The 55,891-nt window shown below is 63.7% G+C and carries 57 protein-coding genes and 1 tRNA gene (2 of these 58 running past the window's edge); 38 read left to right on the top strand and 20 right to left on the bottom strand.

The genetic code is table 11. From position 1 onward, the window contains the following. From OU426_RS12965 to OU426_RS12990, 6 genes are all read left to right on the top strand, one after another. Positions 1-747, top strand: partial view of an ABC transporter permease gene (locus OU426_RS12965; protein WP_267634449.1) — the 3' portion only. It extends 93 nt beyond the left edge of the window; only the last 747 of its 840 coding nucleotides appear in the window; its start codon lies off the left edge, out of view; its stop codon occupies positions 745-747. 193 nt (positions 748-940) lie between these two features. Next, positions 941-2,275: a glutamine synthetase family protein gene (locus OU426_RS12970; RefSeq protein WP_267634539.1), complete on the top strand. Its 1,335-nt coding sequence runs from the start codon at positions 941-943 to the stop codon at positions 2,273-2,275. Between the two features lie 112 nt (positions 2,276-2,387). Beyond that, a complete protein-coding gene (locus OU426_RS12975; protein ID WP_267634450.1) occupies positions 2,388-3,071 on the top strand; it encodes a type 1 glutamine amidotransferase in 684 nt (227 codons plus the stop codon). A gap of 8 nt (positions 3,072-3,079) precedes the next feature. Then, entirely contained in the window at positions 3,080-4,432 is a 1,353-nt protein-coding gene (locus OU426_RS12980) for a glutamine synthetase family protein (RefSeq protein WP_267634451.1), read from the top strand. Between the two features lie 7 nt (positions 4,433-4,439). Next, positions 4,440-5,741: an NAD(P)/FAD-dependent oxidoreductase gene (locus OU426_RS12985; protein ID WP_267634452.1), complete on the top strand. Its 1,302-nt coding sequence runs from the start codon at positions 4,440-4,442 to the stop codon at positions 5,739-5,741. An 83-nt stretch (positions 5,742-5,824) separates the two neighbouring features. Then, on the top strand, positions 5,825-7,039 hold the full coding sequence (locus tag OU426_RS12990) for a DegT/DnrJ/EryC1/StrS family aminotransferase (protein WP_267634453.1): 1,215 nt from the start codon (positions 5,825-5,827) through the stop codon (positions 7,037-7,039). Positions 7,040-7,171: 132 nt separating this feature from the next. On the opposite strand, the gene OU426_RS12995 is transcribed toward OU426_RS12990, so the two are convergent. From OU426_RS12995 to OU426_RS13010, 4 genes are all read right to left on the bottom strand, one after another. After that, positions 7,172-8,128 carry a LysR family transcriptional regulator gene (locus OU426_RS12995; protein ID WP_267634454.1) on the bottom strand — a complete coding sequence of 319 codons (957 nt, stop codon included), beginning with the start codon at positions 8,126-8,128 and terminating at the stop codon, positions 7,172-7,174. 20 nt (positions 8,129-8,148) lie between these two features. Next, positions 8,149-8,730: a polyhydroxyalkanoate synthesis repressor PhaR gene (gene phaR / locus OU426_RS13000; RefSeq protein ID WP_267634455.1), complete on the bottom strand. Its 582-nt coding sequence runs from the start codon at positions 8,728-8,730 to the stop codon at positions 8,149-8,151. 135 nt (positions 8,731-8,865) lie between these two features. Further along, positions 8,866-9,315 carry a phasin family protein gene (locus tag OU426_RS13005; protein ID WP_267634456.1) on the bottom strand — a complete coding sequence of 150 codons (450 nt, stop codon included), beginning with the start codon at positions 9,313-9,315 and terminating at the stop codon, positions 8,866-8,868. Between the two features lie 119 nt (positions 9,316-9,434). Further along, complete coding sequence (locus OU426_RS13010) at positions 9,435-11,228, bottom strand: PHA/PHB synthase family protein (protein WP_267634457.1); 1,794 nt, start codon at positions 11,226-11,228, stop codon at positions 9,435-9,437. Positions 11,229-11,320: 92 nt separating this feature from the next. On the opposite strand from OU426_RS13010, the gene phaZ reads away from it, so the two are divergent. Then, entirely contained in the window at positions 11,321-12,589 is a 1,269-nt protein-coding gene (gene phaZ / locus OU426_RS13015) for a polyhydroxyalkanoate depolymerase (RefSeq protein WP_267634458.1), read from the top strand. On the opposite strand, the gene OU426_RS13020 is transcribed toward phaZ, so the two are convergent. Together OU426_RS13020 and OU426_RS13025 are read right to left on the bottom strand one after the other, a co-directional pair. Continuing rightward, positions 12,590-13,570 carry an alpha/beta hydrolase gene (locus tag OU426_RS13020; protein ID WP_267634459.1) on the bottom strand — a complete coding sequence of 327 codons (981 nt, stop codon included), beginning with the start codon at positions 13,568-13,570 and terminating at the stop codon, positions 12,590-12,592. Beyond that, entirely contained in the window at positions 13,563-14,324 is a 762-nt protein-coding gene (locus tag OU426_RS13025; RefSeq protein WP_267634460.1) for an alpha/beta hydrolase, read from the bottom strand. The genes OU426_RS13020 and OU426_RS13025 overlap by 8 nt, the downstream gene beginning before the upstream one ends. Positions 14,325-14,478: 154 nt before the next feature. Here OU426_RS13025 and thrS point away from each other — a divergent pair, with 154 nt between their 5' ends. From thrS to OU426_RS13055, 6 genes are all read left to right on the top strand, one after another. Further along, positions 14,479-16,434 (top strand): threonine--tRNA ligase, encoded by a 1,956-nt coding sequence (gene thrS, locus OU426_RS13030; protein WP_267634461.1) that lies wholly within the window; start codon positions 14,479-14,481, stop codon positions 16,432-16,434. Positions 16,435-16,634: 200 nt separating this feature from the next. Next, a complete protein-coding gene (locus tag OU426_RS13035; RefSeq protein WP_267634462.1) occupies positions 16,635-16,931 on the top strand; it encodes a BufA1 family periplasmic bufferin-type metallophore in 297 nt (98 codons plus the stop codon). A 72-nt stretch (positions 16,932-17,003) separates the two neighbouring features. Then, positions 17,004-17,858, top strand: coding sequence for an MNIO family bufferin maturase (gene bufB, locus OU426_RS13040; RefSeq protein WP_267634463.1), 855 nt, complete (start codon positions 17,004-17,006; stop codon positions 17,856-17,858). Continuing rightward, positions 17,855-18,598, top strand: a complete 744-nt coding sequence (locus OU426_RS13045; protein WP_267634464.1) for an HvfC/BufC N-terminal domain-containing protein — start codon at positions 17,855-17,857, stop codon at positions 18,596-18,598. The genes bufB and OU426_RS13045 overlap by 4 nt, the downstream gene beginning before the upstream one ends. Further along, complete coding sequence (locus OU426_RS13050; protein WP_267634465.1) at positions 18,595-19,155, top strand: DoxX family protein; 561 nt, start codon at positions 18,595-18,597, stop codon at positions 19,153-19,155. Before OU426_RS13045 ends, OU426_RS13050 begins: the two co-directional genes overlap by 4 nt. A 150-nt stretch (positions 19,156-19,305) precedes the next feature. Further along, entirely contained in the window at positions 19,306-19,512 is a 207-nt protein-coding gene (locus OU426_RS13055) for a cold-shock protein (protein ID WP_267634466.1), read from the top strand. 58 nt (positions 19,513-19,570) lie between these two features. Here the strand turns inward: OU426_RS13055 and OU426_RS13060 are convergent, their stop codons facing one another. After that, positions 19,571-19,897: an arsenate reductase family protein gene (locus OU426_RS13060; protein ID WP_267634467.1), complete on the bottom strand. Its 327-nt coding sequence runs from the start codon at positions 19,895-19,897 to the stop codon at positions 19,571-19,573. 225 nt (positions 19,898-20,122) lie between these two features. Here OU426_RS13060 and OU426_RS13065 point away from each other — a divergent pair, with 225 nt between their 5' ends. The 7 genes from OU426_RS13065 to OU426_RS13095 all read left to right on the top strand — a co-directional run bounded on the left by OU426_RS13065 (position 20,123) and on the right by OU426_RS13095 (position 24,644). Further along, positions 20,123-20,434: an ETC complex I subunit gene (locus OU426_RS13065; protein WP_267634468.1), complete on the top strand. Its 312-nt coding sequence runs from the start codon at positions 20,123-20,125 to the stop codon at positions 20,432-20,434. Between the two features lie 58 nt (positions 20,435-20,492). Further along, entirely contained in the window at positions 20,493-21,956 is a 1,464-nt protein-coding gene (locus OU426_RS13070) for a hypothetical protein (protein ID WP_267634469.1), read from the top strand. Further along, the gene (locus tag OU426_RS13075) at positions 21,953-22,423 is read left to right on the top strand and encodes a GNAT family N-acetyltransferase (protein ID WP_267634470.1); all 471 of its coding nucleotides are present in this window, start codon (positions 21,953-21,955) and stop codon (positions 22,421-22,423) included. The genes OU426_RS13070 and OU426_RS13075 overlap by 4 nt, the downstream gene beginning before the upstream one ends. Before the next feature lie 30 nt (positions 22,424-22,453). After that, a tRNA-Arg gene (locus OU426_RS13080) sits at positions 22,454-22,530 on the top strand. 105 nt (positions 22,531-22,635) lie between these two features. After that, on the top strand, positions 22,636-23,667 hold the full coding sequence (locus OU426_RS13085; RefSeq protein ID WP_267634471.1) for an LLM class flavin-dependent oxidoreductase: 1,032 nt from the start codon (positions 22,636-22,638) through the stop codon (positions 23,665-23,667). Between the two features lie 4 nt (positions 23,668-23,671). Then, positions 23,672-23,869: a 4-oxalocrotonate tautomerase gene (locus OU426_RS13090; RefSeq protein WP_267634472.1), complete on the top strand. Its 198-nt coding sequence runs from the start codon at positions 23,672-23,674 to the stop codon at positions 23,867-23,869. 1 nt (position 23,870) lies between these two features. Then, on the top strand, positions 23,871-24,644 hold the full coding sequence (locus OU426_RS13095; protein ID WP_267634473.1) for an alpha/beta fold hydrolase: 774 nt from the start codon (positions 23,871-23,873) through the stop codon (positions 24,642-24,644). 16 nt (positions 24,645-24,660) lie between these two features. Here OU426_RS13095 and OU426_RS13100 read toward each other — a convergent pair whose 3' ends face one another. Both OU426_RS13100 and OU426_RS13105 read right to left on the bottom strand, forming a co-directional pair. Then, on the bottom strand, positions 24,661-25,281 hold the full coding sequence (locus OU426_RS13100) for a TetR/AcrR family transcriptional regulator (RefSeq protein WP_267634474.1): 621 nt from the start codon (positions 25,279-25,281) through the stop codon (positions 24,661-24,663). An 84-nt stretch (positions 25,282-25,365) separates the two neighbouring features. After that, positions 25,366-26,043, bottom strand: coding sequence for a GntR family transcriptional regulator (locus OU426_RS13105; RefSeq protein WP_324289820.1), 678 nt, complete (start codon positions 26,041-26,043; stop codon positions 25,366-25,368). Positions 26,044-26,208: 165 nt separating this feature from the next. Here OU426_RS13105 and OU426_RS13110 point away from each other — a divergent pair, with 165 nt between their 5' ends. The 10 genes from OU426_RS13110 to OU426_RS13155 all read left to right on the top strand — a co-directional run bounded on the left by OU426_RS13110 (position 26,209) and on the right by OU426_RS13155 (position 36,106). Further along, positions 26,209-27,015: an ABC transporter substrate-binding protein gene (locus tag OU426_RS13110; RefSeq protein ID WP_267634475.1), complete on the top strand. Its 807-nt coding sequence runs from the start codon at positions 26,209-26,211 to the stop codon at positions 27,013-27,015. Positions 27,016-27,090: 75 nt separating this feature from the next. Beyond that, on the top strand, positions 27,091-27,756 hold the full coding sequence (locus OU426_RS13115) for an amino acid ABC transporter permease (protein WP_267634476.1): 666 nt from the start codon (positions 27,091-27,093) through the stop codon (positions 27,754-27,756). A 9-nt stretch (positions 27,757-27,765) separates the two neighbouring features. Continuing rightward, complete coding sequence (locus OU426_RS13120; protein WP_267634477.1) at positions 27,766-28,419, top strand: amino acid ABC transporter permease; 654 nt, start codon at positions 27,766-27,768, stop codon at positions 28,417-28,419. Continuing rightward, positions 28,412-29,134: an amino acid ABC transporter ATP-binding protein gene (locus OU426_RS13125; protein ID WP_267634478.1), complete on the top strand. Its 723-nt coding sequence runs from the start codon at positions 28,412-28,414 to the stop codon at positions 29,132-29,134. The genes OU426_RS13120 and OU426_RS13125 overlap by 8 nt, the downstream gene beginning before the upstream one ends. A gap of 40 nt (positions 29,135-29,174) precedes the next feature. Next, positions 29,175-30,059 (top strand): dihydrodipicolinate synthase family protein, encoded by an 885-nt coding sequence (locus tag OU426_RS13130; protein ID WP_267634479.1) that lies wholly within the window; start codon positions 29,175-29,177, stop codon positions 30,057-30,059. A gap of 101 nt (positions 30,060-30,160) precedes the next feature. Next, positions 30,161-31,396, top strand: coding sequence for an NAD(P)/FAD-dependent oxidoreductase (locus OU426_RS13135; RefSeq protein ID WP_324289821.1), 1,236 nt, complete (start codon positions 30,161-30,163; stop codon positions 31,394-31,396). Between the two features lie 2 nt (positions 31,397-31,398). Continuing rightward, positions 31,399-32,400: a 4-hydroxyproline epimerase gene (locus tag OU426_RS13140; RefSeq protein ID WP_267634481.1), complete on the top strand. Its 1,002-nt coding sequence runs from the start codon at positions 31,399-31,401 to the stop codon at positions 32,398-32,400. A gap of 54 nt (positions 32,401-32,454) precedes the next feature. Beyond that, positions 32,455-33,555: a cis-3-hydroxy-L-proline dehydratase gene (locus OU426_RS13145; protein WP_267634482.1), complete on the top strand. Its 1,101-nt coding sequence runs from the start codon at positions 32,455-32,457 to the stop codon at positions 33,553-33,555. A 1-nt stretch (position 33,556) separates the two neighbouring features. After that, on the top strand, positions 33,557-34,585 hold the full coding sequence (locus tag OU426_RS13150) for a trans-3-hydroxy-L-proline dehydratase (RefSeq protein WP_267634483.1): 1,029 nt from the start codon (positions 33,557-33,559) through the stop codon (positions 34,583-34,585). Positions 34,586-34,603: 18 nt separating this feature from the next. Further along, the gene (locus tag OU426_RS13155) at positions 34,604-36,106 is read left to right on the top strand and encodes an aldehyde dehydrogenase (NADP(+)) (RefSeq protein WP_267634484.1); all 1,503 of its coding nucleotides are present in this window, start codon (positions 34,604-34,606) and stop codon (positions 36,104-36,106) included. Between the two features lie 38 nt (positions 36,107-36,144). Here the strand turns inward: OU426_RS13155 and OU426_RS13160 are convergent, their stop codons facing one another. Further along, complete coding sequence (locus tag OU426_RS13160) at positions 36,145-37,137, bottom strand: asparaginase (RefSeq protein ID WP_267634485.1); 993 nt, start codon at positions 37,135-37,137, stop codon at positions 36,145-36,147. A gap of 196 nt (positions 37,138-37,333) precedes the next feature. Between OU426_RS13160 and OU426_RS13165 the strand changes: the two genes are divergently transcribed. Then, positions 37,334-37,849, top strand: coding sequence for an invasion associated locus B family protein (locus OU426_RS13165; protein ID WP_267634486.1), 516 nt, complete (start codon positions 37,334-37,336; stop codon positions 37,847-37,849). 3 nt (positions 37,850-37,852) lie between these two features. Beyond that, a complete protein-coding gene (locus tag OU426_RS13170) occupies positions 37,853-38,620 on the top strand; it encodes an inositol monophosphatase family protein (protein WP_267634487.1) in 768 nt (255 codons plus the stop codon). On the opposite strand, the gene OU426_RS13175 is transcribed toward OU426_RS13170, so the two are convergent. Next, positions 38,617-39,384, bottom strand: a complete 768-nt coding sequence (locus OU426_RS13175) for a DeoR/GlpR family DNA-binding transcription regulator (RefSeq protein ID WP_267634488.1) — start codon at positions 39,382-39,384, stop codon at positions 38,617-38,619. The two genes, OU426_RS13170 and OU426_RS13175, sit on opposite strands and share 4 nt — an antisense overlap. A 128-nt stretch (positions 39,385-39,512) precedes the next feature. On the opposite strand from OU426_RS13175, the gene glpD reads away from it, so the two are divergent. Together glpD and glpK are read left to right on the top strand one after the other, a co-directional pair. After that, positions 39,513-41,075 (top strand): glycerol-3-phosphate dehydrogenase, encoded by a 1,563-nt coding sequence (gene glpD, locus OU426_RS13180; RefSeq protein ID WP_267634489.1) that lies wholly within the window; start codon positions 39,513-39,515, stop codon positions 41,073-41,075. Then, on the top strand, positions 41,072-42,556 hold the full coding sequence (gene glpK / locus OU426_RS13185; RefSeq protein ID WP_267634490.1) for a glycerol kinase GlpK: 1,485 nt from the start codon (positions 41,072-41,074) through the stop codon (positions 42,554-42,556). The genes glpD and glpK overlap by 4 nt, the downstream gene beginning before the upstream one ends. Before the next feature lie 58 nt (positions 42,557-42,614). On the opposite strand, the gene OU426_RS13190 is transcribed toward glpK, so the two are convergent. The 6 genes from OU426_RS13190 to OU426_RS13215 form a co-directional block, all read right to left on the bottom strand. Beyond that, the gene (locus OU426_RS13190; protein ID WP_267634491.1) at positions 42,615-42,836 is read right to left on the bottom strand and encodes a formate dehydrogenase subunit delta; all 222 of its coding nucleotides are present in this window, start codon (positions 42,834-42,836) and stop codon (positions 42,615-42,617) included. Then, positions 42,826-43,644, bottom strand: a complete 819-nt coding sequence (fdhD, locus tag OU426_RS13195) for a formate dehydrogenase accessory sulfurtransferase FdhD (RefSeq protein ID WP_420712599.1) — start codon at positions 43,642-43,644, stop codon at positions 42,826-42,828. Before fdhD ends, OU426_RS13190 begins: the two co-directional genes overlap by 11 nt. Next, on the bottom strand, positions 43,641-46,520 hold the full coding sequence (gene fdhF / locus OU426_RS13200; protein WP_267634493.1) for a formate dehydrogenase subunit alpha: 2,880 nt from the start codon (positions 46,518-46,520) through the stop codon (positions 43,641-43,643). The genes fdhD and fdhF overlap by 4 nt, the downstream gene beginning before the upstream one ends. A gap of 91 nt (positions 46,521-46,611) precedes the next feature. Then, on the bottom strand, positions 46,612-48,141 hold the full coding sequence (locus OU426_RS13205) for a formate dehydrogenase beta subunit (protein ID WP_267634541.1): 1,530 nt from the start codon (positions 48,139-48,141) through the stop codon (positions 46,612-46,614). A 2-nt stretch (positions 48,142-48,143) separates the two neighbouring features. Then, positions 48,144-48,611 (bottom strand): formate dehydrogenase subunit gamma, encoded by a 468-nt coding sequence (locus OU426_RS13210; protein WP_267634494.1) that lies wholly within the window; start codon positions 48,609-48,611, stop codon positions 48,144-48,146. Positions 48,612-48,716: 105 nt separating this feature from the next. Then, positions 48,717-49,601 carry a LysR family transcriptional regulator gene (locus OU426_RS13215; protein WP_267634495.1) on the bottom strand — a complete coding sequence of 295 codons (885 nt, stop codon included), beginning with the start codon at positions 49,599-49,601 and terminating at the stop codon, positions 48,717-48,719. A 93-nt stretch (positions 49,602-49,694) separates the two neighbouring features. Here OU426_RS13215 and OU426_RS13220 point away from each other — a divergent pair, with 93 nt between their 5' ends. The 4 genes from OU426_RS13220 (at position 49,695) to uvrC (ending at position 53,632) form a co-directional block, all read left to right on the top strand. After that, on the top strand, positions 49,695-50,498 hold the full coding sequence (locus OU426_RS13220; protein WP_267634496.1) for a S49 family peptidase: 804 nt from the start codon (positions 49,695-49,697) through the stop codon (positions 50,496-50,498). A gap of 1 nt (position 50,499) precedes the next feature. Beyond that, entirely contained in the window at positions 50,500-50,646 is a 147-nt protein-coding gene (locus OU426_RS13225; protein ID WP_267634497.1) for a hypothetical protein, read from the top strand. Continuing rightward, positions 50,643-51,428 carry an SDR family oxidoreductase gene (locus tag OU426_RS13230; RefSeq protein WP_267634498.1) on the top strand — a complete coding sequence of 262 codons (786 nt, stop codon included), beginning with the start codon at positions 50,643-50,645 and terminating at the stop codon, positions 51,426-51,428. Before OU426_RS13225 ends, OU426_RS13230 begins: the two co-directional genes overlap by 4 nt. 341 nt (positions 51,429-51,769) lie before the next feature. Further along, entirely contained in the window at positions 51,770-53,632 is a 1,863-nt protein-coding gene (gene uvrC, locus OU426_RS13235; RefSeq protein ID WP_267634499.1) for an excinuclease ABC subunit UvrC, read from the top strand. Positions 53,633-53,745: 113 nt separating this feature from the next. Here the strand turns inward: uvrC and OU426_RS13240 are convergent, their stop codons facing one another. The 3 genes from OU426_RS13240 to parE form a co-directional block, all read right to left on the bottom strand. Beyond that, a complete protein-coding gene (locus OU426_RS13240; protein WP_267634500.1) occupies positions 53,746-54,285 on the bottom strand; it encodes a hypothetical protein in 540 nt (179 codons plus the stop codon). An 86-nt stretch (positions 54,286-54,371) separates the two neighbouring features. After that, the gene (locus OU426_RS13245) at positions 54,372-55,307 is read right to left on the bottom strand and encodes an HrgA protein (protein ID WP_267634501.1); all 936 of its coding nucleotides are present in this window, start codon (positions 55,305-55,307) and stop codon (positions 54,372-54,374) included. After that, positions 55,300-55,891, bottom strand: partial view of a DNA topoisomerase IV subunit B gene (gene parE, locus OU426_RS13250; protein WP_267634502.1) — the 3' end only. 1,370 nt of this gene lie beyond the right edge of the window; the window shows 592 of its 1,962 coding nt (coding positions 1,371-1,962); its start codon lies off the right edge, out of view — the gene reads right to left on this strand; it ends in the stop codon at positions 55,300-55,302. The genes OU426_RS13245 and parE overlap by 8 nt, the downstream gene beginning before the upstream one ends.

The following is a 55,891-nucleotide window of genomic DNA, read 5'->3' on the forward strand; positions in this document are numbered from 1 at the left end:
CATTTCGTGCTGATCGGCTCGGGCTTCGTCTGGAACTTCTATTTCGGCATCTTTGCGCTGATGTTCGGCTTCTTTCTTGCCAATGCCGTCGCGGTCGCCAAGGCCAGTCACAACCCCTGGGTCCGCAAGCCCGCCGAATGGTTCATCTTCATCTTCCGTGGCTCGCCGCTCTTCATCCAGTTCTTCCTGGCGTATGAAAGCTTCGTCCTTCTGCCGCGCGTGGGCTTCGACCTGCCCTTGGGCTTCACCACGATCACAGTCGAGACCTCTTGGCTGACCAAGGCCTGGCTCGGCGCGCTGATCGTCCTCACGCTCAACACCGCCGCCTATGCGGGCGAGATCTTCTATGGCGCGCTGAATTCGATCCCCAAGGGCGATATCGAGGCGGCGGATGCCTATGGCATGTCGGGCTGGCCGCGCTTCCGCCGCGTGATGTGGCCGACGATCATGCGCCTCGCCTGGCCCGGCTATACGAACGAGGCGATCTTCCTCTTCCAGGCCACCACGCTCGTCTTCTTCTCGGGCTTCCCGGCCTTTCGCCAGCAGGGCGACGCGCTCTACTACGCCTCCTACTTTTCGGCCAAGACCTTCAATCCTTTCATGGCCTATCCGGTGATCGCCTTCTACTTCATCCTGATCACTCTGGCGCTGACCTGGATCTTCGGTCTGGTGAACAAGCGGCTGAACCGCCACCTGCCCCAGAATCTGAAAGCAAGAATCCGCTTGCGTCCACAGCTGATCCGGTAGTATCTGTTATTTGATCAAATTCACCGGGCACCCGCCCGGACTGCGAGAGCGGCGTCTGGCACCTGACTTCCGGGACGGATGGGATTGGTCATAACGGGAGAAAGGACCAAGGGCATGGTCCCCATCCCCGCTTCCGGACCGCCGTGGTCCGGTGGGCGGCGCGGATGGAACCGGGCCCTGGCTGCGACAGATGATGAAAGACTGGCTGAGAAAGCACCCGCAGGTGCGCACGATCCGTGTAGCTGCAGCGGATCTGAACGGGCAGGCGCGCGGCAAGCGCATCCCCGCCCGCTTTGCGGAAAAGGTGGCGACGGACGGGACAAGGTTCCCGATGTCGGTGCTGAACCTCGATATTTGGGGTGAGGATATCGAGGACAGCCCGCTCTTGTTTGAAAGCGGCGATGCCGACGGCATCCTGAAGCCGACCGAACGCGGCTATATGCCGATGCCTTGGCTTGAGGCGCCGACCGCGCTTCTGCCGATCTGGATGTACCGCGAGGATGGCCGCCCCTACGAGGGCGACCCCCGCCATGCCCTGCGCGCCGTCGTTGACCGCTACAAGGCGCGCGGTCTGACGCCCGTCTGCGCGATGGAACTGGAATTCTTCCTGATCGACGACAGCGGCAAGACCCTGCAGGTCCCGCCCTCGCCGCGATCGGGCAAGCGCCGCAAGGCAGCCGAGATCCTGTCGATCCGCGCACTCGACGCCTTCGACACTTTCTTCACCGACCTCTACGACGCCTGCGAGGCGATGGATATCCCGGCCGACACGGCCATCTCGGAATCAGGCCTCGGTCAGTTCGAGATCAACCTGATGCACCAGGACGACGCACTGCGCGCCGCCGACGATGCCTGGTTCTTCAAGATGCTGGTGAAGGGCCTCGCCCGCCGCCATGGCTTTGCCGCCAGCTTCATGGCCAAGCCCTATCCGGAATATTCCGGCAACGGGCTCCATACCCATTTCTCTGTGATCGACGCGAACGGCAACAATGTCTTCTCGAACGGCGGGCCGGAAGGCTCCGACATGCTGAAGAACGCTGTCGCCGGCTGCCTCTGGGCGATGAACGATTCCGCGCTTCTCTTCGCACCCCATGCGAACAGCTACGAACGGCTTGTGCCCGAGGCGCATGCCCCGAACGCGGTCTGCTGGGCCTATGAGAACCGCACCTCGGCCATCCGCATCCCCTCGGGCAGTGCCGCCGCCCGGCGGATCGAGCACCGCACGGCAGGCGGAGACGTGAACCCCTATCTCATGCTCGCCGCCATCCTCGGCGCCGCGCTGATCGGCATCGAAGAAAAGATGGAACCGCCGCCGCCGATCACCGGCAACGCCTATGCGCTCGACCTGCCCTTGATCCCCGACACTTGGGAAGAGGCGATCAATGTCTTCGAGAAGAGCGAGAAGATGGCGCGCATCTTCTCGAAGGAACTCGTGCAGAACCTGGTCATGACCAAGCGTCAGGAACTGCACTACATGGCCGAACTGTCGCCGACCGAGCAGACCGAGATTTACCTCGATACGGTGTGAGGCCTGCGCGGGGCGAACGGCACGTCCGCCCCGCCGCCACGGCCCGCATCGCCTTGCCAGAGCGTCGGCGCGGGTTTACCTAGAGAAGAGACCCTGAAACCAAGAGATTTTCATGCTGATCGGCATTCTGCAGACCGGACAGGCGCCCGACACGTTGCGCGACGAGATGGGCGACTATCCGGATTTCTTCCGCGAACTTCTGGCCAACCGCGGCCTGCAGTTCCGCAGCTATCATGTCGAGGGAATGCAGTTCCCCGTCTCGGTCCATGATTGCGACGGCTGGCTGATCACCGGCTCGCGCCATGGCGCCTACGAGGATCACCCCTTCATCAAGCCGCTTGAGGATTTCATCCGCAAGTCGATCGCCGAGAAGGTGCCGATGGTCGGCATCTGCTTCGGCCATCAGATCATCGCCCAGGCAATGGGCGGCAAGGTCGAACGTTTCGATGCCGGCTGGGCCGTCGGGCCAACCGACTATGATTTCGACGGCCAGACGATCAAGCTCAATGCCTGGCATCGCGACCAGGTGACCGAGGTTCCCGACGGCGCCACGGTCTGCGCCTCGAACGAATTTTGTGAAAACGCGGCGCTTGTCTACGGCGACCTCGCTTTCACGGTCCAGGCCCATCCCGAATTCAAGGATGAATTCGTTGACGGGCTGCTTCGGACCCGCGCGCCGGGACTTGTGCCCCCCGACGTGATGGCGGCGGCCGCCGCGAAACTTGGGCATGACAACGACGCTGCCGCGGTTGCGGACCGGATCGCGGACTTCTTCAAGCAAAACCGCAACAAATAGTGTGATTCATGTCCGACTGGACCCAGAAACTGCCGCAAGCAGCCCGCGATTATATTGGCGGGCGCCGTGTCGACGAGGTGGAATGCATCGTCTCCGACATTGCCGGCGTAGCGCGAGGCAAGGCGATGCCTGCCTCGAAATTCGCCAAGCAGAAATCCTTCTTCCTGCCCAACTCGATCTTTCTGCAGACGATCACCGGGGAATGGGCCGACAATCCCTTGGGCGACTTCACCGAGCCGGACATGGTTCTGGTGCCCGACTATTCGACCGCGACCGCGGCGCCTTGGGCGAACGATCCGACCTTGCAGGTCATCCATGACGTGATCGACGACGAGGGTAACATGGTGCCCACCGCTCCGCGCAACGTCCTGAAGCGCGTCGTGCAGCTGTTCGAAGCCGAAGGCCTGACCCCGGTCGTCGCACCGGAAATGGAATTCTTCCTCGTCGCCCGCAACATCGACCCCAACCTGCCCGTCATCCCGCCGATGGGCCGCTCCGGCCGCCGTGCCGCCGCCAAACAGGCCTATTCGCTGTCGGCCGTCGATGAATACGGCCAGGTCATCGATGACATCTACGATTTCGCCGAACATCAGGGCTTCGAGATCGACGGCATCCTGCAGGAAGGCGGCTCGGGCCAGATCGAGATCAACCTCGCCCACGGCGATCCGGTCAAGCTCGCCGACGAGATCTTCTTCTTCAAACGCCTGATCCGCGAGGCGGCGCTGCGCCACGACTGCTATGCCACCTTCATGGCCAAGCCCATCGAAGGGGAACCGGGCAGCGCCATGCACATCCACCATTCGGTGGTGTCGAAGGAGACGGGCAAGAACATCTTCTCCGACGGCAAGAAGGAAACCCAGGCCTTCCACCATTTCATCGGCGGCCTGCAGAAATACCTGCCCGCCGCGATTGCGCTGCTCGCGCCCTACGTCAACAGCTACCGCCGTTACGTCCCGGGCTTCGCTGCGCCGATCAACGTCGAGTGGGGCCGCGACAACCGCACCACCGGCCTGCGTGTCCCGGTCTCGACCCCCTCCGCCCGGCGCGTCGAAAACCGCCTCGCCGGCATGGACTGCAACCCCTATATCGGCATCGCCGCCTCGCTGGCCTGCGGCTATCTGGGGCTGAAGGAAAAGATCGAACCGCGCCCCGAGCGCAATATCGAGTTCAACGATTTCGACGATGATATCCCGTTGACGCTCGGTCAGGCGCTCGACCTTCTGGCCGAGGCACAGCCGTTGCGTGACGTGATGAGCGAGGATTTCTGCCTCGTCTACGAAAGCGTGAAGCGCAACGAATACAAGGAATTCCTGGAAGTCATCAGCCCGTGGGAGCGGGAGCATCTGCTCCTCAACGTCTGAGGCGCCCATGGATCTTCTCTTCGCGAACGACAAGGCGGGGACCTACCCCGCCTCCTACTACGCTGCCACCCGCGCCGACCTCGCGCCCTTCCCCGCACCCGCGGGCGACCTGCGCGCCGACGTCTGCGTGGTCGGCGGCGGTTATACCGGCCTCTCCGCCGCACTCCACCTCGCCCAGCGCGGGCTTGATGTGGTCCTGCTCGAAGCCCACCGCGTCGGCTTCGGCGCCTCTGGCCGCAACGGCGGCCAGGTCGGCACCGGCCAGCGCCAGGATCAGGACTGGCTCGAGAAAACCGTGGGCAAGGGTCACGCCCGCCAGCTCTGGGACCTGTCGCTGGAATCGGTCGACATGGTGCGGACGCTCATCCGCGACCATGCCATGCCCTGCACCTTCCACGAGGGCATCGTCCACGCCTGCTTCAGCCAGGGCGAGGTCGATCACGCACGGCATTATGCCGAAAAGATGGCCCGCGACTATGGCTACGACCGGATCACGCCCCTCGACAATGACGCGCTGCAGGCGATCCTGCCCGCGCCCGTCTACAAGGGCGGCGACATCGACCGCGGGGCGGGCCATGTCCATCCTTTGAACTATGCCGTAGGCCTCGCCCGCGCCTGCGCAAAGGCAGGCGTGCGGCTTCACGAAAATTCCGTCGTCCAGCGCATCGACCATGGTGCGAAACCCGTCGTCCATACCGCCAACGCGCGCATCACCTGCGACAATGTGGTCCTCGCCTGCAACGGCTATCTCGGCGGGCTTGACCCCTACGTCGCCGCCCGCGTCATGCCGATCAACAATTTCATCGTCGCGACCGAACCCCTGGGCGACCGCGCGGCCGAGGTCCTGCGCGAGAATGTCGCCGTCGCCGACACCAAGTTCGTCGTGAACTACTGGCGGCTCTCCGACGACAACCGCCTTCTCTTCGGCGGCGGCGAAAGCTACGGCTACCGTTTCCCCGACATCGTCAAGACCGTGCGCAAACCGATGCTTGAAGTTTACCCGGGCCTCAAGGACATCAGGATCGACTATGCCTGGGGTGGCACGCTCGCCATCACCATGAACCGCATGCCCTGCTTTGCGCGCGTGAAACCGAACGTCCTCTCCGCCTCGGGCTATTCCGGCCACGGCGTCGCGATGGCCACGCTCGCGGGCCGGCTTCTGGCCGAGGCCATCGCAGGTCAGGCCGAACGGTTCGATGTGATGGCGCGGGTCCCGATCCACCGCTTCCCCGGCGGCCCGGCCATGCGCTCGCCGCTCCTCGTCCTTGCGATGACCTGGTACGCGCTGCGCGACCGATTGGGGATTTAAGCCGATCCGTCACAATTCCTTTGGACGGTCTTGTTAACTTCAGTTACAGGAAAGCTGAAGAAGACCTTCAGAAAAGGTGACGCATGGCGCCCGACAGCCTGACCAGAACGGCAGCCCCGAACGTCTATGACGCCGAACCCATCCCCGAGGCCGCGCGGGCCGAGATCGAACGGCTCCTGACCTCGGGCGATCTCTTCCGCTACACCGCGCCCGAAGGCGCGCCGGTCGCCCTTCTGGAACAGGAATTCGCGGCGCTCCTGGGGTCGCGCTATGCGCTCGCCGTCTCCTCCTGCTCTGCCGCCCTCTTCCTTTCCCTGAAGGCGCTCGACCTGCCGAAGGGCGCCCGCGTCCTCATCCCCGCCTTCACCTTCGCCGCCGTGCCCTCGGCTGTGGTCCACGCCGACTGCATCCCGGTTCTGGCCGAGGTCGGCCCGAATTTCCGCGTCGACATGGCCGATTTCGCAGCGCGCCTCGATGACAACATCGCCTGCGTCCTCATCAGCCACATGCGCGGCCATACCTCCGACATGGACCGGATCATGGAACTCTGCGACGCGCGGAACATTCCCGTCATCGAAGACGCCGCCCATTCGCTCGGGACAAAATGGCATGGCCGGAACATCGGCACGATCGGCAAGATCGGCTGCTTCTCCTTCCAGTCCTACAAGCTTGTGAACGCAGGCGAAGGCGGGATCCTGATCACCGACGACCCCGAGATCGCGGCAAAATGCGTGATCATGTCGGGCGCCTATGAACAGAACTGGAAGAAACATCCCGGCCTCCAGAACAGCTACATGCACTGGCAAAACCGCCTACCGCTCTACAACATGCGCATGCAGAACCTATCGGCCGCCGTCATCCGTCCGCAGCTTCCGCTCGTCTGGGACCGGGTGAACGCCGGCCGCACGAACCACGATCATGTCGCTGAACGCCTGAACACCTCGGCATGGTTCGACGTACCCCCGCCGCTTGCGCCCGAAGACCGCGCCCCCGACAGCCTGCAATTCAACCTCGTGGGCCACTGGACAGACGCCGAGGCCCGCGCCTTCCAGGATGCGGCCAAGAAGCGCGGCATCGCGGTGCAGATTTTCGGCCTCTCCGAGGACAATGCCCGCGCCTTCTGGAACTGGCAGTTCCTCGGCGAGATACCCGACATGCCGCAAACCCGCGCGATGCTGATGCGCGCCTGCGACCTCAGGCTTCCCGCCCGACTGAAGCGGCATGAGCTCGACTTTATCGCCGACGCACTTCTTGCGGCTGTCGGTCAGGTCAAGACCGCCCGCCCGGATGCCGCCTGAACGGGCTCTTCGTCGCGCTTCGACCGCTTATCGCGAAGGGGCGAGGGGCCAGCCCCTCGCGCTCCCCGGGATATTTTCGAACGAAAGAGCAGCGTAGGGCGATGAGCGGGCGTAGCCCGACGAAGAGCCCCTTCAGGCAGGAATCACCCTCAAACCCTGCGCCATCCAGGGATGCTCGGCGAGGACCGGGGCCACGATCATCTCCTGCAGCAGCAGGCGCAGTCGCGCCGCGATCTCGGCGGGCATTGTGCCCAACACGTCCCGCCGCGCCGTCAGCGCGATGCGGCGCGTGAGCGGCGGCATGGGCAGCGGTTTCAGCTCAATGCTTTCGCGGAACCGCGCCGCATGCAGGACGGCGAGCGGGGTGAGGATCGTCCAGCCTGTCCCGGCCGCAACCATCGCGAGGATGGAATTGTAACTGTCGAGCTCAAACCGGTGTGTGGGCCGGGCGGGCTGGCCTGCCAGCGCGTCAGCGATGAGCCGCCCCATGAAATGACGCGCGCTGTAGAGAATGAGGGGCAGCGCCGGATCAAAGGGCTCCCGCGCTTTTTCCTTTGGCATCACGGCGACGAATGGTTCCTCCAGAAGCCGGTGCACCTCGTGCCGCTCGGTCGCCAGTCCCAGATCGGCCGCGACGATCAGATCGAGCGTCCTCGCCTCCAGACCCTCCTGCAGCCGATGGCTCGGACCGGTTTCCAGCACGAACTGGCATCCCGGCCACTCCTGCCCGAGGTCGGACAAAAGCCGTGGCGTCAGTTCCGCCTCGAAATCCTCGATAAAGCCCAGCCGAAAGCTTGAGAGGCCCGAAAGGCCCGAAAGCCCGATCGCCGCCCGCGCCGCCGCCAGTTCATTGACGATCGCCTGTGCGTGTCGCCGGAAAGTCTCGCCCGCCGGCGTCAGCCTGAGGGGCCTTTGCGTCCGGTCGAACAAAGTGGCCCCCAGCGCGGCCTCTAGCGCCGACACCTGCTGGCTGATCCCCGAGGGCGAGGCGCCAAGCCGCCGCGCGGCGCCCTGCACCGTGCCCTCCCCGGCTGCGGCCAGGAAAGCCTCGATCGCCCAAAGCGTGACGCGGCCCGGATGGTCGGTCATCTGCCCCCGGGCCCCCGGTTCTAGAGTTTCGACAGTTTCGCCTGCAGATCGGCAAGCTGCTTCTTGATCGCGGCCAGATCGTCGTCGGCCGCGGGCGCCGCCTTGGCCTTGGCCTTCGGCGCTTCCTCCTCATCTGCCTCGGGCGCCGGGCCGGAAGACCCGGCGAATCCTCCCATGATCGACTTCAGGAAGGCCTGCTGCTGGCGTTGCAGCGCGTCGAACCCCGGCATCGAGGCCATGGGATTGGGCAGGTGCGACCATTGTTCCATCAGCTTCGACTGGCCGTCCCGCAGCATCTCGAACGATGCCGCCAGGAACTGCGGCACCACGCTTTGCGCGCTGGTCGTGTAGCTGCGCACGAGATCGGTCAGCACATCGACCGGCAGCACATTCTCGCCCCGGCTCTCATGTTCGGCGATGATCTGCAAAAGATACTGCCGCGTCAGGTCGTCGCCCGTCTTCAGGTCAACGATCTGCACCTCGCGGCCGTCGCGGATGAAGGCGGCGATATCCTCAAGCGTCACATAGTCGCTCGTCTCGGTATTGTAGAGCCGCCGGCTGGCATAACGCTTGATCAGAAGCGGCTTCTTGTCGTCCGCCATCACATCCTCCCCAGGACTTCTTTTGGCACTGCGGCAAGATAAGCTGCACTTGCAAAAAAAGACAACAAAAAGAAAGGGCGGCTCCGCAAGGGAACCGCCCCGATCAACCTGTCCTCAGGGAGGCAAGAACAGGGATTACTTCGCAGCCGCAGCCGCTTTCTTGGCGACGTTGGTCACTTCGGCAGTGGCTTTCTGCACTGCAGCAGCCGCATCTTCCGAAGCGGTCTTGCCAGCGGCGAGCATCAGCTCGACCGTGTCCATCTGCACTTTCTTCGCGATTTCGGCGAAGGCAGCGAGGTTTTCGGCCGCGAGTTCAGCCGAGGCCGAAGCGAAATCGCTCACGGCTTTGGTGTAGTCGGCCGGCTCTTCCTTGACCTTGGCAAGAACGCCAACCTTGGCGATCGTCTCTTTCGCCCATTTGGACGAGATTTCGTTCGACTTCTCGGCGGCTTCGAGAGCAACTTTGGTCAGCTTCTCGCCAAACGCGGCCGAGGTCTTGAACGCGCCCTGGGCAGCGGTCGCGTCGAACGGGAAAGCCTGCATCATGTCCTGCATGACTTTGGTGAAGTCTTGGGTCTTAGCCATTTCATATCTCCTGATCAGCGGGCCACGCCCGTTTCGCATCTGCAGCCTATATACATGCCGCAGTGCAGCATTTCAAGAGGAATTGCTGCACTGCAGAAAAATTCTATCCGCAGGTTGTATCAGGCGTTTGGCACTTCCGTGACATAAGTGCCCGGCGCGTCGGTCAGGAGCGGGTGCTCGGCATCGCCGGGCGCGCGGGCGGCAGTCTTCTTGCCCGATCGTTCGTCAAGCCAGTCGCCCCAAGTTGGCCACCAGCTGCCCCGGTGCTTTTCGGCCCCGGCCTTCCAGTCGCCCGCCGCTTCCATAGGCCCGTCGCTGGTGTAGTGGCCGTACTTGTCTTTGCCGGGTGGGCTGATGATTCCGGCGATATGGCCGCTTTCTGCGAGGATGAAGGTCTTGTCCTTCGCCCCCATCTGCCGGACGCCCGCGAAAGAGGATTTCCACGGCGCGATATGGTCGGTCTCGCAGGCAATGGCGCAGAGCGGCACCTTGACGTCTTTCAGCGAAACTTTCTCGCCGCAGATCGTGAACGTTCCCTTGGCGAGCCCGTCCGACTGGCAGAGGCCGCGCAGATATTCGATGGCCATGCGGGCGGGCAGGTTGGTGCCGTCGCCATTCCAGAACAGAAGATCGAAGGCAGGCGGCGCCTCGCCCAGCATATAACTTTTGATCGCGGGGCCATAGATCAGGTCGTTCGCCCTGAGGAAGGAAAAGGTCCGCGACATGAAATATTTGTCGAGGAAACCCGCCCGCTGGCATTCCGCCTCGATCCCGTCGACGAAGTCATTGTCGAGGAAGACGCCGACCTCGCCCGGATCGGAGAAATCGGTGAGCGTTGTGAAGAAGGTCGCCGAATTCACCGACTTGTCACCCCGCTTCTTCAATAGCGCGAGCGTCAGCGACAGGGTGGTGCCCGCGATACAGTAGCCGACGGCATTGACCCTTTCCTCGCCGGTGATGGCCTTGGCCTCGCGGATTGCCGCAAGAAATCCGTCCTCGACATAGTCGTCCATACCCACATCGGCATAGGTCGCGTCTGGGTTCTTCCAGCTGACGACAAATAGCGTGAAGCCCTGATCCACGATCCATTTGATCAGCGAATTCTGCGGCTTAAGGTCCATGATGTAGAATTTGTTGATCCAGGGCGGGAAGATCACGATCGGGATTTCCCTGACCTTCTCGGTCGTCGGCTCATACTGGATCAGTTCGATCAGCCGGTTGCGGTAGACGACCTTGCCCGGCGTCGTGGCGATATTGCCGCCGACCTGAAACGCCTCGCGGTCCGCAAGCGTGACGACCAGATCGCCATGGTTCGCCTCGATATCGCGCACCAGGTTTTCCAGACCCTGCACCAGGCTCTCGCCCTCCGTCGCCACCGCCTTTTCCAGCGCATCGGGATTGGTCGCAAGGAAATTGGTCGGCGCCATCAGATCGAGGATCTGTTTCGAGAAATAGTCGACCCGTGCCCGGTCGCGCGCATCCAGCCCCTCAAGATTGCCGATCGCCTGCTGCATGGCTTCGGCATTGCGCAGATATTGCTGCTTGATGAAGTTGAAGTAGGGGTGGGTCTTCCACAGCGGGTTGGCAAAGCGCCGGTCGTTCGGCGTCGGATCGTCGGGCGCTTTCATCTCGCCCTCTGCCAGCGCCTTCTGCGCCTCGACATAATGCTGCAGGGCCTGTCCCCAATAGCTGACCTGCTGCTCCATCACCTTCGTGGGATTTTGCAGCGCCTCGGCCCACCAGGCGCCCGCTGCCTTCGCGTAAAGCTCGAACCCCGGCGCCTCCAGCGCCGGATTGGGCGCGCGCTTTTGTGCAATTGCAGCAATCAGCCGCTGTGACAAAGCTTCGATCCGCGCCACATTCGCGTTCAATTTCTCAAGATCTGGTGGAGAGTTCGCAACTTTTGTTGTCATGGTAACAAATCCCCCCTACTCTCCTGCACTGCAGCATAACGCTGCCCGGGCTTTGGGGGAAGCTTGGATTAGCGAAGGGCAAAGGGTGTGTGATGAAGGACATGGCGACCTACGACTGGATGGAAAGCGTCCGCAACACCAATGAATGGCTGGGCGCCTCGGCCCGCGCCATGGCCTCCTATCCGGTCTGGGGTCTGGTGCCGCATCCGATGTTCAAGGTCATGTCCGCCTGGGGCCGAATCACCGAACGCAGTTTCGCCCGCATGGTCATCAAGCCCGACTGGGGCATCCGCACAGTGGTTGGCGAGGATGGTCGCGACCATATCGTCGAGGTCGACACGCTTGTTACCCGGCCGTTCGGTGATCTCATTCATTTCCGCGCCGTCGGTCGCCCCGTCCGCGCCCGCCGCATCCTTCTGGTCGCGCCCATGTCCGGCCATTACTCGACGCTCCTGCGCTCGACCGTCGCTTCGCTTCTGCCCGACTGCGAGGTTTATGTGACCGACTGGAAGAACGCCCGCGACATTCCGGTCAGCGAGGGCAAGTTCGATATCGAGGATTACACGCTCTACCTCGTCGATTTCATGCGCCACCTCGGACCTGACATCAACGTCGTCGCCGTCTGCCAGCCCGCGCCGCTGACGCTGGCCGCAACCGCCTATCTGGCTGAGGAAGACCCGAGCGCCCAGCCCCGCACGCTGACGCTGATCGGCGGCCCGATCGACCCCGACGCGGCCCCGACCGAAGTCACCGACTTCGGTCGCCGCCTGACCATGGGCCAGCTTGAGCATCTCGCGATCCAGCAGGTCGGCTTCAAATATGCGGGCGCCGGCCGCAAGGTTTATCCGGGCCTTCTGCAACTGGCTTCCTTCATCTCGATGAACCTTCCGACTCATACCAAGGCCTTCCAGGACCAGATCGTCCGCGCCGCGCGCGGCGAGGCGGGTGAGCGTGACAAGCACAACCGCTTCTATGACGAATATCTCTCGGTCATGGACATGACGGCGGAATTCTACCTCTCGACTGTCGAGCGCATCTTCAAACGGCGCGAGATCGCGACCAATGCCTTCACCGTCGCGGGGAAACCGGTCGACATCGGCAAGATCACCCAGGTCGCCGTCAAGGTGGTCGAGGGCGAGAAGGACGATATCTCCGCCCCCGGCCAGTGCCTCGCGGCACTCGACCTCCTGACCGGCCTGCCGGATGAGAAAAAGGCCAGCCACCTCGAACCCGAGGCCGGGCATTACGGCATCTTCGCGGGCAAGAGCTGGCGGACGAACATCCGCCCGCTGGTCCTCGATTTCATCGACCGCAATTCCGGCGCGCCCAAGGCCCGCCGCGGCCGCATCCGCGCCGTCTGATCAGAGGCCCCGCACCCAGCCCGTGATCGCCTCGGCCACGGGCTCGGTCATCGACGGGCTGAGGACTTCGCCCGCGATCACATGGGAATAGGGATCATCCCCCGCGCCCACCACCTGCGGCGACAAGGTCACCTTGCCCCCCCAGCGCGCCGCGACCGCCTTCGTCGCGTCCGGCGACACCACCTGATCAGCCTCGGCGAAGAGAAAGAGCGCGGGCACGGTGGCACCTGCATAATCTGCCGCCCCCGCATGTTCGGCCAGCGCCGCCATCGGCAGAAGCGCGACCGTCGGATAGCAGGTCGTCCAGAACTGTGCGTGCCGCTCATTCACCGGCTCGAAACACCGCTCGCGGCCCGCGATGACCGGTGCCCACCAGCGTGCGCCGGGCCAGGTCAGGATCACCGAGGCCTGTGCCTGAATACCGAAGTTCGGCGATACGAATGCGATCCCCGCCATATCCCGCATCATCGCGGGCTGCAAAGCCGCCTCCGCCGCCAGCGTCCCGCCGGTCGAGGTCGCGATCACCACCACACGCCCGCCGATCCGTCGCCCGATCGCCAGAGCCTCGGCGGTATCATTAATCCAGTCCTGCACTTTCGGCCCAGCGAACCGCTCGGACCCGAGTCCGTGCCCAGCAAGCCGCGCATAATAGAGATTGGCGCCCAGCGCCTTGGCGACCAGATCGGGCACGGGGCGTATCTCTTCCGCCGTCGCCGAGAAGCCATGCAGATAGACGACCGCCAGATCGGTCTTCGCTCCGGCGGCGCCCGCCCAGACGATCCGCTTCTCCGCCCCGGGCAGGATGCCACCGACTTCGGCCTCCTGTGCGGCCAGATAGGTGTCGAGATCGGCAGGCAGGGCTGCCTCATCGAACCTTGGCGTCAGGTTCAGCGTTTCGCGCGGCCCGAACGTCAACAAGACCGCGAGAAAAAAGGCCAGCGCCCCGAAAAGGATCGCCGTGACCGCCGCAAACCTACGCATCTACGCGCTCCACCCGCTGAATGACCTTCTCCACCGACCGCTCGATCAGCCGCAGACAGTCAGGCGTGGAAGAGCGGTGGTCGGCCCCCTTGACCAGCGTCAGCCTTATGTCCGGCCCACTCACATGGTCCATCAGCCTAAGCGCCACCGCCATCGGCACATCCATATCCGCCGTCCCCTGTAGGAACCTGACCGGCATGGGCAGATCAAGCGGTGTCCTGAGCACCAGCCGCGACCGCCCGTCCTCGATCAGCCGCCGGGTGATAACATAGCCCTCCGCCGCATAATCCGACGGCACGACAACACGGCCCTCCGCCATCAACTGCCGCCGCTGGGCTTCGGAAAACTCGGCCCAGGTCAGATCCTCGGTGAAATCCGGCGCCGCAGCCACCGTCACCAGACCCGCCACCTTCTCAGGGCACTCGCGCGCCAGCAGAAGTGCGATCCAGCCGCCCATGGACGAACCGACCAGAACCTGCGGCCCCTCGGTCAGCTTCATCAGCGCCGCGCGCGCATCCTCGAACCAGTCGCCGATAGAGCCGTCGGTGAACGCCCCCGACGAGGATCCGTGCCCCGAATAGTCGAACCGCAGATAGGCCCGACCCCGGCGCCTCGCCCAGTCTTCCAGCGCAACCGCCTTCGTCCCTTCCTTGTCCGAGACAAAGCCACCCAGAAACACGACCCCGGGGCCTGCGCCTTCGGTCCGGTCATAGGCAAGCCGCCGTCCGTCCGCCGTGTCCAGATAGTCGCTCATCCCGATCCTCCTCTTCACTGTGGTACAAATATCCCCGGGGGTCCGGGGGTGAAACCCCCGGCGATTGACAAGGGCGCCCAAACCCGTGAAAGAAGCCCCGATATACCCGCAACCGGGCGCACCCGTAGGCGCCAAACCGACGAGGAGAAGGGCCGTGAGCCAGATTTCCCTGACATTCCCCGATGGCAACAAGCGCGATTTCGCGGCTGGCGTGACGCCTGCAGAAGTCGCTGCCTCCATCGCGCCGTCGCTCGGCAAGGCCGCGATCTCGGCCAGCGTGGACGGCAGGCATTTCGACCTGCAATGGCCAATCCACCAGGACGCCGCCATCGCCATCCATACGATGAAGGATGACGCGCAGGCCTTGGAACTCATCCGCCACGATCTCGCCCATGTGATGGCCCGCGCTGTCCAGCAACTCTGGCCCGACGTCAAGGTCACGATCGGCCCGGTGGTCGAAAATGGCTGGTATTACGATTTCGACCGGGAAGAGGCCTTCACGCCGGAGGACCTCGGCGCGATCGAAAAGGAGATGAAGGCGATCATCAACGCCCGCGACCCGGTCCGGACCGAAGTCTGGTCCCGCGCAGACGCGATTGCCCACTACAAGTCGAAGAATGAGCCATTCAAGGTCGAGCTGGTCGAGGCGATTCCCGACGATGGCCAGCCCATCCGCATGTACTGGCATGGGCCTTGGCAGGACCTGTGCAGGGGTCCGCATCTGCAGCACACGGGTCAGCTTCCCGCCGACGCCTTCAAATTGATGTCGGTCGCGGGCGCCTACTGGCGCGGCGATCACCGCAACAAGCAGCTTCAGCGCATCTACGGTGTCGCCTTCAAGAACCGTGACGACCTGAAGGCCTATCTCACGATGCTCGAGGAAGCGGCCAAGCGCGACCACCGCAAACTGGGCCGCGAGATGGAACTGTTCCATCTGCAGGAAGAAGCGCCCGGCATGGTTTTCTGGCACCCGAACGGCTGGACGATCTATCGCACGCTGATGGATTACATGGGCCGCCGCCTGCGCCGGGCCGACTATCGCGAGATCAAGACCCCGCAGGTCGTCGACCGCGTCCTGTGGGAAAAGTCGGGTCATTGGGAGGCCTACCGCGAGAACATGTTCATCGTCGAGGTGGATGAGGAAGGCGCGAAGGAAAAGCGTATCAACGCGCTGAAACCGATGAACTGCCCCTGCCATGTGCAGGTCTACAATCAGGGCCTCAAATCCTACCGCGATCTGCCCTTACGCCTTGCGGAATTCGGCTCCTGCCACCGCTACGAATCCTCCGGCTCCATGCACGGCCTGATGCGTGTGCGCGGCTTCACTCAGGACGATGCCCACATCTTTTGCACCGAGGATCAGATCGAGGCCGAATGCGCGGGCTTCATCGCCCTTCTCTCGTCAGTCTACCGCGATCTGGGCTTCGAGAAGTTCGACATCAAGCTCTCGACCCGGCCCGAGGTCCGCATCGGGTCTGACGAGACCTGGGACAAGGTCGAGGGCGCGCTGACTGGCGCCATCGAAAAACTTGGTCTGCCCTATGAGATCAATCCCGGCGATGGCGCCTTCTATGGCCCGAAGCTTGATTTCAAGCTGACCGACGCGATTGGCCGCGAATGGCAGTGCGGCACCTTCCAGGTCGATCCGAACCTGCCCGACCGGCTTGGTGCGGAATATGTCGGCGAGGATGGTGCCAAACACCGGCCCTACATGCTGCACCGCGCGATCCTCGGCTCGTTTGAACGCTTCATCGGTATCCTGATCGAAAACTACGCGGGCAAGCTGCCGTTCTGGCTCGCACCGCGGCAGGTCGTCGTCGCCTCGATCGTCTCGGACGCCGACGCCTATGTGCATGAAGTGGTGAATGCGCTGAAAGCCAAAGGCATCCGCGCCGAGGCTGACACAAGGAACGAGAAGATCAACTACAAGGTCCGCGAACATTCGGTCGGCAAGGTGCCTGTAATATTGGCCATCGGCATGAAAGAGGTCGAGGAGCGGACTGTTTCAATCCGCCGCCTCGGTGAGAACCAGACTGAAACGCTTGCCCTTGATCAGGCTGTGGCCGCCCTGACCGACGACGCACTGCCGCCGGATCTGAAATCGGCCTAACAAACTGATTAAAAACAATAAAAGTCGCGCAAGCTTGGAAAAGCGGCGCGCCTTTTCCTTTGTGCGCTCTCCTCTTTCGCGATAAACTTCGCTCACGCACGCGTGTCCCACGGGTTCGTGAGTGGAACGGGGCGCCCGGGTCGATCTAGGGTTTCCACGTCGACCAAACGACAGTGAAACGCTCACACAAGGGAATGACTATGTCCAACACGATCAAGACGCTCGCCGTTGCCGGTTCGCTTGCCGCCGCTCTCTCGGCTCATTTCACCACCGCCGCCTCGGCCGACGAAGCCAAGGAAAAGTGCTTCGGCGTCGCGCTCGCCGGCCAGAATGACTGCGCCGCCGGCGCTGGCACCACCTGCGCGGGCACCTCGAAAGTCGACTATCAGGGCAATTCCTGGAAGCTCGTCCCCGCTGGCACCTGCGCCACGATGGAACTGCCCGACGGCCGCATGGGCTCGCTCGAGGCGTTGGACCGCGACCTGCCGCAGGGCTGATCCCGGCCTCGCAGGCTTCCCCGGCCGCCGCCGGGGAAGCCGCCCCTTCGCGCCAGACGGAGTTTTCGAAAGATGCTTGACGCCAGCCACCGTTCGCACCTGCCCGCCCGCCCCGGCATCGGCTACAAGCCCCAGCATTTTTCCGAAATTCTGTCCGATGCCGGTGCCGTGCGCTGGCTCGAGGTTCATGCCGAGAATTACATGGGCGACGGCGGTCGACCGCTCGCACAGCTGCGCCATCTGGCCGAGCGCTTCCCGATGTCGGTCCATGGTGTTGGTCTGTCGATCGGCGGCGAGGGGCGGATTGACCGCGACCACCTCGCCCGGCTGAAGCATCTCTGCGGCTGGCTGGAACCGGCGAGCTTTTCGGAACATCTCGCCTGGTCCACCCATGACATGGACTTTCTGAACGACCTGCTGCCGCTGCCCTATACCGAAGAAACGCTGGCCCGCGTCGCTTCCCATATCGACGAGGTGCAGGATGTCGTGGGCCGCCAGATGCTTCTGGAAAATCCCTCCGTCTATGTCTCTTTCACCGAGACCAACATGGGCGAGATCGAGTTCCTGACCGAAGTCGCGCGCCGCACCGGCTGCAGCCTTCTTCTCGATGTGAACAACGTCCATGTGAGCTGCACCAACCGCAAGACCGACGCCTACGATTACATCGCACGTTTCCCGCACGATCTGGTCGGCGAGATCCACCTTGGCGGCCATGACGAGGATCAGGACGAAAGTGGCGCGCCGCTCTTGATCGACAGCCACGGACGCGAGGTGGTGGATCCGGTCTGGCAGCTCTACGCCGAAACCATTCGTACCGGCGGGCCGAAGCCCACGCTGATCGAATGGGACAATGACGTGCCCGACTGGCCGGTTCTGGCCGAAGAGGCCGCGCGGGCAGAGGCGATCCTCGACCGGGTCCTCGCATGAGCCAGTCCGCTTTCCGCGCCGCGATCCTCGACCCGCACCTGCCGGTTCCGCCCGGCATCACCGACCCCGAGGGCCGGGTGGATGCGCGCCGTTTCGGCGTTTATCGCAACAATGTCACCGTCGGCCTGACCGAGGCGCTGAGGCAATCCTTCCCGGTGATCCTGAAACTGGTGGGCGAGGAATTCTTCGCGCCGATGGCGCGCGAACATCTGCGCGCCCATCCGCCGACCTCGCCGGTCATGATGTTCTATGGCGAGGCGATGCCCGCCTTTCTGGAAAGCTTTCCGCCCGTCGCCCATCTGGGTTATCTGCCCGATGTGGCGCGGCTGGAACTGGCGCTGCGCCGCGCCTACCACGCCGCCGACGCAGCACCTGTGGCGCCTGAGGCCCTGCAATCGCTGCCGCCCGAACGACTGATGGCGTCGCGCCTGACCGTCGCTCCAGCGGCCCGCCTTCTGCGCTCGCGCTGGCCGGTCCATGCGATCTGGTCGGCGAACATGCGCGGCACACCCGCACCCGCGAGGGCCGAAGCGCAGGATGTTCTGATCGTCCGCCCGGAGTACGACCCCGAACCCATGCTCCTGCCGACCGGTGCCGGGGATTTCATCGCCGCCCTTCTCGCGGGCGAAAGCTTCGGTGCCGCATTGGAACGCGCGGGCACATTCGACCTGACCGCCACTTTCGGCATCCTTCTGTCTGGCGGCGCCATAACCGCTATCACCGAACAAGAGGCCCCATGAACGCCCTCCTCTCCCTCCACGACCGCGCCGCACGTACCGCGACGCGGCTCGCACCCGAGGCGCTGCCACTCATCGCCCGCTTCAGCTTTGCGGCAGTACTTCTGGTCTATTTCTGGAACTCCGCCCGCACTAAACTGGGCGAAGGGCCCTTCGGCTTCCTTTCGCCGTCCGACGGCGCCTACATCCAGATATTCCCCAAGGCGGTCGAGGCTGTGGGCTACGACGTGTCGCAGCTGACCGTCTTCCATTGGGCAGTCGTCACGGCGGGCACGCTGGCCGAGCTGATCCTGCCGGCGCTCCTCCTCCTTGGCCTCTTCACGCGCCTGGCCAGCCTCGGGATGATCGGCTTCATCCTCGTGCAAAGCCTGACCGACATCTGGGGCCATGGCGTGGGCGGCGATGATCTCGGCCGCTGGTTCGATGCCGCCTCGGGCGCGCTCATACTCGATCAGCGGCTGATGTGGGTCACGGTCCTTCTCATCCTTGCCTTCCACGGTGCCGGGCGCTTTTCGCTTGACAGTCTCCTGGCCGGGCGCCGGATTCCGCAAATTCCTTGATTTTTTCAAGGAATCGGCGATCATCACCTTCGCGTGACCGCAGACTTTCCTACCGCCTCCCTCTTACTGGGGCAGCCGGAAGATCCGAAAGACCTGGCTGCACGGCCCCTGGCAATCGCGCGAGGGGAGACCAAAGAGGGAGACTACGGGATGGCCACCGGCACCGTAAAATGGTTCAACACGACGAAGGGCTATGGCTTCATCGCCCCCGACGACGGCGGGAAGGACGTGTTCGTCCATATCTCGGCGGTCGAGCGGGCGGGGCTGAAGAGCCTCAACGACAATCAGAAGATCGCCTATGAACTGCAGGCGGGCCGCGACGGCCGCTCCTCGGCAAGCGATCTGAAACTTCTCTGATCCCCGGATCAGATACCATGTCAGCGGCCCCTTCGGGGGCCGCTTTGTTGTTGACGGGTCACCCCAGAAGTGCAGCCTGAACCTCTTCGTCCCAACCCAGGTGCCACTGCTCGCCATCGCGGATCACGGGCCGCTTCATCACCGTCGGCTGCGACGCAATCTGCGCCTCGGGCTCCGACAGTTTCAGGAAATCCGAAAAGCCGCGGTAGGTCGTTGACTGCTTGTTGATCACGCGGTCACCGAACTCGCGCACGATCACGGCGATCTCCGCCTCAGACAGCGGCGCCGCGCGCACGTCGCGGAACGTTACCTCCCGGCCTGCCGCCTCAAGCGCCCTCATTGCTTTTTTGCAGCTGTCGCAGGTCGGGATGCCGAAAAGGATCATTGTAACTCTCGCCTGGTTTTCTGGCACAGATTTAACAATCTTGGGCGCCGCGCGGAAGGGCCGAAGCTATGATCCGCGCTCGACTGAAACCGCTGTACATATTGCCCCACGGCGCGTCGCAGCGCCCGCAGCCTGCACATAGGCATCGGGTTATCGAATACCCTTACGCGGGCTTGCGCCGACGCGCGAGTTTTTCGATAAGAGGGGCGACAAAAGGGGATTCCCATGCGCGCACGTATCTATCAGCCGGCCAAAACCGCGATGCAATCCGGCACGGCCAAGACCCATTCCTGGGTTCTGGAATTCGCCCCAGGTGCGGCGCGCGAGGTCGATCCTCTGATGGGCTGGACCGGGTCGGGCGATACCCAGGCGCAGGTGCGGCTCAGGTTCGAAAGCCGCGAGGCGGCCGAGGCCTATGCCCAGGCGAACGGGATCGACTATGACGTGACCCTGCCGCAGGCGCGCAAACCCAATGTCCGGCCGCGGGGCTATGGCGAGAATTTCGCCACCGACCGCCGGAGCGCCTGGACCCATTGATCCCTTCCCTTTAGGCCCGCCACCACTGGCGGGCCTTGATCTATGAAAGGCCATTCGCATGCGATTTGTTCGTACTCTTCTTCTGACGGTCGCGTCTTTCATGCCCGCCGCCGCGCTTGCGGAACCAGCGACCCAGGCTGGTGCGGACGAGCTGACTACGCTTTTCCAATCCTATCTCGGTACCACCGCCGGTGTGGTCACCGTCGCGCCGGAGGGTGAGAGCTATGGCGTGAAACTCGATTTCGCGCTGCTTCTCGCGAAAGCCCCGCTCGACAAGTTCGACGCATCGGTTTCGCCTCTTCAGCTGCGGCTGACCGATCAGGGCGATGGCACCTGGGCCTATCAGATGGATCAGCCGGTGTCCCTCGCCTATACGATCCCCGACGGGGAAGGCGGACAATCCAAGACCGAAACCAACTATGGATCGGTCAAACTCTCGGGCAGCTTCGACGAAGCGCTCGGCGCGTCGCGTACCATGCATATGGAAATGACAGATGTCGCGACAGTGCAATCACAAGCCGGGGGCGGGCTCGGCGCGGTGGTTGTCAACAGCCGGACCAAGTTGATGGTCATGGATGGCCGCGCGGTCGAGGGCGCGGCGGGCGTCGACGGACGCTACGCGCATACCGCAAGCGATACCGAGTTTTCGGTTGCGATCGCCGGGGCATCGCCGGAACCGATCAGCATCACAGGCACGATCGCGGATGGCAGTTTCGACATCGTCACGACCGGCCATCAGCCGATCGGGCTTCTCGGTCTGTGGTCATGGTTCATCGCTCACCCGAGCGAGGAGCTGATCAAGGCCGACCGTGCCTCGCTGAAACCCGTGATCGAGAAGGCGCTACCGCTCTTTGGCAATGTGAAGATGGATGGGGCCTACCGGACGGTGGCGGTCGAAACGCCGCTCGGGCCGTTCTTGGCCGCTGAGCTGGGCGTCACGGCGGACATCAACGGCATAGTCGCTGACGGCAAGGTCCGCGAGGCGCTGACAGTCAAGGGCCTGAAGATTCCCGAGGGGCTGGTGCCGCCCTTCGCCGCCACTCTCGTGCCGAACGAGGTCAGCCTCGATTTCGCAGCGAGCGGTTTCGATGCGGCGGCGGGTGCGGCGCTGGGGCTTGGCCTTCTCGACCTGCCCGACGGTGCTGTGCCTCCTGCCGGGTTCGAGGGGCAGCTTCTGTCGGCTGTCCTTCCCGACGGGATGGTCGATATCACGATCGCCCCCGGCGCGGTCGTCGCGCCCGACTACAAGTTGACCTATCAGGCGGCCTTCGCGGCAGGCCCGGCACGCCCCACGCCGGTCGGAACCGCCAAACTTACGCTTGTCGGGATGGAAGCGATCCAGAAGGCGCTGCAGTCGGCGCCGCCCGAGATGGGCGGGCAGGCGATGATGATGGTCGGTATGGCGGGCGGCATGGCCAAGCCCGGTGCCGACGGCGAACTGGTCTGGGACATCGAAATGACCGAGGCGGGTGGCCTTCTGGTCAATGGCGTCGACATGGCTGCCATGATGGGTGGGCAGTGACCGGCACGGTGGTGATTTCCCGCGAAAGCCCCGCCCAGGCGGAGCTTTCGCTGCTCTTTCACCGCCATACTGCGGCGATGCATGAGGAAACCCCGCCCGAGAGCATTCATATGATGGATGCCTCCGCACTCGACCGGCCCGACATTTCCTTCTTCGTGATGCGCGATACGGGCCGCGCCATCGGCATGGGCGCCTTCAAACGGATCGATGCGACCCATGCGGAGATCAAATCGATGCATGTCCTGGCCGAGGAACGCGGCCGGGGACTGGCGCGCCGGATGCTCGACCATCTGATGGACGAGGCACGGGCGGCAGGCTTTCGGCGCCTAAGCCTGGAGACCGGCTCTCAGCGCGGTTTCACCGCGGCGCGGGCGCTGTATCTGAAAGCGGGCTTCACTGAATGCCCCCCGTTCGAGGGCTATTGGGACGACCCCAACAGCGTCTTCATGACGCGCGCCCTTGATTGAGGCCGCCGCGAGCCGCTAAAGGAAGGCAACGGTCCCGTAGCTCAGCTGGATAGAGCAGCTGCCTTCTAAGCAGCGGGTCGGGGGTTCGAGTCCTCCCGGGATCGCCAATCACTCATAAGCACTGATCTGGCACTCTCGGCAGGCAAGCCGCTTGACGTGTCGTCATACCTCTGATCTTATATGGTACACATGTACAATAAAATGGGACGGCGATGCAGTTCATCCATTTTCTCAACAGCCATCTCCTCGATCCGAATGTCGGGGCGGGCAGGCACTATGCCGAAGTGCTTGAACAGGCGGTTGCGGCCGACCTGCTGGGGTTCCGGGGCGTGGGCATTCCGGAGCATCATCTGGTCAACCTGCTTCTGATCCCGTCGCCTCTGCAGATGGCGGTGGCGATTGCGGCGCGGACGCGGCGGGTGGAGCTCGTGACTTCGATCTGCCAGCTGCCAATCCGTGACATGCGCATCTTCGCGGGCGAAGTGGTGCAGGCGCAGGCACTTTGCGAAGGCCGCCTGATGCTGGGCGTCGGCAAGGGCGCCTTCGGGTATGAGACCGGGCGGCTTGGCGTACCGATGGAGGAGACCAAGGCGCGGTTCGAGGAATCGCTTGCCGTGCTGGAAGCCTTGTTGACGCGCGAGGAGGTGAGCTGGGACGGGCGCTGGTACCGGTTCGATGCGCTGACGGTGATGCCACGCCCCGACCGGCCAGTGCCGATCCAGCTGGCATCCATGGCACCCGAAGGGATCGAGGCTGCGGCGCGGCGGGGCTATCATGTGCAGACGACTCCTCTTGGCGCGAGCGAGGAAATCCTTGCCGCACAAGTCGGCGCTTTCCATCGCGGTCGCGCGGCGGCACCAGACGGTGGCGCCAATAGGCTGTCGCTGCAGCGCGGGCTCTATCTCGCAAAAAACGCCGCCGACGCGCGCGAAAAGCTTGACCGCGCCTATGCTTATTATGAGCGGTTCGACAATGTTTTCGGCGGGCCGGGGTTGGTCGACCACGGCATCGTGCGGCCCTTGCCGCGCAAGCAGACGATCGATGAACTGGGGCGGAACATCCTGATCTGCGAGCGGCAGGAGATGATTGACAAGCTGTCCCACTACGCCGAACTGGGCATCGACGACGTGATCAGTTCGTCAAACTTTGGCCAGCCGCAGGCAGAAACGTTGGACATGATGGAACGGTTCGCGGCAGAGGTCATGCCGCATGTGACAGGCCTTGGGGCAGAAGTCGGGGAGTAAGGACATGCCAGTCATCAGGATAGAGATGTTCGAGGGCCGCACAGCCGATCAGAAACGCGCCTGCGCCAAGGCGGTCACGGAAGCCTGGGTCGCGACCTGCGGTGGAACGCCCGACATGGTGACAGTGATCTTCACCGATGTCGCCAAGCATGACTGGGCAACGGCGGGGCGTCTCGCCTCTGACCCCAAGCCGGGGTCGTGAGATGGCGATCGACTGTTCCTATTCGGTCATCGGCGAGGGGCCGGCGCTGTTCCTCATCCATGGAATCGGCGCACGGCGGGCGACCTTTGCCGGACTGGTCGAGGGGCTGAAGGATGGCTTCACCTGCGTGACCTACGATCTGCGCGGCCACGGCCTGTCACCCCTGCCGGAAGGCCGGTTCGGGCTGGAGGATCTGGTCGACGATCTCGAAGCTCTGCGCAGGCGGCTAGGCATAGAACAGGCGCATTTCGCCGGTCATTCGTTGGGCGGCATGATCGGCCCGGCCTATGCGCGGCGCTATCCTGATCGGGTACTGTCCTTGGGGCTCTATTCGACGGCAGCTTTCCGGACCGAAGATGACAGCCGGAAGGTGAGGGCGGTGGTGCAGGCAATGCGTGACAAGGGGATCGGGCTGGTGCTGGATACGCTCACCGCGCGCTGGTTCACCGACGATTTCGCGGCGGCGCGGCCGGATGTGATCGAGTGGCGCAAGCAGCAGGTCATGGACACGGACGCCGGGGTTTTCCTAAATGTCTTCGACATCTATGCCGAAACCGAGATGGGGCCTTGGCTGCACGAGATCGCAGCGCCCGCGCTGGTGCTGACCGGCGAAAATGACGGCGGCTGCAACCCGCGCCTTAACCGGGAAATCGCGGCGGCGATGCCGAAGGCCGAGCTGGTGATTCTCGATGCGCTGAAGCATGCGATCTTCATTGAGGCGACCGACCGCGCGCTTCCGCCGATCCGGGATTTTCTGCTGCGGCACCGGGGTTAGGCGCGCCGCCGCAGCTTCAGGGCTTCGCCAGAGAGCGCGCCAGCTCCATCGCAGTCGACAGGCCGTTTTCGAGAGCGTTTTCGTTTCCGCGCCGGATCCAGTCGAGCCAGAGACCATCGAGCAGCGCCATGATCGTGTCGGTCGTCGCGCAGATGCGGACCGCCTGCGCGTTGCGGTCATGCGCAATATCGCCGAGAAGAGTGGCCAGCTCCTCTCGGTAGCTTTCGTAAAGCGCCGCTTCGGTTTCGGCGAGGGTCGGATGATCGACCGCCGCCGACCAGAGGTCGAGCCGGAGGCGCAGATAGCCACGCGACAGGAAATCGGGCTTGAAACCGGCCCGTACGAAGGTTTCGAGACGCTCAAGCGGATCGCCCGATGTCCTTGCGCCAAGATCTTCGGCGGTCGCCTGCCGGAGCCGGGAAGATGCGATCCGGTAGGCCTCGCACAGAATCTCGTCCATATCGCGAAAGTGATAGGTGATATGGCCGAGCGATAGGCCCGCTTCCTTGGCCACTGCGCGGGCGGTAAGCTTCGCATGGCCGTCGCGCACCAGACAAGCTATTGCTGCCTCTGCGATCTCGTGCCGCCGGTCTTCATTGCGGCGATAGGGTTGGCGTTTGCCGGGTTCGGTGGTCATCCGCGGTTCTTGTTAGAGATCAGACCTCGCCACCTTAACAGTGTAAAGCAGCTTGAGAAGCGAAAAATCGCCGCACCCGCGGTACTATTTTTTTTCCTGTGCCTGCAGAAAGCCGATCAGCGAACGGCTGGCGCCGAGGATATGCGCGCGGGTGAGGGCGGCCGCCTCGTCCGCGTCACGCGCCATCGCCGCCCGAAGGATGCCCTCATGTTCGGCCCGCGCCCGCGCGATGCCATGGGTCAGTACAAGCTGGGCGCGCAGGTAGCGTGCGATCTTGTCGAGCGCCTTGGAGATGATCTGAAGATGATAGGGGCGGCCGCAGTCCTTGTAGAGCGTATAGTGAAATAGCCGGTTGAGCCCTGCCCATTTTCCGCTGTCTGGTTCGGCGGCGAACGCCTGCGCAAAGGCCTTCGCCTCGGCGAGCGTCTTGTCGCTGATGACATTCACGGCATGGCGGATCACCTCGCCTTCCACCAGGGCGCGGAATTCGAACATCTCGGCGATCTCTTCAAGCGAAAGCGAGGAGACGACGGCGCCCTTGTGGCGCTGGGTTGTCACAAGCCCCTGTTCCTCAAGCCGCGCGAGCGCTTCGCGCACGGGAATGCGGCTGACGTTGAACAGGCTCGCGATGTGATCCTGTCGAAGGGTCTCGCCGTCCTTCAACTCACCCTCGACAATGGCTTCGCGCAGCGCCTCAAAGATCACATCGGCCGGGGATGGCATGCTGCCCAGATTGGTGGCCTTGAGCTTCAGCGCCATCATCATTCGCTCACGAAAAACTGCCTCGGTTGCATCGATAGAATCTCCGAATGTGGATTGCATCCACTTTCTTGCGGATAAAGTGTATTGTAAATTGGATCCAATATCCACTAGAACTCTTGCATCGCGAATCCCCGGGGGGAGCGCGTTCCGACAGGAGGGATCACAATGAAGAAGATATATTTTGCAACCGCCAGCCTCGCCGCACTGCTTGCCACAGGTGCCGCGCAGGCCGACAAGCTGGACGACATCATCGCCTCAGGCACGCTGCGCTGCGCGGTTGTGCTGGACTTTCCGCCGATGGGATCGCGCGATGCCGACAACAATCCGGTGGGCTTTGACGTCGACTATTGCAACGACCTGGCTGCCGCGCTGGGCGTGACGCCAGAATATGTGGAAACGCCCTTCCCCGACCGCATCCCCGCGCTGGTCTCGGGCCGCGCCGATGTGGGTGTCGCCTCGACCTCGGACACGCTGGAGCGGGCGAAGACCATCGGTTTCTCGATCCCCTATTTCGCCTTCACCAACGTCGTCCTGACCCGCGAGGGCGCGGGTGTCGACAATTTCGAAGGTATGTCCGGCCATGTGGTCGGTTCGGTCGCGGGGACGTTCGAAGGCATCAAGCTTGAAGAAAACATCAAGGCCTGGGGCGCAGGCGAATTCCGGCCGTACCAGTCGCAGGCCGATGTGTTCCTGGCGCTGAGCCAGGGTCAGATCGACGCAACCGTCGTGACCTCGACCGTCGCTTCGGCCATCGTCGCCTCGGGCCAGTATGAAGGGCTGAAGATCGCGGGCGATGCGCCCTATCCGATCGACTATGTCAGCCTGATCTCGCTGCGCGAGGAGCAGGGTCTTATCAACTACCTGAACCTCTTTGTGAACCAGCAGGTCCGGTCGGGCCGCTATCAGGAACTGTATGACAAATGGGTCGGCGGCACTGCGCCGGGCCTGACGATCGACGGCGTCTATCGCTGAGCCGTCGCGGGGGTGCGTGCCTCCTCCCTGAGCGCGCGCCCCTTCATTCGCTGATTGCAGACCCGGGGGAGGGTCATGTTCAACTATACGTTTCATTGGCATCAGGCCCTGCGCGCGCTGCCCGACATGCTGTGGGGGGCGCTGGTCACCATCGAGGTTGCTGTCCTGTCGATGGTGCTGGGCATCGCCTTCGCCGTTCTTCTGGCGGTGGCCCGGATGTCGGCGAACCGTCTGGCCTATGGCGCGGCCACGACGTGGATTGAGGTGGCGCGCAATACGCCGGCGCTGTTCCAGATCTACATGGCGCATTTTGGCCTTGGGTCCTTTGGCATCCATCTGAGCCCCTGGTGGGCGCTTCTGGCCGGGATCACCTTTAACAATGCGGGCTATCTGGCCGAAACCTTCCGCGGTGCGCTGAGGGCCATTCCGCCGACGCAGACCCGCGCGGCGCGGTCGCTGGGCATGGGGCCCTTGCGCGCCTTCTGGTCGGTCGTGATGCCGCAGATGTTTCGCATATCGTTCCCGCCGATGACCAACCAGATGGTCTGGGCGATCCTGATGACCTCGCTTGGTCTGACCGTCGGGCTGGCGACCGACCTTGCGGGTGTGACGCAGGAGCTGAACGTGCGCACTTTCCGCACCTTCGAATTCTTCGCGCTGGCGGCCGTTCTTTACTATCTGATCGCCAAGGCGGTGATGCTGGGCGCGCGCCTGATCGCCTGGCGGCTGTTTCGGTACTGAGGGGGAGAGATGTTCGATACTGCCTTGACCCTCAAAGACCTGATATTTCTGGCCAAGGGCGCCGGGATCACGCTGGCGATCACCGCCGTCGCGGTCCTCTTTGGCACGCTTCTGGGCACCATCTTCGGCGCCTTCAAGGCGCAGGCCTCGGCGCTGGCGGCGGCGCCCCTGACCTTCGTGCTGGACGTGCTGCGCTCGGTCCCGCTGCTCATCCAGCTGATCCTGGCCAATGCATTCCAGTCGATCGCCGGTTTCGGCTGGTCGCCCTTTACCGTCGCCTGCGTGATGCTGTCGCTTTATACCTCGGCCTATTGCGCCGAGATCGTGCGGGGCGGCATCGAGGCGGTGCCGGCCGTCACCCGGCGCGCGGCGCGGTCCTTGGGCATGACCTGGGCGCAGGACATGGCGAACGTGACCCTGCCGATGGCGCTGCGGGTGGCCCTGCCGGGCTGGATCGGCCTGACGCTGGGGGTGATGAAGGACACAGCGCTTGTGTTGTGGCTGGGGATCATCGAGCTTTTGCGGTCGTCGCAGATCCTTGTCACGCGCCTGCAGGAGCCTTTGTTCATCCTGATGATCACCGGCGCGATCTATTTCCTGATTTCCTTCCCGATCGCCCGGATGGGCGGCCGGCTTGAAGCACGGTGGCGCGAGAATGATTGAGATTGAAAATGTGCGGAAATCCTTCGGACCCCTCGAGGTTCTGAAGGGCGTGTCGATGCGGGTCGAGAAGGGCGAGGTGGTTACGGTCATCGGAGGCTCGGGGTCCGGCAAGTCGACGCTTCTGACCTGCATCAACGGGCTGGAGCCAATCCAGGGCGGAAGGATCACTGTCGATGGAACGGTCGTCCATGACCCGAAGACCGACCTGAACAAGCTGCGCCAGAAAATCGGGATCGTGTTTCAACAGTTCAACGCTTTTCCGCATCTGACGGTTCTGGAAAATGTGACGCTCGCCCCCCGCAAGGTGCTGGGGATGAGCCGCGAGGCGGCTGACGAGATCGCGGTGAAGCAGCTGTCGCATGTGGGGCTGGCCGACAAGCTCATGGTCTATCCTTCGCGCCTGTCGGGCGGCCAGCAGCAGCGCATGGCGATCGCCCGGGCGCTGGCGATGTCGCCGGACTACATGCTGTTCGACGAAGTCACCTCGGCCCTTGACCCGCAGCTGGTGGGCGAGGTTTTGGACACGCTGCGACTCTTGGCCAGCGAAGGCATGACGATGATTTGCGTCACGCACGAGATGCGGTTCGCGCGCGAGGTTTCAGATCGTGTTGCCTTCTTCCGCGAGGGACTTATTCATGAGATCGGCACGCCCGCCCAGATTTTCGAGGCGCCCGAAAAACCGGAAACCGCGGCTTTCCTGAAAGCCGCACACTGAGATGTAACGAAGGAGTTCCCAGAGAATGTGGACTGGAATGATGCCGGCCGTGACCACGAAATTCACCGCCGAAGGAGCGTTGGATCGTGCCGAGATGGAGCGCTGCTTTGGCCTGCAGATGGATGCGGGCAATGCCGGCCTGATCACCTGCGGCACGCTGGGTGAGGGCAACATGCTGTCGCCCGAAGAGCGGCTTGAGGTCTTGAAGATCGCGAAATCGGTCGCGGGCAAGAAGCCGGTTCTGCTGACGATCTCGGAAGCAGGCACCCGCGAGGCTTGCGCTTTGGCCGCGCAGGCGGGCAAGGCGGGCGCCGATGGCCTGATGGTCGTGCCCTCACCGATCTATCACACGAACCGCGCCGAGACGATCGCGAACCTTAACGCCATCGCGAATGCGGGCGGGCTGCCGGTGATGATCTATTCGAACCGCGTCGGCTACCGCGTCGATGTGACGCCGGAAATGATGATCGAACTGGCGGAAAACCCGCTGATGGTGGCGATCAAGGAAAGCTCGGACGACATCCGCCGCTGCACGGAAATCTTCAACACGGTAGGCAACCGGTTCAAGGTGCTGACCGGGGTCGACAACCTTGGCCTTGAGGCGATCCTGATGGGCTGCGACGGCTGGGTGTCGGGCGTGTCGATCGCATTCCCGAAGGAAAACCAGGCGATCTATGACCTCGCGAAGGCCGGCCGCGTGGCCGAGGCGCGGGAAATCTACCGCTGGTTCCGGCCGCTCCTGGACCTCGACGTGTCGACCTTCCTCGTCCAGCAGATCAAGCTGGCGGAAGCCATCGCCATCGGCTCGACCGAGCATGTCCGCGCGCCGCGTCAGCCTCTGGTCGGCGAGCATCGGGTGCGGGTCGAAAAGCTGGTGCGCGAGCGGATCGCCTGCCGTCCGGCCCTGCCGAAACTGGCGGCCTGAGTGACAAAGCGCCTCTGCTCGCGCAGAGGCATGGCCCGCGCCGTTGCGGCGGCGAGGAGCGCGGGCCGCACCAATTTCTACCGCGCACTGCAGGCGTTTTGATGTTTGACGTGATCGTCATCGGCGGCGGGATCATCGGCCTTACGGCCGCCTTCCGTCTTTCCGAGGCAGGCCGGAAGGTCCTGATCCTCGACCGCAAGGGCATCGCCGAGGAGGCGAGCCGAGGTAACGCCGGGGCCTTTGCCTTTGCCGATGTGGAACCGCTCGCCTCGCCCGGGGTGATCTGGAAGGCGCCCTTCTGGCTGATGGACCCGCTGGGGCCCCTGTCGATGCCATTGTCCTATGCGCCGAAGATGCTGCCTTGGATGTGGCGCTTCTGGCGGGCGAGCCGCCCGGCACGGCACGAGGCATCGACAGCGGCGCAGGCGCGGCTGATGGAGCTGGCCAAGGCGGAGACAGACGATCTGTTCGATGCGACCGGGCTTGCGCACCACCTGCGCCGTGATGGCGCGATCTATCTTTACGAGGGCGAAAGGGCGCTGAAAGCATCGCGGGGCCTGTGGGACCTGCGCGCGCGCCATGGAGTGGAATTCGAGACCGTCAGCGGTGCGCGGCTGGCCGAACTGCAGCCCGGCCTGCACCCGAAATACACCCATGGCGTCTTCATCCCGGCCTGGATGACGCTGTCTGATCCCTACGAGGTCGCCTGCGCCATCGGTCAGGCGGCGCTGGCGCGTGGTGCCGGGTTCGAGAAGGGCGAGGTCGTGGACCTTTTGCCGAACGGGCAGGGGGTGGGTGTCAGGCTCGCCGATGGGCGGCGGATGAGCGCGCCGAAGGTCATCCTCGCCTGTGGTGCCTGGTCGCACAAGCTGGCGGCGAAGCTGGGCGACAGGGTGCCTCTGGAAACCGAACGGGGCTACAACACGACCCTGCCGCCGGGGGCCTTCGATCTGAAGCGCCAACTGGTCCTGCCGCAGGACGGCTATGTGATCACGCCGCTCTCGACCGGTATCCGGGTCGGCGGCGCGGTGGAATTGGCGGGCCTGGACCGGGCGCCCGATTTCCGGCGGTCGGAAATCCTGCTGAAGAAGGCCGAAGGCGTCATGGCGGGCCTGAAGACCGAGGGCGGCGTGCAGTGGATGGGCTTCCGCCCCTCGATGCCCGATACGCTGCCGGTGATCGGCCGGGCGCACGGCGCGCCGAACGTGTTTTATGCTTTCGGTCATGGCCACCTCGGCCTGACCCAGGCCGCCGCCACCGCGCGGCTTCTGACCGACATGACGCTGGGGCGGACCCCGGCGATTGACCTCAGCCCCTACAGACCGGAAAGATTCTGACCATGGCGAGCCACACGTTCTTCTGCATCGATGGCCATACCTGCGGGAACCCCGTGCGAGTCGTCGCGGGTGGTGGGCCGAACCTGAAAGGCGCGACGATGCTGGAAAAGCGCGCGCATTTCCTGGCGGAGTACGACTGGATCCGCCACGGGCTGATGTTCGAGCCGCGGGGCCATGACATGATGTCGGGCTCGATCCTTTACCCGCCGACGCGCGAGGATTGCGATGTGGCGATCCTGTTCATCGAGACCTCGGGCTGCCTGCCGATGTGCGGGCACGGGACGATCGGCACGGTAACGACGGCGATCGAACGCGGGCTGGTGACGCCGAAGGTGCCGGGGGTATTGCGGCTGGATACACCGGCCGGGCTGGTCATTGCCGAATACCGGCAGGAGGGGCAACTCGTCGAGGAAGTGAAGCTGACGAACGTGCCGGCCTTCTTGCATTCCGAAGGGCTGACGGCCGAGGTCGAGGGGCTGGGCGAGGTTACGGTCGACGTGGCCTATGGCGGCAATTTCTATGCGATCGTCGACCCGCAACCCGCTTTCCGCGACATGGCGGACCATTCGGCGGGGGATCTCTTGCGCTGGTCGCCTTTGCTGAGGAAGGCGCTGAACGAGAAATACATGTTCCAGCATCCCGAGAAGCCAGAGATCAAGGGGTTGAGCCATATCCTCTGGACGGGCAAGCCCACGCAACCCGAGGCGACCGCGCGCAATGCGGTCTTCTACGGCGACAAGGCGATCGACCGGTCGCCCTGCGGCACCGGCACCTCGGCGCGGATCGCGCAATGGGCGGCGAAGGGCAAGCTGAAGGAAGGCGAGACCTTCGTCCACGAAAGCATCATCGGGTCGATGTTCAAGGGCCAGATCGTCGGGCGGGCGGAGGTGGGCGGCAAGCCTGCGGTCATCCCCTCGATTGCCGGCTGGGCGCGGGTGACGGGCTACAACACGATCTTCATCGATGATCGCGATCCGTTCGCGCACGGGTTCCAGGTATTGTGAGGACAGGGCGCAGGGTGGGCAATACTGCCTATCCTGCAATGAGGGAGGACGATCATGAAAATCACCGCAATCAAAGCCTATCAGGTCGATCTGCCCCTGAAGGAGGGCCGCTATAGCTGGTCGAACGGGAATTACGTCGAGGTCTTTGACGCGACCGTGGTTGCGGTCGAGACCGATGCGGGCATAACCGGCTGGGGTGAGTGTTGCCCGCTTGGATCCGCCTACCTGCCTGCCTATGCGCTGGGTGTGCGGTCGGGGCTGGCCGAGATCGCGCCGAAAGTCATCGGGCTCGATCCGCGCGATCTGGGTGTCCTGAACCGCCATATGGACGCGGTGCTGCGCGGCCATCCTTACGTGAAGGCGGCGATTGACGTGGCCTGCTGGGACATTCTTGGCAAGTCCTCCGGTCTGCCCTGCTATCAGCTTCTGGGCGGCAAGGCGCAGGACAAGATCCACCTCTATCGGGCGATTTCCCAGATCGAACCCGAGGCGATGGCGGGCAATGTCGCGGGATACCGGGCCGAAGGCTACACGAAGTTCCAGCTGAAGGTCGGGGCGGACGCCGACAGTGATATCGCTCGTATTCGCGCGGCGCGCGCGATCTTGCAGCCGTCCGATATCCTTGTGGCAGATGCCAATACCGGCTGGACGATGCACGAGGCCGCCCGTGTGGTGAACGCGGTGCGCGACCTTGACGTCTATATCGAACAGCCCTCGCCGACCTATGAAGAATGCCTCGCTACCCGGCGCCGGTCTTCGCTGCCCTTCGTGCTCGACGAGGTGATCGGCGGGGTGGGTGACCTGATGCGCGGGATCGCGGACGGGGCGATGGATGTGATCAACCTGAAGATCTCGAAGGTTGGTGGACTGACCAAGGCCCGCCAGATGCGCGATCTGTGCATCGCGGCGGGCATTCCGATGACGATCGAGGATACCTGGGGTGGCGATATCGTCACCGCGACCATCGCCCATCTGGCGCAATCGACGCCTGCGGAATTCTGCTTTTCGGCCACCGATTTCAATTCCTACGGAACGAAGGATATCGCGACCGGGGCGCCGAAGCGGGTCGAGGGCTGCATGCAGGCGTCGGATGCGCCGGGCCTTGGGGTCGAACCGATCATGGCGGCGCTGGGCGCGCCGGTGCTGGAGGTCTGAGATGCGTTCGAACAGGGTCATACATGTCGTCGGCTGCCATGCCGAGGGCGAGGTGGGCGATGTGATCGTCGGCGGCGTCGCGCCGCCGCCCGGTGAGACGATCTGGGAACAGTCGCGCTGGATCGCGACCGACAACCACCTGCGTGATTTCGTCCTGAACGAACCGCGCGGCGGGGTCTTCCGCCATGTGAACCTGCTGGTGCCGCCGAAAGACCCGCGCGCGGCGACCGGCTGGATCATCATGGAGCCGATACATACGCCGCCCATGTCAGGGTCGAACTCAATCTGCGTGGCGACGGTCGTTCTGGATACCGGCATCGTGCCGATGGTCGAGCCTGAGACCCGCTTCTTCATGGAAGCGCCGGGCGGCCTCGTCGAAGTGGTCGCCACCTGCCGGGACGGCAAGGCCGAGCGCATCCGGGTGACGAATGTGCCGAGCTTCGCCGCACGGCTCAATGCCAAGGTCGAGGTCGAGGGCTTGGGGACTCTGACTGTCGACACGGCCTATGGCGGTGACAGTTTTGCCCTTGTCGACGCGGCTTCCTGTGGTTTCGACCTCGACCCGTCCGAGGCGCGGGAGCTGTCTGAGACCGGTATGAAGATCCGCAAGGCGGCATCGGAGCAACTGGGCTTCAGCCATCCGACCAACCCTGACTGGAACCACATATCCTTCTGCCAGTTCACCCGCCCGGTCGAACTGGTGAACGGCACGAAGACCGGCCGCAACACCGTGGCGATCGAGCCGGGCAAGCTCGACCGGTCGCCGACCGGTACGGGGTGTTCGGCGCGGATGGCGGTTCTGCATGCGAAGGGCGAGCTTGCAGTGGGCGAGGCTTTCACCGGCGTCTCGATCATCGGTTCGGAATTCCACTGCCGGCTGGAGCGGGAGACCGATCTGAACGGAACGAAGGCGGTCGTGCCCTCGATCTCGGGCCGGGCCTGGATCACTGAAATCAAGCAACTGGTCTGCGACCCCGCAGACCCCTGGCCGCGTGGCTACCGGGTGGGTGACACCTGGCCGATGCGGTGACTTTGGAAGGAGAAGAACATGCTGACCGGACGCCATCTGATTGCCGGGGACTGGGTCATGGGCGAGGCAACCTTTGCCTCGCAGCCCGCGAGCGGTGAGGCCCATGATTTCTCGGTCGGAACGCCTGCCCATGTGGACCGGGCCGCACGGGCGGCGGAAGAGGCCTTCTGGTCTTTCTCTTCGCTGACGCGCGAAGCCCGCGCCCGGTTTCTGGAACGGATCGCCGCCGAGATCGAGGTGCGGGGGGCCGAGATCACCGAGATCGGCCATCAGGAAACTGGCCTGCCCACGGCGCGGTTGGAAGGCGAGCGGGGGCGGACAGTCGGGCAGCTTCGGCTGTTTGCCTCTCATATCCGCAAGGGCGACTATCTCGACCGCCGCCATGATGCGGCGCTGCCGGACCGGGCGCCACTGCCGCGTCCTGAACTGACGCTAATTCAGCGCCCGATCGGGCCGGTCGCGGTCTTCGGCGCCTCGAACTTCCCGCTCGCCTTTTCGGTCGCGGGCGGTGACACGGCTTCGGCTTTGGCGGCAGGTTGCCCGGTTGTGGTGAAAGGCCATTCGGCCCATCCTGGCACGGGCGAACTGGTCGCGCAGGCGATCGATGCGGCGATCAAGGCCGAGGGGCTGCATCCCGGGGTTTTCTCGCTGATCCAGGGCGGACGACGCGATGTGGGCGAGGCGTTGGTGAAGCATCCGCTGATCCGGGCGGTGGGTTTCACCGGCTCGCTTGTTGGGGGCAGGGCGCTTTTCGACCTCTGCGCGCAGCGCCCCGACCCGATCCCGTTCTTCGGCGAGCTTGGCTCGGTCAATCCGATGTTCCTCTTGCCTTCCGCGCTGAAAGCGCGGGGTGGCGATCTGGCCAAGGGTTGGGCCGGATCGCTGACCATGGGGGCAGGGCAGTTCTGCACAAACCCCGGCATCGCGGTGGTGATCGACGGTCCTGACGCCGAAGCTTTCGTTGCGGCGGCGCGCGAGGCGGTGGGCGCGGTCAGTGCGCAGACCATGCTGACGGACGGCATCGCCGCCGCCTACCGCGACGGCCAGCGGCGGATTGCCGCCGGGCGCGGCGTGCGCGAAGTGCTGGTCACCTCCTGTGACCTGCGCACCGCAACGCCCTACCTCTACGAGGTTTCCGCCGCCGACTGGCTGGCCGATCATGCTTTGGCGGAAGAGGTCTTTGGCCCCTTGGGCCTGATCGTCCGGGCCCGGGACGCGGACGAAATGGAGCGGATCGCGCGCAGCCTCCAGGGCCAGCTGACCTGCACATTGCATATGGACGCTGCAGATACCGATCACGCCCGCAACCTGCTGCCTATCCTTGAACGCAAGGCGGGCCGGATCATTGCGAACGGTTTCCCGACCGGGGTCGAGGTCGCCGATGCGATGGTCCATGGCGGGCCCTATCCGGCCTCGACCAACTTCGGGCATACATCTGTGGGTACGATGGCGATCCGGCGCTGGCTGCGACCGGTCTGCTATCAGAACCTGCCGACCGATCTCATCCCCGAAAGCGCCTGACTCTGGGCCGGGGAGGCGCTGCTTCCCCGTACATCCGCTCAGCAGAAATCCGGTGCGGTGCGCAACTCGCCGGTCGTGAAGCCACGCCAGTTCTTTTGCGGCCCGGTCAGATAGTGAGCAACGACCGGATCGGCGGCGTCGAGCGCGCCCAGGCGAACCAGGATCGCGGTGATCGCGGCCTCGGCGGCGCGCGTGCCGCCGTCCATGACCTTCAACGCCACGCCGCGCTTCTGTTCGGGAAGGATAGCGATGAACACCGCCTCCGCCCCGGTCTTGACCGAGACCCGGCCACCCATTGCGCGCATCAGGCTCGTGCAGGACCGGCCTTCGCCGGCCACGAGGTCGGGGTGTTTCGCCATGGCTCGCGTCAACCGGAAGGCGGCGCGAGCGCGAGTATCGCCCTCCTCGCGCGCTCCGGCAAAGAATGACATCGCTCGCGCGAGTGCGTGGACGGAGGTAGCGAAGTTCGGCGCCGAACAGCCGTCGATACCCCAGCCGGGGCTGTCCATTCCGGTCACTTCCTCGAAGGCGGCGCGGACCGCTTTCTGGACCGGGTGCCCTAACTCGACATATTCGGATCCGCCGCCTAGATGCTGGTTCAGCGTCAGAAAGCCCGCATGCTTGCCAGAACAGTTGTTGTGCAACTGGCAGGGCGTTGCATCGGTCTTGATCAACTCGTCGCGGGCAGGCCAATCCGTGGGCCAGTGAGTGCCACAGCGCAGATCGGCTTCTCCGAGCTCAATATCCCTAAGCCAGCTGGCAACCGCCTCGGTGTGGATTGCTGCGCCTTGATGCGATGCGCAGGCCAGGGCAAGCTGCGCGTCCGTAAGGCCCGCATTGTCGGCCGCGCCGCTTTCAAGAAGCGGCAACGCCTGGAGCATCTTGCAAGAAGAGCGGGGGAAGATGATCGCGTCCGGGTCCCCCCAGGCCTCGACGATCGCGCCGGTCTCGTCGGTGATGACCGCATGGCCACGATGGGTGCTTTCAAGAAGCCCGCCACGCCAAACCTCGATCAGTTCCGCCGCTGCCATCGGTCCACCTTCCGTTGCTGCCCGTTTCAGCGATTTTTCGCCACATGCTGTGCCTACGGGTCTTTCCCTGCCGGGCTCCGTTGGGCTATGAGTTCAATATCGAGTTGGATTGGCTCCCGCCACCCAAAAACACGCGCGACCAGAGACCGGATCGGCGCGCCAGAATCAGGGCGGGGCAGAGGCTGGAGGGCGGACAATGAAGGTTTGGCAAAGTTGGATCGCGACTGCGGCCTTGCTGGCCGCGGGGACGGGCGCGGCGCAGGCGCAGGTTTCGACCAATCGGGTGGCCGCCAATACCGACTGGAGTGTTTTCGTCGAGGGCACCGATTGCTGGGGGGTGTCGGCGCCGAAGGAAACGGTGAACACCAAGGATGGCAAGTCGGTCGCGGTCCGTCGTGGCGACATCCTTCTTTTCATTACCTATCGGCAGGGCACCAAGGGTGAGATTTCCTTCACCGGCGGCTACCCGTTCGCGCCGGGATCGACGGTCGGTCTTGATGTCGGTGGAACCAAGTTCGACTTGTTCGTCGACGGCGAATGGGCCTGGGCCGGTTCGCCCGATGAGGATGCGAAGATCATCGCGGCGCTGAAGGCCGGGTCAGGTGCGATCCTGACTGCGCGCTCGGCGCGCGGAACCCAGACGCAGGATACATTCTCGCTTCTCGGCTTCTCTGCCGCCGTGGACGAAGCCGCCAAGCGCTGTGGTGGCTGATATATGCGCAACGCAGAGTTGGACGATGCGCTCGCGATAGCCGGTGCCGCCGCTGAGGCGGCACTTGGCTTTTTCCGGGGTCGTCTTGGGATAGAGTTCAAGGCAGACGAAAGCCCGGTGACGCAGGCGGACCGCGCGGTCGAGGCCGAGGTGCGCCGCCTGATTGCCGACCGTTTCCCGGGCCACGGCATCTACGGCGAGGAACATGGGATAGAGGGCGGCGACGCCCGCGCCCTTTGGGTCATTGACCCGATCGACGGCACCCGCAGTTTCATTTCCGGCCATCCGCTTTTCGGCTTCCTGCTTGCCCATCTCGTCGAGGGAGAGGTTGAGCTTGCCGCTGTCGGCATGCCCGCCCTGGGCGAGGTCTTTGCCGCCCGCCGGGGCGGCGGTGCGTGGAAAGATGGCGCGCGGCTGCAATCCTCGGGGCGCCGGACGCTTGAGGGCTCAACGCTTTATGTGAACGAGGGCGAGAAGATCTGGCGCGCCCACCCCGAGACCTTCGCGCGCCTGATGAATGCGGGCACGACCCGGCGGTTTTCTTACGACTGCTATCCTTATGCGCTTCTGGCCATGGGTCATGTCGACGTCGTGGTGGATTTCGATCTGCAACCCTACGATTACCTGACCGTTTCGCTTCTGGTCGAGGAAGCGGGTGGGCGGATGACCGACTGGGCTGGCGGGCGGCTGCACATGGGCGAGAGCGTCTCGACCGTGGCCGCCGCGACGCCGGACCTGCACGCGGCAGCGCTGCGCCTGCTGCAGGGCTAGCTCCGCTCCGCAACATTGACTGCGGTGTCCCAATCCGCGCATTTCCGGGCAAGCGGCTGAGGCAGGGGCCGGTCGGTGAAGATCGCCGCTAGGTCGCGCAGCGAGCCGATCCTGACCGGCGCCGCGCGCGTCAGCTTGGAGTGATCGGCGACGAGGAAGGCCTGCCGCGCCCGGCCGATGATTGCCCGGCTGACATGAACCTCCTGGCTGTCGAAATCCAGAAGCTCGCCTTCGTTATCCAGCGCCGAGGTGCCGATGATCGCGAAGTCGACCTTGAAGGCAGCAATCGCCTCGCGGGTCAGATCGCCAACCAGCCCGCCGTCCGACCGGCGCAAGACGCCCCCCGCAACGATCACCTCGCAGCTTTCGCTTTCGGCAAGGATATTGGCGATGTTGAGGTTGTTGGTCACCACCGTCAGGTTGCGGTGCCCGAGGAGCGCGCGCGCCACCGCCTCGGTCGTGGTGCCGATGTTGAGGAAAAGCGACGAGTTGTCGGGGATCGCTGCTGCGCAGGCCCGGCCGATCGCTGCCTTGGCGTCTGCGTTCAGATTGCGCCGTTCCGCATAACCGATATTGGCGACGCCCGACCGCAGGACCGCCCCGCCATGCACCCGCGCCAGCCGCCCGGCATCGGCAAGTTCGCTCAAATCGCGGCGAATGGTCTGGAGTGTAACGCCAAAACGTGTGGCAAGCTCCTCGACCAGGACTTTGCCCTCGGCCCTCGCAAGCTCCACGATCTCCATTTGCCTCAGGCTCAATACCATGGGGCCTCCCTTTCGGCCCATCTTACGAAAACGGCTCGCGTTGCAAAGCAAAAACGAACAAAAACGAAAGCACTATTTGACAAATCGCGCGTAGACGCCTTCAATTCCGTATCTTCCTGAGGTGCGGCATGGATTCGGACAGGCTTTACGACATTTTCATTATCGGAGGCGGTATCAACGGCTGCGGCATCGCCCGTGACGCGTCGGGGCGCGGCCTGTCCGTGTCTCTTGCAGAGATGAACGATCTGGCCTCTGCCACCTCGTCGGCCTCGACCAAGCTCTTTCACGGCGGCTTGCGATATCTGGAGTATTTCGAGATTGGCCTTGTTCGCAAGGCATTGAAAGAACGCGAAGTTCTTCTCAGCGCCATGCCTCATATCTCCTGGCCGATGCGCTTTGTCCTGCCCTATCATTCGGATATGCGGTTCGAAGGCGAGACGCCCACCTCGCGCTTGATGAATGTCTTCATGCCCTGGATGCGCGGCCGCCGCCCGGCCTGGCTGATCCGGCTTGGCCTGTTCCTCTACGATCATCTCGGCGGCCGGAAGATCCTGCCCGGCACCCGTACGCTCAACCTGCGGATGGATCCGGCGGGTCAGCCTCTGAAACGAAAATTCGCGAAAGCCTATGAATATTCCGACTGCTGGGTCGAGGATGCACGTCTTGTGGTCCTCAATGCCCGCGACGCGGCCGAACGCGGCGCCGAAATCCTGACCCGTACCCGCGTCACCGGGGCCGAGCGGACGGGCGATCACTGGACTGTCACTCTGGAACGCGGCGGGCGCACGGAAACACGCCGCGCGAAGGTGCTGGTCAACGCCGGCGGGCCCTGGGTCGAGAAGGTCGTGCGCGGCATTGCCCATATCGAAACGCAGGAATCGATCCGCCTGGTGCGCGGCAGCCATATCGTGGTGCCCAAGCTTTACGACCATGATCGCTGCTATTTCTTCCAGGGCGAGGATGGCCGGATCATCTTTTCCATCCCCTACGAGGAAACTTTCACCCTGATCGGCACAACCGACATGGATCACGGCGACGATCCGGCGGGACCCGTGTGTACCGAGGCCGAGCAGGACTATCTCTGTGCTTTCGCGTCGAATTATTTCGATAAGCCGGTGACCCGCGATCAGGTGGTCTGGACCTATTCAGGTGTCCGGCCGCTTTACAATGACGGCGCGAAATCGGCGCAGGCGGCGACGCGCGATTATGTTCTGTCGCTGAACAGTGAAGGCCCGCCGATCCTGTCGGTCTTTGGCGGCAAGATCACCACCTACCGCAAATTGTCCGAGGCGGCGCTGGCAAAGATCGCGCCCTTTCTCGCGCCCGCGCGCGGCGACTGGACCGCGGGTGTGGCCCTCGCCGGAGGCGATTTTACCGTCGGCGCGGCGCCAAGCCTCGGGGCCATGCTGAAACTCGACCATCCGTTCCTGAGCGACTACACCTGCCGCCGCATGGCACGCGCCTATGGGACAGAGGCGGCAAAGATCGTCGCCGGAGCGTCGCGCGCGGAGGACCTCGGCCGCGCCTTCGGTGCAGGCTTGACGGAACGTGAGGTCGATTGGCTGATGGCCAAGGAATTTGCGCGGACGGCGGAAGATGTGGTCTGGCGGCGCTCGAAACTGGGGCTCAGGATGACGGTCGAAGAGATCGCCGCGCTTGACGTCTGGATGAAGGAAAGGGCCGGAGCATGAGCCATATCGTCGCCATCGACCAGGGCACGACCTCCTCCCGCGCCATCGTCTTCGACCGCGAGATGCGGGTGAAGGCCTCAGCGCAGCAGGAGTTTACCCAGCATTTCCCCGCGTCTGGCTGGGTCGAACATGATGCGGAGGAAATCTGGTCCACCGTCACCGCCACCGTCCGCGGCGCCATCGACCGGGCGGGCTTGAGTGCCGCTGACATTACGGCAATCGGCATCACCAACCAGCGAGAAACAACAGTCGTCTGGGACAAGACCACCGGCGAACCTGTGTGTAACGCTATCGTCTGGCAGGACCGACGCAGCGCACCGCTATGTGAAAAGCTGAAAAAGTCCGGCTACGAGCCAATGTTTACCGAAAAGACAGGCCTGCTTCTGGACCCCTATTTCTCCGCGACCAAACTCAAATGGATACTGGACCAGCCCGGAAGCATTGGCCCACAGGCGAGGCGCGGCGAGTTGCTGTTTGGAACTGTGGACACCTTCTTGATTTGGCGGCTGACCGGAGGAAAAGTTCACGCCACCGACGCCACAAATGCCGCTCGGACGATGCTTTACAACATCCGCGAGAACCGGTGGGACGACGATATCCTACAGCTTCTGAACATCCCCCGCTCGATGCTGCCCGAGGTCCGCGACTGCGCCGCCGACTATGGTGCGACGCGGGCGGACCTCTTCGGCCGGGCGATCCCGATCCTCGGGGTCGCGGGCGACCAGCAGGCGGCGACCATCGGGCAGGCCTGCTTCCAGCCCGGCATGATGAAATCGACCTACGGGACCGGGTGCTTCGCGCTTCTGAATACGGGAAATACTCTCGTCGAAAGCCGCTCTCGGCTACTCGGCACCATCGCCTACCGGCTGAACGGCAAGACGGCCTATGCGCTGGAAGGGTCGATCTTCATCGCAGGCGCGGTCGTGCAGTGGCTGCGCGACGGGTTGAAGATCATCCGTGAGGCCAAGGAAACCCAGCCGCTGGCGGCAGCTGCCGACCCTGCACAGGACGTGGTCCTCGTCCCCGCCTTCACCGGCCTCGGCGCGCCCTACTGGAACGCCGATTGCCGGGGTGCCGTCTACGGACTCACGCGGGGCTCGGGCCCGGCGGAACTGGCAAAAGCGGCGCTGGAAAGCGTGGGCTATCAGACCCGCGACCTCCTGGAGGCGATGCGCGCCGACTGGCAAGGTGCGGCGGATGGCGTCCTGCGCGTCGATGGCGGCATGGTCGCCTCCGACTGGACGATGCAGTTCCTGGCCAACATCATCGGGGCACCCGTGGATCGGCCTGTCATCACCGAAACCACAGCCCTTGGCGCCGCCTGGCTTGCCGGGATGCAGGCGGGACTCTACCCGGACGCAGAAGGGTTCGCCCACACCTGGGCGCTGGACCGGCAGTTCAAGCCCGTAATGGACGAGGCGACGCGAGACGCAAGATATGCGCGTTGGAAACGCGCGGTCGCGGCAACACTCTCTGTCTGACCTGCCACGTTCTGTCCCGAAATACTCCGGGGGTGCGGGGGCAGAGCCCCCGCGCTTCTCAGGCGGCCTGCACCGGCCGGATCTTTGCCGAAGCTTCGACGACGAGCGGCTTCAGCCCCTGACCACCAGAAGCTATATGGTCGAAAAGCTGTTTGCGCATGCGCGGCTCCCAGAAGTCGCTGATATGGGCGGCGGTGCCCGCGACAGCCTCGTCATGCTTCTTCGATTCGAAGAAAGTGGCGATCTGGTTGGCCATGCGGATCATTTTTTCAGGCGACATCGGCAGCCTCGTTTCCGTCAAATCGTTCGGGATGGGTGAAAAGTTCAAATTCGGCGCCGCGCAGAACGGCGACGAGTGTCAGTCCGGCAGCATCGGCCTCGCCGATGGCGAGCGCGGTCGGGGCGGAGGCGGCCATCAGCACCGGCGCGCCGATCATCGCGGCCTTCTGCACCATGTCGACCGATACGCGGCTGGTGATGACCAAGGCGCCGTCGCTGGCCTTGAGACCCGCCCGCGCCATGGCGCCCGCGAGCTTGTCGAGCGCATTGTGGCGGCCGACGTCCTCGCGCCCGAGCACCACGCCCACGCCGGGGATGTAAAAGCCCGCCGCATGTGCCGCGCGGGTGGCGTCATTCAGCGCCTGATGGCGGAGAAGGCCTTTCATCGCCGCCTCGCAATCGGCGGGCGTCAGGCGCAGGCCGTCCGCGACGGGTGGCAGCGCGCGCATCGCCTCGGTGATCGAATCGATGCCGCAGAGGCCGCAGCCGACCGGGCCGACCTGGGCACGACGACGCGCCTGGAAACGGGCCTCTGCCTCGGGCCCGAGCCACATGCGCAGTTCGATCCCTTGCGGCAGTTCGACCAGCTCGGTTTCGCGGATTTCCGACAGATCGCCGACGATCCCTTCGGTCAGAGAGAAGCCCGCCGCGAAATCTTCCAGCGCGGCAGGCGTCGCCATCATCACCGCCTGCGTCGTGCCATTATAGACCAGCGCCACCGGCACTTCCTCGGGCACGGCGCGGGTTCCGCGCTGCCACCGCCCCGCGCGGAAGGCGCGGCGGTCTATGGCGCGGTGCGTCTCCATCACTCGGCCGCGGGCAGGATGCGGCGGGCCATGTCGGCCTGCGCCTCATATTCGACCTGCCATTCAGACGGGCCGTTCGAGGGGCTGACCTGGACCGCCGTGACCTTGTATTCCGGGCAATTGGTCGCCCAGTCCGAGAAATCGGTGGTCACCACGTTCGCCTGCGTCGTCGGATGGTGGAAGGTCGTGTAGACGACGCCGGGCGAGACGCGGTCGGTGATTTCGGCGCGCAATGTCGTTTCGCCGGACCGAGAGGACAGCCGCACGAAATCGCCATCCTTGACGCCGCGGTTTTCGGCGTCGTGGGGGTGGATTTCCAAGATGTCCTGATCGTGCCAGACGTTGTTTTCCGTCCGCCGCGTCTGCGCCCCCACGTTGTACTGGCTGAGGATCCGGCCAGTGGTCAACAGAAGCGGGAAGCGCGGGCCGGTCTTTTCGTCGGTCGCGACATATTCGGTCCGGATGAACTTGCCCTTGCCGCGCACGAAGCCGTCGACATGGACGAGCGGTGTGCCGTCCGGCGACTTGTCGTTGCAGGGCCACTGGATCGAGCCGCGCTCTTCCAGAAGGTCGTAGGTGACATTGGCGAACGAGGGTGTGGTCGCCGCGATTTCGTCCATGATTTCAGACGGATGGTTGTAGGTCCAACCCGCGCCCATCGCATTGGCGAACATCTGGGTCACTTCCCAGTCGGCATAGCCGTTCTTCGGCGCCATCACCTTGCGCACGCGGTTGATGCGGCGTTCGGCGTTGGTGAAGGTGCCGTCCTTCTCGAGGAAAGAGGACCCGGGGAAGAAGACATGGGCGTAGTTCGCGGTCTCGTTCAGGAAGAGGTCGTGGACGATGACGCATTCCATCGCGGCAAGGCCCGAGGCGACGTGGTGCGTGTCGGGGTCGGATTGCAGAATGTCTTCGCCCTGGCAGTAGAGCCCCTTGAACGTGCCCTCGACGGCCGCGTCCAGCATGTTGGGGATGCGAAGGCCGGGTTCGGACGAGATCGTGACACCCCAAAGCTTCTCGAAGATGTCGCGCACTTCGGGGTTCTTCACATGGCGGTAGCCCGGCAGTTCGTGCGGGAACGACCCCATGTCGCAGGAACCCTGCACGTTGTTCTGGCCGCGCAGCGGGTTCACGCCCACGCCGGGGCGGCCGATGTTGCCGGTCAGCATGGCGAGGTTCGCGATGCCGATGACGGTGGTCGAGCCCTGGCTATGTTCCGTTACGCCGAGGCCGTAGTAGATCGAGCCGTTCCGTGCACCGGCATAAAGCCGCGCCGCGGCGCGGACTTCGGCGGCCGGAACGCCGGTGAAGCCTTCGATCCGTTCGGGGCTGTGGCGTTCGTCGGCGGCGAATTCCATGTAATCCTGGAATTCGTCCCAGTCGCAGCGCTCGCGGATGAAGGCTTCGTCATAGAGTTTCTCGGTCACGATCACATGGGCGAGCGCGGTGACGATGGCGACGTTGGTACCGGGGCGGAGCGCCAGATGGTGGGCGGCCTTGATATGGTTCGACTGCACCATTTCGGTCCGGCGCGGGTCGACCACGATCAGCTTCGCGCCTTGGCGCAGCCGCTTCTTCAGGCGCGAGGCGAAGACCGGGTGGCCTGCGGCGGGGTTGGCGCCGATGACGATCGCCACATCGGTTTCCTCGACCGAGTCGAAGTCCTGGGTACCGGCCGAGGTGCCGAAGGTCTGGCCTAGGCCGTAACCCGTGGGCGAATGGCAGACGCGGGCGCAGGTGTCGGTGTTGTTGTTGCCGAAGACCGCGCGGGTCAGCTTCTGCACCAGATAGGTTTCCTCGTTCGTGCAGCGCGACGAGGTGATGACGCCGACCGAGTCACGGCCGTACTTGGCCTGGATCGCCTGCATCCGGTTCGCGGCGAATTCCATCGCCTCGGCCCAGGTCACTTCCATCCACGGGTCAGAGACACGCTCGCGGATCATCGGGTTCAGGACCCGGTCCTTGTGGGATGCATAGCCATAGGCGAAGCGGCCCTTCACGCAAGAATGGCCCCGGTTGGCCTTGCCCTGCTTGTAGGGGACCATACGCACGAGCTCGTCGCCCCGCATCTCGGCCTTGAAGGAACAGCCCACGCCGCAATAGGCACAGGTGGTGATGACCGACCGTTCCGGGGTGCCGATCTCGTACATCGACTTTTCTGCCAAGGTGCCGGTCGGGCAGGCCTGCACGCAGGCGCCGCAGGAGACGCAGTCGGACGAAAGGAACGTGTCCGACTTCATCCCGGCCTTCACCCGGCTGTCCCAGCCGCGCCCTTCGATCGTCAGGGCAAAGGTGCCCTGCACTTCCTCGCAGGCGCGCACGCAGCGCGAGCAGACGATGCATTTCGACGGATCGTAGCTGAAATAGGGGTTCGATTCATCCTTGGGGATGAACTGTGGATTGGCCTCGCCAGAATTGTCTTTGGCGCGGAAGTGGGTTTCCTTGGCCTCGTAGCGCACGTCGCGCAGGCCGACGACCCCCGCCATGTCCTGCAGTTCGCAGTCGCCGTTCGACACGCAGGTCAGGCAGTCCAGCGGATGGTCGGAGATGTAGAGTTCCATCACGCCCCGGCGGATGTCCTTCAACCGCCCGGTCTGGGTGTGGACCTTGATGCCGGGGGCAACGGGTGTGGTGCACGAGGCAGGGGTGCCTGCGCGGCCTTCGATTTCCACCAGGCAGAGGCGGCAGGAACCGAAGGCGTCGACCATGTCGGTGGCGCAAAGCTTGGGGACAGAAATTCCCACCTCCTTCGCCGCGCGCATGATCGAGGTGCCCGCGGGCACGGTCACGTCGAACCCGTCGATGGTCAGCGTCACCATCTCTTTGGCCTTCGAGGCGGGTGTGCCGTAATCCTGATCGGGAAGGATGAAGTCTTTCATGCGCGGGCCTCCTTCATACGGACGGCGTGGGTCTGAGGCGCCAAGAATTTTCGAAAATTCTTGGCAAAATTCTTCGAAGAATTTTGCGCGCTCATTCTGCGGCCTCCTTCGAACGGGCGAAGTCGTCGGGGAAATGGGTCACGGCGCTCATCACCGGATAGGGGGTGAAGCCCCCAAGGGCGCAGAGCGAGCCGAGTTTCATGGTGTGGCACAGGTCTTTCAGGATCGGCATGGCCGAGGGGTCGCCTGCTGCGATCCGGTCGACGGTTTCGACACCGCGGACTGCGCCGATGCGGCAGGGGGTGCATTTGCCGCAGGACTCAATGGCGCAGAATTCCATCGCGAAGCGCGCCATCTTCAGCATGTCGGCGCGGTCGTCGAAGATCGTGAGGCCCGCGTGTCCGATAAGGCCGTCCTTGCCTGCGAATTCCTCGTAGCCGAAGGGCGTATCGAAGAGCGAGGTCGGGAAATAGGCGCCCAGGGGGCCACCGACCTGCACTGCCTTCACGGGCCTGCCCGAGAAGGTGCCGCCGCCAATGTCGTTGACGATCTCGCCGAGCGTCAGGCCGAAGGCGGTTTCATAAAGCCCGCCGTATTTCACGTTACCCGCGATCTGCAGGGGGATTGTGCCACGCGACCGGCCAAGGCCGAAGTCGCGGTAGAAGGCCGCGCCCCTGTCCATGATGACCGGGATCGTCGCCAGCGAGATGACGTTGTTGACGACCGTGGGCTTGCCCATGAAGCCCTGAAGGGCAGGCAGCGGGGGCTTTGCGCGCACAATCCCGCGCTTGCCTTCGAGCGAATTCAGCAGCGAGGTTTCTTCGCCGCAGACATAGGCGCCTGCACCTACGCGGACCTCCATGTCAAACGCCCTGTCCGAGCCGAGGAGCGTGCGACCGAGCAGGCCCGTCGCGCGGGCGATCTTCAGCGCATCGTCCATCACCTTGATCGCATCGGGATATTCCGAACGGATATAGACATAGCCTTTGGTCGCGCCGACCGCGACACCGGCGATGGCCATGCCTTCGATCAGGACGAAGGGATCGCCCTCCATGATCATCCGGTCGGCGAAGGTCGCACTGTCGCCCTCGTCGGCGTTGCAGACGATGTATTTCTGGTCGGCCTGCGCCTCATGGACGGTCTTCCACTTGATGCCGGTCGGAAAGCCCGCGCCACCCCGGCCGCGCAGGCCGCTGTCGGTCACTTCCTTCACGATCTCGGCGCCGGTCAGCTGAAGCGCCCTGCGCAAGCCTTTGAGGCCACCCTCGGCCTCGTATTCCAACATCGACAGTGGGTCGGTCCGGCCGCAGCGCGCGAAGGTCAGGCGCGTCTGGTTCTTGAAGAAGGGGATTTCCTCGACAAGGCCGACGGCCTTGGGGTGGTCACCGAAATTTGCGTCGAAGAGCGAAGGCACGTCATCGGCGCCGACCATGCCGAAGCCGGTGCGGCCTGCGGGTGTCGCGACTTCCAGAAGCGGCTCCAGCCAGACCATGCCGCGCGAGCCGTTGCGGATGATGGTCACGTCCTGCCCGCGCTTCGCAGCCTCGGCCCGGACGGCTGCGACCAGCTCCTCCGCCCCGCAGGCCTTGGCGGCAGCGTCACGGGAAATGTAGATCGTCAGGCTCATGCGTCGATCTCCGCGATGATCTTGTCGAAGCGCTTCTTGGTCACCAGACCCACGACCTTGCCGTCGACCATTGCCGCGGGGCCGCAGGCGCAAAGGCCAAGGCAGAAGACGGGTTCCAGCGTGACCGCGCCGTTCTTCGTCGTCCCGTGCCAGTCGACGCCCAGCGTTTCGCGGGCGTGATCCGCCACCCGGTCGGAGCCGGCGGCCTGGCAGGCCTCGGCCCGGCAAAGCTTCACCACGTGCCGGCCCGCAGGTTCCTCGCGGAAGTCGTGGTAGAAGGACATGGTACCATGAACCTCGGCCCGGCCGATGTTCAAAACTTCGGCAATCACCGGGATCGCCAGCTGCGGCACATGGCCATATTCGGCCTGGAGCGCATGGAAGATCGGCAGAAGCGGCCCTTCAAGTGCCAAATGGTCCGCGATGATCTCGCGCACGCGCTCCTCTGACGGGGTGGCTGGCATGGGTCCTCCGGGGCTCGCTTTTGTCAGGCCTCGAAAATACGTCTCGGCGATTGAGGGATCAATATCAATATACCGTTGATTGATAGGATAAACCTATCAATCTCTTCAAACCGTCGCGATCCGCCGCGCCTCGTCCAGAAGCGACGCAATGACCGGCGTATGCGGCTCGCGCCAGGCGGCGATCAGACCGACAAGGTGGTGCGCGTCACCGTCATGGATCGGTACGGCGACGAGCCCCGATCCCTTACCGAACATCTCGGCAATGGTCTGTGTGACGATCGAGGCCCAGCGGCCAGTGGCGACATGGGCGACCAGCGCGATCGAGGAGTTCGATTCGACATTCGGTTCGACCGAGGCGCCCGCCTCGGCGAGGTGACGGTTGATGATCCGCCGGTTCTGCATGTCGGATGTCAAAAGGCACATCGGCTGCGCCGCCGCCTCTTTCCATGACACCGACGAACGGCCTGCGAGCGGGGAAGAACTGGCCACCAGAAGTCGGTAGGTTTCCTCGTACAGTGGCTGGGTCGTCACCCGGCCAAGCGGCTCGTTTTCCAGATAGGTGACGCCCGCATCGAGCTCCAGCCGCTCGATCTCCTCAAGGATCTCGTAGGAGGTGCGCGACAGGATCGTCACCTGGACATTGGGGTTGCGGGCAAGATAGGGCACCGTCAGCCGACCGACCATCGGCAGCGCTGTCGGAATGACCCCCAGACGCAGGTTGCCTGAGACGCCGGATCGAAGCGCCCGCATTTCCTCGCGCATCGTGCGAGTGTCGCCGACGATCCGAAGTGCCCAGTCGAGCACCCGTTGGCCCTCGGGTGTCAGTCCCTGAAAGCGCGCGCCGCGAAAGACTAGCTGCACGCCCAACTGGTCCTCAAGCTGCTTGATTGCGGACGAAAGTGACGGTTGCGTTACGCCCACCGCCTCGGCCGCCCGGCCGAAGTGCCGTTCGTTGGCCAGCGCTATGAACATTTCCAGCTTGTCGATCATTGCGTGACCCTACGCGAGGCCGCTGCCTCCGAACAGGGGGCAGCGGACCCTCTCATCCTTGCCCCGGGGACGTATCCGGCCTACATCTCGCCCATGCGTCGTTTCATCCCTTTCGTGAAATCCCCGCCGACCGTTTCGGTCCTCCGCCTGCAAGGCGCCATTTCGGCCGGTGGCCGCACTGGCGGCGGGCTGAATGACGCGGCTTTGGCGCCAGTCATCGACAAGGCGTTCCGCAAGGGTAAACCGCGTGCCGTGGCGTTGGTGGTCAATTCGCCGGGCGGCTCGCCGGTGCAGTCTTCGCTGATCGCCGCGCGCATCCGCCGGCTGGCCGAGGAAAAGAAGATCCCCGTCCATGCCTTTGTCGAGGATGTGGCGGCCTCGGGCGGCTACTGGCTCGCCTGCGCGGCCGACGACATCTGGCTCGATCCGTCCTCGGTAGTGGGGTCGATCGGCGTGATCTCGGCCAGTTTCGGCTTCCCGGAGTTTCTCAATCGTCATGGCATCGAGCGGCGCGTTCATACCGCCGGGGCCTCGAAGAGCTTCCTCGACCCGTTCCGCCCCGAGAAGCCCGAAGACGTGGAGAGACTGCGCCGGGTGCTGGAGCCGATCCATGACGGGTTCAAGGACCATGTGCGCGCGCGCCGCGGGACACGGCTGTCGTCCGACCGCGATCTTTTCACCGGCGATATCTGGGTGGGCGCGCAGGCGCTTGATGTTGGCCTCGCCGACGGGATCGGCCATCTGGTGCCGAAGCTGAAGGCGCTTTACGGCGACAAGGTCAGGCTGGTACCGCACGGGGTGAAAAAGCCGTTCCTGCAGCGCTTTTCGGGCCGGTTGCTCAGCGGGGTGGCCGACGAGATAGAGGAGCGTGCCCTCTGGGCGCGCTACGGGCTCTGACATGTTGGCAAAGGTCGTCGTCCTTTTCCTGATCAGCATGGCAGTTCTGGCGATGTGGGGCCGGTTTGCGGCGCAACGGCGGATCGGCCGCTATTGCACCCATTGCGGCAATCCGCATCCCTGTGGCTGCCCGAAGGGGCAGGCATGAGGCGCGCGCTTGTAACCGGGGCGGCCCGGCGGCTTGGCCGCGAGATGACGCTGTATCTCGCCGGTCGCGGATATGATGTGGCGATCCATTATGCGACGTCGACTGACGAGGCCGAGGCAGCGGCCGACGCGGCACGCGCCTTCGGTGTCCGCACCGTGACCCTTAAGGCGGACCTTCTGGAGGAAGATCAGACCGAGGCGCTTGTCGGGCGCGCGGCTGAGGCGCTGGGTGGACCGCTCACCGTTCTGGTGAACAATGCCTCGACCTTTGACTATGACAATATCCGCAGCGCGACCCGGCAAAGCTGGGACCGCAATATCGGTAGCAACCTGCGCGCGCCCTTCGTTCTGACCCAGCATTTCGCCGCACAATGCCCCAAGGCCGCGCGTGGTGCGGATGGCGCGCTCGCCCAGGGGCTCGTCGTCAACATGCTTGACCAAAGGGTGCGGAAGCTGACCCCCGAATTCATGAGCTACACGATCGCTAAGATGGGCCTTTGGGCTTTCACCCAGACGGCGGCACGGGCGCTGTCGCCGGACATAAGGGTCAATGCCATCGGACCGGGGTCGACGCTGAAGGGCGAGCATCAAAGCGAGGCGCAGTTCGATCTGCAGCGCGCCGCCTCGCCGCTGCAACGTGGTGCCAATGCCGCCGATATCACCGCGGCGCTCGGCTTTTTCCTCGATGCACCGGCTGTCACCGGGCAGCTTCTGTGCGTCGATGGCGGCCAGCACCTTGCCTGGAGAACCCCCGATATCATCGGCCATCCGCTGCCGGGCTGATCCCTTTTTCATGCGCTTTTTGGCCTTCCTCAGCGGCAGGTTGCGTTAACTTTTCCACTTTCGGCCCCACGGTCACAAAGGTATTACAAATCTGCCAATATTTTCAGGACCTTACCTGATATCACAAAAATACTGTTTAGAATCAACATATTGAGAAACTGCCTAATTTTTAGGCAAACCAAGGAACCCGCCCCGATTCAACGAAAATTTCGCCCGCGCCAAATCTTGTCACCAGACTTATCCACACATTCCGTGGACAGGTTTTCACTTGCACACTCGCGAATAAGATTGCAGCGCTTGAGGAGAATCGGCGCCTGCTTTCGCCCACCCGTCGGAAGGCCATGACCAAGAGCGAAAAGCCCCTGACCGGACATGCGGTCATCCAGTCTTACCTGCGGCTTTTGTCCAGCCAGCCGGGCGTCTACCGCATGCTCGATGCCGAGGCGCGGGTGCTCTATGTCGGCAAGGCGCGAAACCTCAAGGCGCGCGTTTCGAACTATGCGCGGCCGGGTGGCCACAGCGCGCGCATCGCCCGGATGATCGAGCAGACCGCTTCGATGATGTTCCTCACCACGCGCACCGAAACCGAGGCGCTGCTGCTCGAGCAGAACCTGATCAAGCAGCTGAAGCCGCATTTCAACGTGCTGCTGCGCGACGACAAATCGTTTCCGAACATCCTCGTCAGCCGCGAAAGCGCCTTTCCGCAGATCAAGAAGCACCGGGGGGCGAAGACCGAGAAGGGCGACTACTACGGCCCCTTCGCCAGCGCGATGGCGGTGAACCGCACGTTGAACCAGTTGCAGAAGGTCTTTCTCTTGCGCAACTGCTCGGACGCGATGTTCGCCTCGCGCACGCGGCCCTGCCTGCTTTACCAGATCAAGCGCTGCTCGGCGCCTTGCACCGGCATGATTTCCGAGGCCGACTATGGCGCGCTGGTGGGTGACGCCGAACGTTTCCTGCAGGGGCGGACGACAGCGGTGCAGGAAAAGCTGGCGGCCGATATGGCGGCAGCGGCCGAGGCGATGGAATATGAACGCGCCGCGGCGCTGCGCGACCGGATCCGGGCGCTGACTCAGGTCCAGCAGGCGCAGGGGATAAACCCGCGCGGCGTGACCGAGGCGGACGTGATTGCTCTGCATATGGACGGGGGGCAGGCCTGCGTTCAGGTCTTCTTCATCCGCGCCAATCAAAGCTGGGGGAACCGCGATTTCTACCCTAAGACCGGCGCCGGCGCGGGTGAGGCCGAAGTGCTGGAGGCCTTCCTTGGCCAGTTCTACGACAACAAGGAACCGCCGCGGCTGATCCTGTTATCGCACGGGATCGAGGATGCCGACCTGATGGTGCAGCTTCTGTCCGACCGGGCGGGCCGCAAGGTCGAACTTGCCGTGCCGCAGCGGGGCGAGAAGGCGGAACTGGTGGAAAACGCCGCCCGCAACGCGCGCGAAAGCCTGGCCCGGAAGATGAGCGAGACGGCGGCGCAGTCGAAGCTGCTCGATGCGCTGGCCGAAGCTTTCGATCTGGAAGCCCCACCGCAGCGGATTGAAATATATGACAATTCCCATATCCAGGGCACCAATGCCGTGGGGGGAATGGTCGTGGCGGGGCCGGAGGGGTTTGTCAAAAGCCAGTACCGGAAGTTCAATATTCGTTCGGAGGCGGGGGCGAACAGCGACGATTTCGGGATGATGAAGGAAGTGCTGACCCGTCGTTTCGAGCGGCTGTTGAAGGAAGACCCCGATCGGCAGTCGGGCGCCTGGCCCGATCTGCTGCTGATCGACGGGGGCGCGGGGCAGGTCTCGGCGGTGGCGGGGATATTGGAGGATCTGGGCGTCAAGGACGTGCCCTTCATCGGCGTGGCCAAGGGCATCGACCGTGATCTGGGGAAGGAGGAGTTTCACCGGCCCGGCGAACGGCCCTTCGCGCTGCCGCATAACTCGCCGGTTCTCTATTTCATTCAACGGCTTAGGGATGAGGCGCACCGCTGGGCGATCGGCGCCCACCGGGCAAAGCGCGCCAAGGCCGTGGGGGCCACGCCGCTGGATGAAATCCCCGGAATCGGCGCCACGCGGAAACGGGCGCTTCTGGCCCATTTCGGCTCGGCCAAGGCGGTCAGCCGGGCGGGGCTGGCCGATCTGAAGGCGGTCGAGGGCATATCGGAGACGATGGCGCAGACCGTCTATGACTTCTTCCATAGCGGCGGCTGACGGGGCGGCCAACTGGGCGCCGACGGGCCGAAACCCCCGTCCCGCAACCGTCCCGCATCCGTCCCGACAGCGTATGGCATCCGTCCCGACACGTGTCCCGACAGATCGCGCGCTCAGCGGCGCTTCGACCAGGCGTCGCGCCAGACCCCGCCCTCGCGGATACGGTAGGTCCGGTCGAGGATCACTGCGGCCGCATCGACGGTGAATGTGCCCTCCTCGATCAGGTTCTCCGCCGCCTCGGCCGTGTGGTAGAGGCGGTAGGTCCAGACGTCATTCGCGACGCTTGCCAGATGCACCATCTTGCGCCGCGCCCCGTCGCTCAGGGCCTCGGTATAGGTGCAGCGCCCGACGGTCAACGTGCAGTCGCTGGGCTTGTAGCGGACGGTCAGCCCGCCGACCTCTGCCCTCACCGCCTCGCCCCGCCGGTTCGACCAGACGGCGACCTTGGCCGGATCGCCCTTGGACCCGTCGCGGGTGAAGGCAAACCGATAAAGCCCGCCCTCGGGGCCGAGATAGGTGACGGCCGTATTGCCGTTCTCCGCCCGCCAGCGAACGGTCTGACCCTCGGTCATCAGGGTGACGTCGAAGGCGGTTTCGGCGCGGAGGGGGAGGGCAGTGAGGCAGAGGAGTAGGAGGGTGAGGAGGGGGCGCATGCGGGCTCCGGGGGGTAGGGTGTGTGATTTCACGCAGCGGTGTCGGAATTGGCGTGCGTGAGCACCGGTCCAAAGGCTCCTTAGCCCTACATACTACTGTTCCAGAATTGGGAATTGATTTCGCCCGATTGGTGATAAACTCTGACCTGCCTAAATACCTCTGCAGCGTCAGTGTTCTCCCTGCAAAGCCGATCTGCCGCAGACCAGTCTATTGCGGGCTTCAGTCGAGCCTGAACTAGTATTGATGTTTCCGTCTCTTCACTCACGGATAGAAGAATAACACCTATCCCATGCTGCGCAGAAAGCATTCGCAATTCATCGAGAGTTCCTGAACCTGAAATTTCTGCGGCCACAAGGTATCCTAAATTAGCCCACGCGGAGTTGCTCAATGCCTGAAAAAACACTTCCCGCGCATTTGATCGGTTTACTAACCTTTTGACTTCAAATGACCATAACCGTGTTTCCGGGTCAGATCTAACGTTGACGAGCTGCCTAATTGCGTCAGACCAACGGCGCCCCACCGCTTCAAAGCCAATCAAGTCGGGGTGTAGCCACTGGTTGCCGCGTGGCCCGTGGCGATTTGATGAGCGAAGCTCATTTATTCTCTTAGAATAGACGCCATGTTCAGTTGCAAGATATTCAGATAATCGGGGATACAGGTCGTGCTCTTTGAACTCCCTTGGCTCATTTGAGATCGCTTCATCCTCGATTGCCGCAACCTCTTGTTCCTCCGTTAGCGATGTATAGTAGTAACGGCGAGGTCGATCCTCTGTCATTCTGAGGTTCGGATGTTTTTCGATGGAGTATTTGATGGAGCCTATTTCTGCCTGAACCTGCAGTATCATTTCAGAGATACCGCCGTCTTTGATAGATTGATTTCTACTCTTCTTACGTTTTGATTCTACCCAGTCTGGGTTTTCTTCAACTATCGTTTCGGCAAGTTTTCGTGCGGTCAGACGTTCTCCTTCGCGATTGCCCAACGACGCAGCCGCAAGCTCTACAAGTGTCTTGGTTTTAGACATCCAGCTCCTCCACGAACCGCGCGTTCTCGCTGATATACTGGAACCTCAGTTCCGGCTTCTTGCCCATCAGCCGCTCGACAAGGTCCGAGGTCTCGCCCGGTTCGTCCTCGTCGATCGAGACACGGATCAGTTTCCGAGTCTCGGGGTTCATGGTCGTGTCCTTCAGGTCCTTGGCGTCCATCTCGCCCAGCCCTTTGAAGCGCTGGACGTCGATCTTGCCGCCACGGTTCGCGCCGAGGCCGGTCTTCAGCCAGTATTCCTTCTCTTCGTCGTTCGAGACATAGCGGCGGATCGCGCCTTGCGTCAGCCGGTAGAGCGGCGGGCAGGCGAGGTAGAGGTGGCCCTTGTCGATCATCGGCCGCATCTGGGTGAAGAAGAAGGTCATCAGAAGCGAGGCGATATGGGCACCGTCGACGTCGGCGTCGGTCATGATGATGACCTTGTCATAGCGCAGGTCGTCGATGTTGAACTTTGTGCCCATGCCGCAACCAAGCGCCTGGCAAAGATCGTTGATTTCCTGGTTCTGGCCCATCTTCGATGAGGCGGCGCCAAGGACGTTGAGGATCTTGCCGCGCAAGGGCAGG

This window comes from Frigidibacter sp. RF13 (genome assembly GCF_026626305.1).
GTDB lineage: Bacteria > Pseudomonadota > Alphaproteobacteria > Rhodobacterales > Rhodobacteraceae > TMP-24.

Coding starts and splice junctions, on each gene's coding strand:
- OU426_RS13140 (WP_267634481.1), top strand. CDS start 31,399: ATGGCGAGCCACACGTTCTTCTGCATCGATGGCCATACCTGCGGGAAC.
- OU426_RS13215 (WP_267634495.1), bottom strand. CDS start 49,601: ATGATCGACAAGCTGGAAATGTTCATAGCGCTGGCCAACGAACGGCAC.
- OU426_RS13090 (WP_267634472.1), top strand. CDS start 23,672: ATGCCAGTCATCAGGATAGAGATGTTCGAGGGCCGCACAGCCGATCAG.
- OU426_RS12980 (WP_267634451.1), top strand. CDS start 3,080: ATGTCCGACTGGACCCAGAAACTGCCGCAAGCAGCCCGCGATTATATT.
- OU426_RS12970 (WP_267634539.1), top strand. CDS start 941: ATGAAAGACTGGCTGAGAAAGCACCCGCAGGTGCGCACGATCCGTGTA.
- OU426_RS13145 (WP_267634482.1), top strand. CDS start 32,455: ATGAAAATCACCGCAATCAAAGCCTATCAGGTCGATCTGCCCCTGAAG.
- OU426_RS13165 (WP_267634486.1), top strand. CDS start 37,334: ATGAAGGTTTGGCAAAGTTGGATCGCGACTGCGGCCTTGCTGGCCGCG.
- OU426_RS13070 (WP_267634469.1), top strand. CDS start 20,493: ATGCGATTTGTTCGTACTCTTCTTCTGACGGTCGCGTCTTTCATGCCC.
- OU426_RS12990 (WP_267634453.1), top strand. CDS start 5,825: ATGGCGCCCGACAGCCTGACCAGAACGGCAGCCCCGAACGTCTATGAC.
- OU426_RS13050 (WP_267634465.1), top strand. CDS start 18,595: ATGAACGCCCTCCTCTCCCTCCACGACCGCGCCGCACGTACCGCGACG.
- OU426_RS13115 (WP_267634476.1), top strand. CDS start 27,091: ATGTTCAACTATACGTTTCATTGGCATCAGGCCCTGCGCGCGCTGCCC.
- OU426_RS13160 (WP_267634485.1), bottom strand. CDS start 37,137: ATGGCAGCGGCGGAACTGATCGAGGTTTGGCGTGGCGGGCTTCTTGAA.
- OU426_RS13155 (WP_267634484.1), top strand. CDS start 34,604: ATGCTGACCGGACGCCATCTGATTGCCGGGGACTGGGTCATGGGCGAG.
- OU426_RS13005 (WP_267634456.1), bottom strand. CDS start 9,315: ATGGCTAAGACCCAAGACTTCACCAAAGTCATGCAGGACATGATGCAG.
- OU426_RS13245 (WP_267634501.1), bottom strand. CDS start 55,307: ATGTCTAAAACCAAGACACTTGTAGAGCTTGCGGCTGCGTCGTTGGGC.
- OU426_RS13110 (WP_267634475.1), top strand. CDS start 26,209: ATGAAGAAGATATATTTTGCAACCGCCAGCCTCGCCGCACTGCTTGCC.
- OU426_RS13130 (WP_267634479.1), top strand. CDS start 29,175: ATGCCGGCCGTGACCACGAAATTCACCGCCGAAGGAGCGTTGGATCGT.
- fdhF (WP_267634493.1), bottom strand. CDS start 46,520: ATGAAAGACTTCATCCTTCCCGATCAGGATTACGGCACACCCGCCTCG.
- glpK (WP_267634490.1), top strand. CDS start 41,072: ATGAGCCATATCGTCGCCATCGACCAGGGCACGACCTCCTCCCGCGCC.
- OU426_RS13120 (WP_267634477.1), top strand. CDS start 27,766: ATGTTCGATACTGCCTTGACCCTCAAAGACCTGATATTTCTGGCCAAG.
- OU426_RS13150 (WP_267634483.1), top strand. CDS start 33,557: ATGCGTTCGAACAGGGTCATACATGTCGTCGGCTGCCATGCCGAGGGC.
- OU426_RS13220 (WP_267634496.1), top strand. CDS start 49,695: ATGCGTCGTTTCATCCCTTTCGTGAAATCCCCGCCGACCGTTTCGGTC.
- OU426_RS13225 (WP_267634497.1), top strand. CDS start 50,500: ATGTTGGCAAAGGTCGTCGTCCTTTTCCTGATCAGCATGGCAGTTCTG.
- OU426_RS13095 (WP_267634473.1), top strand. CDS start 23,871: ATGGCGATCGACTGTTCCTATTCGGTCATCGGCGAGGGGCCGGCGCTG.
- OU426_RS12995 (WP_267634454.1), bottom strand. CDS start 8,128: ATGACCGACCATCCGGGCCGCGTCACGCTTTGGGCGATCGAGGCTTTC.
- OU426_RS12975 (WP_267634450.1), top strand. CDS start 2,388: ATGCTGATCGGCATTCTGCAGACCGGACAGGCGCCCGACACGTTGCGC.
- OU426_RS13020 (WP_267634459.1), bottom strand. CDS start 13,570: ATGCGTAGGTTTGCGGCGGTCACGGCGATCCTTTTCGGGGCGCTGGCC.
- OU426_RS13025 (WP_267634460.1), bottom strand. CDS start 14,324: ATGAGCGACTATCTGGACACGGCGGACGGACGGCGGCTTGCCTATGAC.
- OU426_RS13210 (WP_267634494.1), bottom strand. CDS start 48,611: ATGCCAGCCACCCCGTCAGAGGAGCGCGTGCGCGAGATCATCGCGGAC.
- glpD (WP_267634489.1), top strand. CDS start 39,513: ATGGATTCGGACAGGCTTTACGACATTTTCATTATCGGAGGCGGTATC.
- OU426_RS13100 (WP_267634474.1), bottom strand. CDS start 25,281: ATGACCACCGAACCCGGCAAACGCCAACCCTATCGCCGCAATGAAGAC.
- OU426_RS13035 (WP_267634462.1), top strand. CDS start 16,635: ATGTCCAACACGATCAAGACGCTCGCCGTTGCCGGTTCGCTTGCCGCC.
- OU426_RS13045 (WP_267634464.1), top strand. CDS start 17,855: ATGAGCCAGTCCGCTTTCCGCGCCGCGATCCTCGACCCGCACCTGCCG.
- OU426_RS13060 (WP_267634467.1), bottom strand. CDS start 19,897: ATGATCCTTTTCGGCATCCCGACCTGCGACAGCTGCAAAAAAGCAATG.
- OU426_RS13085 (WP_267634471.1), top strand. CDS start 22,636: ATGCAGTTCATCCATTTTCTCAACAGCCATCTCCTCGATCCGAATGTC.
- OU426_RS13240 (WP_267634500.1), bottom strand. CDS start 54,285: ATGCGCCCCCTCCTCACCCTCCTACTCCTCTGCCTCACTGCCCTCCCC.
- OU426_RS13230 (WP_267634498.1), top strand. CDS start 50,643: ATGAGGCGCGCGCTTGTAACCGGGGCGGCCCGGCGGCTTGGCCGCGAG.
- phaZ (WP_267634458.1), top strand. CDS start 11,321: ATGAAGGACATGGCGACCTACGACTGGATGGAAAGCGTCCGCAACACC.
- OU426_RS13105 (WP_324289820.1), bottom strand. CDS start 26,043: ATGATGGCGCTGAAGCTCAAGGCCACCAATCTGGGCAGCATGCCATCC.
- bufB (WP_267634463.1), top strand. CDS start 17,004: ATGCTTGACGCCAGCCACCGTTCGCACCTGCCCGCCCGCCCCGGCATC.
- OU426_RS13190 (WP_267634491.1), bottom strand. CDS start 42,836: ATGTCGCCTGAAAAAATGATCCGCATGGCCAACCAGATCGCCACTTTC.
- OU426_RS13010 (WP_267634457.1), bottom strand. CDS start 11,228: ATGACAACAAAAGTTGCGAACTCTCCACCAGATCTTGAGAAATTGAAC.
- OU426_RS13135 (WP_324289821.1), top strand. CDS start 30,161: ATGTTTGACGTGATCGTCATCGGCGGCGGGATCATCGGCCTTACGGCC.
- OU426_RS13055 (WP_267634466.1), top strand. CDS start 19,306: ATGGCCACCGGCACCGTAAAATGGTTCAACACGACGAAGGGCTATGGC.
- OU426_RS12985 (WP_267634452.1), top strand. CDS start 4,440: ATGGATCTTCTCTTCGCGAACGACAAGGCGGGGACCTACCCCGCCTCC.
- OU426_RS13175 (WP_267634488.1), bottom strand. CDS start 39,384: ATGGTATTGAGCCTGAGGCAAATGGAGATCGTGGAGCTTGCGAGGGCC.
- OU426_RS13065 (WP_267634468.1), top strand. CDS start 20,123: ATGCGCGCACGTATCTATCAGCCGGCCAAAACCGCGATGCAATCCGGC.
- OU426_RS13125 (WP_267634478.1), top strand. CDS start 28,412: ATGATTGAGATTGAAAATGTGCGGAAATCCTTCGGACCCCTCGAGGTT.
- uvrC (WP_267634499.1), top strand. CDS start 51,770: ATGACCAAGAGCGAAAAGCCCCTGACCGGACATGCGGTCATCCAGTCT.
- phaR (WP_267634455.1), bottom strand. CDS start 8,730: ATGGCGGACGACAAGAAGCCGCTTCTGATCAAGCGTTATGCCAGCCGG.
- OU426_RS13170 (WP_267634487.1), top strand. CDS start 37,853: ATGCGCAACGCAGAGTTGGACGATGCGCTCGCGATAGCCGGTGCCGCC.